Annotated in this window: 46 protein-coding genes (1 of these 46 running past the window's edge); 18 read left to right on the top strand and 28 right to left on the bottom strand. The window is 58.9% G+C overall.

The genetic code is table 11. The annotated features are described in order from the left end of the window. Together IV01_RS14780 and IV01_RS14785 are read left to right on the top strand one after the other, a co-directional pair. Positions 1-248, top strand: partial view of a thermonuclease family protein gene (locus IV01_RS14780; RefSeq protein WP_080290279.1) — the 3' end only. It extends 568 nt beyond the left edge of the window; 248 of the gene's 816 nt are visible here — the last part of the coding sequence; its start codon lies off the left edge, out of view; the stop codon is at positions 246-248. A 329-nt stretch (positions 249-577) separates the two neighbouring features. After that, a complete protein-coding gene (locus IV01_RS14785; protein WP_032628029.1) occupies positions 578-1,846 on the top strand; it encodes a malic enzyme-like NAD(P)-binding protein in 1,269 nt (422 codons plus the stop codon). 249 nt (positions 1,847-2,095) lie between these two features. Here the strand turns inward: IV01_RS14785 and IV01_RS14790 are convergent, their stop codons facing one another. After that, the gene (locus IV01_RS14790; RefSeq protein ID WP_418903526.1) at positions 2,096-4,552 is read right to left on the bottom strand and encodes a penicillin-binding protein 1A; all 2,457 of its coding nucleotides are present in this window, start codon (positions 4,550-4,552) and stop codon (positions 2,096-2,098) included. Positions 4,553-4,773: 221 nt separating this feature from the next. Between IV01_RS14790 and IV01_RS14795 the strand changes: the two genes are divergently transcribed. From IV01_RS14795 to hemE, 12 genes are all read left to right on the top strand, one after another. Continuing rightward, positions 4,774-5,838, top strand: a complete 1,065-nt coding sequence (locus IV01_RS14795) for a pilus assembly protein PilM (RefSeq protein WP_032628026.1) — start codon at positions 4,774-4,776, stop codon at positions 5,836-5,838. Then, positions 5,838-6,404, top strand: a complete 567-nt coding sequence (locus IV01_RS14800) for a PilN domain-containing protein (protein ID WP_032628025.1) — start codon at positions 5,838-5,840, stop codon at positions 6,402-6,404. The genes IV01_RS14795 and IV01_RS14800 overlap by 1 nt, the downstream gene beginning before the upstream one ends. After that, positions 6,401-7,024, top strand: coding sequence for a type 4a pilus biogenesis protein PilO (gene pilO / locus IV01_RS14805; RefSeq protein ID WP_032628024.1), 624 nt, complete (start codon positions 6,401-6,403; stop codon positions 7,022-7,024). The genes IV01_RS14800 and pilO overlap by 4 nt, the downstream gene beginning before the upstream one ends. Then, positions 7,021-7,548: a pilus assembly protein PilP gene (locus IV01_RS14810; RefSeq protein ID WP_032628023.1), complete on the top strand. Its 528-nt coding sequence runs from the start codon at positions 7,021-7,023 to the stop codon at positions 7,546-7,548. The genes pilO and IV01_RS14810 overlap by 4 nt, the downstream gene beginning before the upstream one ends. 56 nt (positions 7,549-7,604) lie before the next feature. Further along, positions 7,605-9,686: a type IV pilus secretin PilQ gene (pilQ, locus tag IV01_RS14815; RefSeq protein ID WP_032628091.1), complete on the top strand. Its 2,082-nt coding sequence runs from the start codon at positions 7,605-7,607 to the stop codon at positions 9,684-9,686. A 4-nt stretch (positions 9,687-9,690) separates the two neighbouring features. Next, positions 9,691-10,209 carry a shikimate kinase AroK gene (gene aroK, locus IV01_RS14820; protein WP_032628022.1) on the top strand — a complete coding sequence of 173 codons (519 nt, stop codon included), beginning with the start codon at positions 9,691-9,693 and terminating at the stop codon, positions 10,207-10,209. Between the two features lie 128 nt (positions 10,210-10,337). After that, positions 10,338-11,441 (top strand): 3-dehydroquinate synthase, encoded by a 1,104-nt coding sequence (gene aroB, locus IV01_RS14825; RefSeq protein ID WP_032628021.1) that lies wholly within the window; start codon positions 10,338-10,340, stop codon positions 11,439-11,441. 9 nt (positions 11,442-11,450) lie between these two features. Beyond that, on the top strand, positions 11,451-13,064 hold the full coding sequence (locus tag IV01_RS14830) for an AAA family ATPase (protein ID WP_032628020.1): 1,614 nt from the start codon (positions 11,451-11,453) through the stop codon (positions 13,062-13,064). 356 nt (positions 13,065-13,420) lie between these two features. Next, positions 13,421-17,869 (top strand): glutamate synthase large subunit, encoded by a 4,449-nt coding sequence (gene gltB, locus IV01_RS14835; RefSeq protein ID WP_032628019.1) that lies wholly within the window; start codon positions 13,421-13,423, stop codon positions 17,867-17,869. Positions 17,870-17,984: 115 nt separating this feature from the next. Continuing rightward, on the top strand, positions 17,985-19,403 hold the full coding sequence (locus IV01_RS14840; RefSeq protein WP_032628018.1) for an FAD-dependent oxidoreductase: 1,419 nt from the start codon (positions 17,985-17,987) through the stop codon (positions 19,401-19,403). Between the two features lie 373 nt (positions 19,404-19,776). Then, positions 19,777-22,578 (top strand): dermonecrotic toxin domain-containing protein, encoded by a 2,802-nt coding sequence (locus tag IV01_RS14845; protein WP_032628016.1) that lies wholly within the window; start codon positions 19,777-19,779, stop codon positions 22,576-22,578. A gap of 209 nt (positions 22,579-22,787) precedes the next feature. Then, a complete protein-coding gene (gene hemE, locus IV01_RS14850; RefSeq protein WP_032628015.1) occupies positions 22,788-23,855 on the top strand; it encodes a uroporphyrinogen decarboxylase in 1,068 nt (355 codons plus the stop codon). Between the two features lie 136 nt (positions 23,856-23,991). On the opposite strand, the gene IV01_RS14855 is transcribed toward hemE, so the two are convergent. Next, complete coding sequence (locus tag IV01_RS14855) at positions 23,992-25,266, bottom strand: MFS transporter (RefSeq protein WP_032628013.1); 1,275 nt, start codon at positions 25,264-25,266, stop codon at positions 23,992-23,994. A 117-nt stretch (positions 25,267-25,383) separates the two neighbouring features. On the opposite strand from IV01_RS14855, the gene IV01_RS14860 reads away from it, so the two are divergent. Next, positions 25,384-26,274: a LysR family transcriptional regulator gene (locus IV01_RS14860; protein ID WP_032628012.1), complete on the top strand. Its 891-nt coding sequence runs from the start codon at positions 25,384-25,386 to the stop codon at positions 26,272-26,274. A 436-nt stretch (positions 26,275-26,710) separates the two neighbouring features. Continuing rightward, a complete protein-coding gene (locus IV01_RS0124985; RefSeq protein WP_050507446.1) occupies positions 26,711-27,553 on the top strand; it encodes a S1 family peptidase in 843 nt (280 codons plus the stop codon). A gap of 131 nt (positions 27,554-27,684) precedes the next feature. On the opposite strand, the gene IV01_RS14865 is transcribed toward IV01_RS0124985, so the two are convergent. The 21 genes from IV01_RS14865 to IV01_RS14970 all read right to left on the bottom strand — a co-directional run bounded on the left by IV01_RS14865 (position 27,685) and on the right by IV01_RS14970 (position 46,732). Beyond that, a complete protein-coding gene (locus tag IV01_RS14865) occupies positions 27,685-28,131 on the bottom strand; it encodes a hypothetical protein (protein WP_032628011.1) in 447 nt (148 codons plus the stop codon). A gap of 29 nt (positions 28,132-28,160) precedes the next feature. Next, positions 28,161-29,387, bottom strand: a complete 1,227-nt coding sequence (locus tag IV01_RS14870) for a beta-ketoacyl-ACP synthase (protein ID WP_032628010.1) — start codon at positions 29,385-29,387, stop codon at positions 28,161-28,163. Beyond that, positions 29,387-30,115: a 3-oxoacyl-ACP reductase FabG gene (gene fabG / locus IV01_RS14875; RefSeq protein WP_032628009.1), complete on the bottom strand. Its 729-nt coding sequence runs from the start codon at positions 30,113-30,115 to the stop codon at positions 29,387-29,389. The genes IV01_RS14870 and fabG overlap by 1 nt, the downstream gene beginning before the upstream one ends. Next, positions 30,112-30,582, bottom strand: coding sequence for a hotdog family protein (locus IV01_RS14880; protein WP_032628007.1), 471 nt, complete (start codon positions 30,580-30,582; stop codon positions 30,112-30,114). Before IV01_RS14880 ends, fabG begins: the two co-directional genes overlap by 4 nt. Continuing rightward, a complete protein-coding gene (locus tag IV01_RS14885; RefSeq protein ID WP_032628006.1) occupies positions 30,579-31,775 on the bottom strand; it encodes a beta-ketoacyl-[acyl-carrier-protein] synthase family protein in 1,197 nt (398 codons plus the stop codon). The genes IV01_RS14880 and IV01_RS14885 overlap by 4 nt, the downstream gene beginning before the upstream one ends. After that, entirely contained in the window at positions 31,772-32,272 is a 501-nt protein-coding gene (locus tag IV01_RS14890) for a DUF3261 domain-containing protein (protein ID WP_032628005.1), read from the bottom strand. The genes IV01_RS14885 and IV01_RS14890 overlap by 4 nt, the downstream gene beginning before the upstream one ends. Further along, complete coding sequence (locus IV01_RS14895; protein WP_032628004.1) at positions 32,269-33,003, bottom strand: class I SAM-dependent methyltransferase; 735 nt, start codon at positions 33,001-33,003, stop codon at positions 32,269-32,271. The genes IV01_RS14890 and IV01_RS14895 overlap by 4 nt, the downstream gene beginning before the upstream one ends. Continuing rightward, positions 33,000-34,247, bottom strand: coding sequence for an NAD(P)/FAD-dependent oxidoreductase (locus tag IV01_RS14900; RefSeq protein ID WP_032628003.1), 1,248 nt, complete (start codon positions 34,245-34,247; stop codon positions 33,000-33,002). Before IV01_RS14900 ends, IV01_RS14895 begins: the two co-directional genes overlap by 4 nt. After that, complete coding sequence (locus IV01_RS14905) at positions 34,234-35,403, bottom strand: sodium:proton antiporter (RefSeq protein WP_032628000.1); 1,170 nt, start codon at positions 35,401-35,403, stop codon at positions 34,234-34,236. The genes IV01_RS14900 and IV01_RS14905 overlap by 14 nt, the downstream gene beginning before the upstream one ends. After that, complete coding sequence (locus IV01_RS14910) at positions 35,400-37,736, bottom strand: MMPL family transporter (protein ID WP_032627999.1); 2,337 nt, start codon at positions 37,734-37,736, stop codon at positions 35,400-35,402. The genes IV01_RS14905 and IV01_RS14910 overlap by 4 nt, the downstream gene beginning before the upstream one ends. Next, positions 37,726-38,322 (bottom strand): outer membrane lipoprotein carrier protein LolA, encoded by a 597-nt coding sequence (locus tag IV01_RS14915; RefSeq protein ID WP_032627997.1) that lies wholly within the window; start codon positions 38,320-38,322, stop codon positions 37,726-37,728. The genes IV01_RS14910 and IV01_RS14915 overlap by 11 nt, the downstream gene beginning before the upstream one ends. Positions 38,323-38,456: 134 nt before the next feature. Continuing rightward, positions 38,457-38,882 carry an acyl-CoA thioesterase gene (locus IV01_RS14920; RefSeq protein WP_032627995.1) on the bottom strand — a complete coding sequence of 142 codons (426 nt, stop codon included), beginning with the start codon at positions 38,880-38,882 and terminating at the stop codon, positions 38,457-38,459. Further along, complete coding sequence (locus tag IV01_RS14925; RefSeq protein ID WP_032627993.1) at positions 38,872-40,419, bottom strand: HAL/PAL/TAL family ammonia-lyase; 1,548 nt, start codon at positions 40,417-40,419, stop codon at positions 38,872-38,874. Before IV01_RS14925 ends, IV01_RS14920 begins: the two co-directional genes overlap by 11 nt. Next, complete coding sequence (locus IV01_RS14930) at positions 40,400-41,332, bottom strand: glycosyl transferase (RefSeq protein WP_032627991.1); 933 nt, start codon at positions 41,330-41,332, stop codon at positions 40,400-40,402. Before IV01_RS14930 ends, IV01_RS14925 begins: the two co-directional genes overlap by 20 nt. Positions 41,333-41,456: 124 nt before the next feature. Further along, entirely contained in the window at positions 41,457-42,191 is a 735-nt protein-coding gene (locus IV01_RS14935) for a glycosyltransferase family 2 protein (RefSeq protein ID WP_032627990.1), read from the bottom strand. A 287-nt stretch (positions 42,192-42,478) separates the two neighbouring features. Continuing rightward, positions 42,479-44,164 (bottom strand): AMP-binding protein, encoded by a 1,686-nt coding sequence (locus IV01_RS14945; protein ID WP_418903525.1) that lies wholly within the window; start codon positions 44,162-44,164, stop codon positions 42,479-42,481. 19 nt (positions 44,165-44,183) lie between these two features. Next, positions 44,184-44,729, bottom strand: coding sequence for a membrane protein (locus IV01_RS14950; RefSeq protein ID WP_032627984.1), 546 nt, complete (start codon positions 44,727-44,729; stop codon positions 44,184-44,186). Further along, complete coding sequence (locus tag IV01_RS14955) at positions 44,726-44,980, bottom strand: acyl carrier protein (protein WP_032627983.1); 255 nt, start codon at positions 44,978-44,980, stop codon at positions 44,726-44,728. Before IV01_RS14955 ends, IV01_RS14950 begins: the two co-directional genes overlap by 4 nt. Positions 44,981-44,989: 9 nt before the next feature. Next, complete coding sequence (locus tag IV01_RS14960; protein ID WP_032627982.1) at positions 44,990-45,250, bottom strand: phosphopantetheine-binding protein; 261 nt, start codon at positions 45,248-45,250, stop codon at positions 44,990-44,992. After that, the gene (locus IV01_RS14965; protein ID WP_032627981.1) at positions 45,231-46,037 is read right to left on the bottom strand and encodes a lysophospholipid acyltransferase family protein; all 807 of its coding nucleotides are present in this window, start codon (positions 46,035-46,037) and stop codon (positions 45,231-45,233) included. The genes IV01_RS14960 and IV01_RS14965 overlap by 20 nt, the downstream gene beginning before the upstream one ends. After that, positions 46,013-46,732 carry a beta-ketoacyl synthase chain length factor gene (locus IV01_RS14970; protein ID WP_032627979.1) on the bottom strand — a complete coding sequence of 240 codons (720 nt, stop codon included), beginning with the start codon at positions 46,730-46,732 and terminating at the stop codon, positions 46,013-46,015. The genes IV01_RS14965 and IV01_RS14970 overlap by 25 nt, the downstream gene beginning before the upstream one ends. A gap of 295 nt (positions 46,733-47,027) precedes the next feature. Between IV01_RS14970 and IV01_RS14975 the strand changes: the two genes are divergently transcribed. Then, entirely contained in the window at positions 47,028-47,807 is a 780-nt protein-coding gene (locus IV01_RS14975; protein WP_032627977.1) for a ParA family protein, read from the top strand. A 163-nt stretch (positions 47,808-47,970) separates the two neighbouring features. On the opposite strand, the gene IV01_RS14980 is transcribed toward IV01_RS14975, so the two are convergent. After that, a complete protein-coding gene (locus IV01_RS14980; RefSeq protein ID WP_032627976.1) occupies positions 47,971-48,333 on the bottom strand; it encodes a PAAR domain-containing protein in 363 nt (120 codons plus the stop codon). 111 nt (positions 48,334-48,444) lie between these two features. Next, positions 48,445-48,879, bottom strand: coding sequence for a thioredoxin TrxC (gene trxC, locus IV01_RS14985; protein ID WP_032627975.1), 435 nt, complete (start codon positions 48,877-48,879; stop codon positions 48,445-48,447). Between the two features lie 623 nt (positions 48,880-49,502). Between trxC and IV01_RS25890 the strand changes: the two genes are divergently transcribed. Continuing rightward, the gene (locus IV01_RS25890) at positions 49,503-50,564 is read left to right on the top strand and encodes a hypothetical protein (protein ID WP_050507442.1); all 1,062 of its coding nucleotides are present in this window, start codon (positions 49,503-49,505) and stop codon (positions 50,562-50,564) included. On the opposite strand, the gene selO is transcribed toward IV01_RS25890, so the two are convergent. The 3 genes from selO to IV01_RS15000 form a co-directional block, all read right to left on the bottom strand. Next, the gene (selO, locus tag IV01_RS14990) at positions 50,503-51,966 is read right to left on the bottom strand and encodes a protein adenylyltransferase SelO (RefSeq protein WP_032627974.1); all 1,464 of its coding nucleotides are present in this window, start codon (positions 51,964-51,966) and stop codon (positions 50,503-50,505) included. The genes IV01_RS25890 and selO overlap by 62 nt on opposite strands. Positions 51,967-52,167: 201 nt before the next feature. Then, on the bottom strand, positions 52,168-55,545 hold the full coding sequence (mscK, locus tag IV01_RS14995) for a mechanosensitive channel MscK (protein WP_032627972.1): 3,378 nt from the start codon (positions 55,543-55,545) through the stop codon (positions 52,168-52,170). A gap of 35 nt (positions 55,546-55,580) precedes the next feature. Beyond that, positions 55,581-57,323 carry a potassium/proton antiporter gene (locus IV01_RS15000; RefSeq protein ID WP_032627971.1) on the bottom strand — a complete coding sequence of 581 codons (1,743 nt, stop codon included), beginning with the start codon at positions 57,321-57,323 and terminating at the stop codon, positions 55,581-55,583. Between the last annotated feature and the right edge of the window lie 348 nt (positions 57,324-57,671).

The following is a 57,671-nucleotide window of genomic DNA, read 5'->3' as shown; positions in this document are numbered from 1 at the left end:
AAGTCGCAGACGTGCAGCGTAATGGCGGAGGGGTCTGGGTCGAGCTGCAAGACGGTCCTGTGCTTCGAATTGCGCCGCAGTTGGTCAGCCTGTTCGACGTCCCGGCTCTGATGCGCATGAAAGGTCAGCGCATCGAAGCCCGCGGTTGGGTCGTCGACCGCTCACGGCGCGGCGGCCTCAAGGCCGGACAGGCACGTTGGATGATGCCGATTACACATCCGGCGATGCTTGGTTCGTCATCCCGCTGACGCGCATTGGACCTGTAGGAGCGCGCTTGCCCGCGATAGCGGTGGTTCAGTCGACAAATTATTGCCTGACCGAATGCTATCGCGGGCAAGCGCGCTCCTACAGGGGTCATGTCTGCTGCAGGGTTGTGCCGTGTCAGATACACGGCGATTCGCAGCCTTCGGCAGCTCCTACAAATTCGTCGCGCGCAGATGCAACACCCCCAATCTAAGCGTAAAGTCGTAGCTCCCGCCTATTGACAGTAGTGACTGGTCAGTCTTGTTAGGACTTTGCATCTTGCGTATCCTCGGCGGTCCGTCTGTCCCACAGTAAAAAAAAGCGGAATGCCCACATGTCTGATTTGAAAACTGCTGCGCTTGAATATCACGCCAATCCTCGTCCGGGGAAACTGAGCGTCGAACTCACCAAGCCAACCGCAACTGCTCGTGATCTGGCCCTGGCTTACAGCCCTGGCGTCGCTGAGCCGGTGCGTGAAATCGCCCGTGATCCTGAGCTGGCCTACAAATACACCGGCAAAGGCAATCTGGTAGCAGTTATTTCTGACGGCACCGCGATCCTTGGCCTTGGCGACCTGGGCCCATTGGCTTCCAAGCCAGTGATGGAAGGCAAGGGCGTTCTGTTCAAGCGTTTCGCCGGCATCGACGTTTTCGACATCGAAGTCGATTCGGAAAGCCCGCAAGCGTTCATCGATACCGTAAAGCGCATTTCCATCACCTTCGGCGGCATCAACCTCGAAGACATCAAGGCGCCTGAGTGCTTTGAAATTGAGAAAGCCCTGATCGAACAATGCGACATCCCGGTTTTCCACGATGACCAGCACGGCACCGCGATTGTGACGGCTGCGGGCATGATCAACGCCCTGGAAATCGTTGGCAAAACCCTGCAGGACGCCAAGATCGTCTGCCTGGGCGCTGGCGCTGCGGCCATCTCCTGCATGAAGTTGCTGGTGAGCATGGGCGCGAAAATCGAAAACATCTTCATGGTTGACCGTACCGGCGTGATCCACTCCGGCCGTACCGACCTGAACCAGTACAAGGCTGTGTTTGCTCACGCCACCGAAAAACGCACACTGACTGACGCCCTCGACGGCGCGGACGTGTTCGTGGGTCTGTCGGGTCCTAATCTGCTGAGCGCAGAAAACCTGCGACTGATGGCCAAAGATCCAATCGTGTTCGCTTGCTCGAACCCGGATCCGGAAATCTCCCCTGAGCTGGCTCACGCCACTCGCAGCGACGTGATCATGGCCACCGGCCGTTCGGACTACCCGAACCAGGTCAACAACGTGCTGGGCTTCCCGTTCATCTTCCGTGGTGCTCTGGACGTTCGCGCCAAGCGCATCAACGAAGAAATGAAGATCGCCGCCGCCAACGCCCTGCGTGAACTGGCCAAACTGCCAGTGCCTCAGGAAGTTTGCGACGCTTACGGTGGTATCAAGCTGGAATTCGGTCGTGAGTACATCATCCCGAAACCAATGGACAGCCGCCTGTTGGGCCTGATCGCCGATGCCGTTGCCAAGGCAGCCATCGAGAGCGGCGTTGCAACCCTGCCGTATCCAAAGCATTACCCGCTGACCAGCGTTGAAGATGTTTTCAAGGGCTAAACGCTGATTCGGATGCACAAAAAACCCTGCAGCGATGCAGGGTTTTTTTGTGGGTGTCCCACAGGTTGCGCTGAATCAATGATAACGACGTGGGACCGGCTTTAGCCGGGAAGGGGTAGGCTCTACCGATGCTTGTGTATTGCCAGAAACGCAGTCTTCCCGGCTAAAGCCGGTCCCACGTCGGATTCAGAGACGGGAGCAAAAAACCTGCATCGCTGCAGGTTTTTTGTGGGGCAAGGTCGTGGATCTTTAGAACAGATCTATCGGCGCTGACTCATCCGCTGGCAGCGGGCTGCCTGGGGCGCTACCGCCTAATTCATTGACGCTTGGCGGTGTGTCTTCGCTCTTGAACAGTTCGAAGAACGCATTTGGCGTGCTTGGTGTGGCCGCGCGGCCGCTGATCGGGTCGACCCGCAGGCTGAGAATGCCATCCGGCTCGGCCTGTTGATGCGGCGGTTTGTCCTTGAGCGCGGCGCTCATGTAGTTCATCCAGATCGGCAGGGCGACCGTACCGCCAAATTCATGGCGGCCCAAGCTTTCCGGCTGATCAAAACCTGTCCAGACGGTGGTCACGTAATCAGCGTTATAGCCGGTAAACCACGCATCCTTGGATTCGTTGGTCGTGCCGGTCTTGCCTGCGATATCCGGGCGGTTCATTGCCAATGCACGGCGGCCGGTGCCGCGTTTGATCACGTCCTGCAGCATGCTGTTGAGGATAAATGTCGTGCGGCCATCAACAATACGCGGCGCAACCGCTGGCGCAGCTGGATCAACCGGGGTGGCAGGCGCAGGCACACCTTCAACGGCATTGGTGATCAGCGCTGGACCATTGGCGACGGCTACGGTCTTGGTGTCTTGTGCAATCGGGCTGTCCACCGCGGGTACAGTTGGCGGGTTGGCTTCGAACAGCTTCACGCCATCGCGGCTTTCAATACTCTGGATCAGGTACGAGTTGACCTTGTAACCGCCGTTGGCAAATGCGCTCCAGCCGCTGACGATTTCCATCGGCGTGAGAGTAGCTGTGCCCAGCGCCAGCGACAGATTGCGCGGCAGATCGCTCTTGTTGAAGCCGAAGCGGGTGATGTAGTCGATGGCGGTGTCGATGCCCAATTGTTGCAGCAGGCGGATCGAGACCAGGTTTCGCGACTTGTACAAGGCTTCCCGCAGGCGGATCGGACCGAGGAAGGTGTTTGTGTCGTTTTTCGGACGCCATACCTTGTCCAGATACTCATCGACAAACACGATCGGGGCGTCGTTGACCAGGCTGGATGCGGTGTAGCCATTATCCAAAGCGGCGCTGTACAGGAATGGCTTGAAGCTCGAACCCGGCTGACGCTTGGCCTGCAAGGCACGGTTGTAGTTGCTCTGCTCGAAAGCGAAACCGCCCACCAGGGCGCGAATTGCGCCGTTTTGCGGGTCAAGAGAAACCAGCGCGCTCTGAGCGACGGGAATCTGACTGAATTTCAGCGAGCCATCTGGCTGGCGTTGCAGGCGAACTAGATCACCCACATGCGCTACGTCAGCAGGTTGCTTCGGGTTTGCACCCAGACTGTTGGTATTCAGATAAGGACGCGCCCATTTCATGGTGGCCCATTCGACGGTTTCTTCTTTTTCGCCATTGCGGGTCAGCACGCGCAACCCGGTCTTGTCGACCTGGCTGACGATACCCGGCTCAAGACCGCTGATTGTCCGTTGCTTGATCAGTTCCTGTGCCCAGCCTTCACGGGTCATGCCCGGGAAGCGGCTTTCAGGGCCGCGATAACCATGGCGCTGGTCGTACTCGATCAGGCCTTCCTGAACGGCGGTGTTGGCGTGCTCCTGAAGATCACTCGGTACCGTTGTAGTGACCCGGAAGCCCTCTGTATAAGCATCGCTGCCATAACGACCGACCATTTCGGCGCGGGCCATCTCAGCAATGTAAGGGGCGTTAACTTCAGGGGTCGGTACGTGATAGCTGGCATTGATCGGCTCATTGAGCGCGGTCTGGTAGGCGTTCTGGTCGATTTTGCCCAGTTTGTACATGCGCCCCAGGATCCAGTCGCGGCGTTCCTTGGCGCGGGTCGGATTGGCCAGGGGGTTGAAGCGTGACGGTGCTTTTGGCAGGCCGGCAATCATGGCCATTTGCGCAAGTGTCACATCACGAATCGACTTGCCGTAATAAACTTGCGCAGCTGCCTCGATACCATAGGCGCGGTTGCCCAGGTAGATCTTGTTCACATAGAGCTCAAGGATTTCGTCCTTGGTCAGTTGGCGCTCAATTTGCAAGGCCAACAGAATCTCGGTGGTTTTCCGTGAAAAGCTCCGCTCGCTGGTCAGGAAGTAATTTTTCGCCACTTGCATGGTGATGGTGCTGCCGCCCGACTGGATGTGACCACTTTTGACCAGTTGAGACGCTGCACGCATCAGGCTGCCAGGATCGACGCCGTAGTGATTGGCGAAGTTATCGTCTTCGGCAGACAGCAGGGCATTGATGAAATTGGGAGGGATCTCGGCAAAGCGGATTGGGGTACGGCGCATTTCGCCAAACTCCGCAATCAACTTGCCATCACTGCTATACACTCGCAGCGGAATTTGCAGCTGGATGCTGCGCAACGCCTCCACGGACGGCAGGTTAGGGCTCAGATAAAGGAAGGCGCCGCTTATACCGAGCAGCAACGCACAGAATACGGCGACGAGAGACCACCACAGAAACTTCAGCAGGCGTATCAAGGCTTTTGGTTTTCCAGAAAAAAGAACATAAAAAAGAATGAGTTAAGCGTAGGCATTAACAAGCGGACACGCCTTGAAGCTTGGTTAAACGAAAAAAACGCTCGGCATTATAAGCATTTTTCGTCTCCGAGCGTGATTTGCGCTACTGTCAAGGCTGCCGACAGAGGCGTTGGACAATAAATAATCCGTAAGTGACGGAAACTCATAGGAAATAGGTTGTGTTCGAACTCTTTAGTAAGAAGGCCAACACCCTTCTGGGGATCGATATTAGCTCCACATCGGTAAAACTCCTTGAATTGAGTCGTTCCGGCACCCGCTACAAAGTCGAGTCCTACGCGGTTGAACCGTTACCGGCAAATGCCGTAGTCGAGAAAAACATCGCTGAGCTGGAAGGCGTCGGCCATGCACTGGCGCGCGTGTTGGTTAAGGCTCGCACCAGCGTCAAATCTGTGGCGGTTGCTGTCGCTGGCTCTGCGGTGATTACCAAGACCATCGAGATGGATGCCGGGCTTTCCGATGACGACATGGAAAACCAGCTGAAGATCGAAGCGGACCAATACATTCCCTATCCCCTGGAAGAGGTCGCCATCGACTTTGAAGTCCAGGGCTACTCCGCGCGTAACCCGGAGCGGGTCGAAGTCCTGCTGGCTGCCTGCCGCAAGGAAAACGTCGAAGTGCGCGAGGCCGCGTTGGCCCTGGCGGGCCTGACCGCCAAGGTTGTGGACGTCGAAGCTTACTCCCTGGAGCGCGCCTTCAGCCTACTGTCGGCCCAATTGGGCAGCGGTCATGAGCAATTGACGGTTGCCGTGGTGGACATCGGTGCAACCATGACCACGCTGAGCGTGCTTCATCACGGACGAATCATTTATACCCGCGAACAGTTGTTCGGCGGGCGTCAGTTGACCGAGGAAATTCAGCGCCGTTATGGTCTTTCGGTGGAAGAAGCCGGTCTGGCAAAAAAACAGGGCGGTTTGCCGGACGACTACCTGACTGAGGTATTGCAGCCGTTCAAGGACGCCGTCGTGCAGCAGGTTTCCCGCTCGCTGCAATTTTTCTTCGCCGCAGGGCAGTACAACGCAGTGGACTACATCATGCTTGCCGGTGGTACGGCTTCGGTTGCCGGCCTGGACAACCTCATTCAGCAACGCATCGGCACGCCAACGATGGTTGCCAACCCGTTTGCCGACATGGCCCTGAGCTCCAAGGTCAACGCCGGTGCTCTGGCCAGTGACGCTCCCGCCTTGATGATCGCTTGCGGTCTGGCCTTGAGGAGCTTCGACTGATGGCTCGGATCAACCTTCTCCCCTGGCGCGAACAACTTCGCGAAGAGCGCAGAAAGCGCTTCCTGACCGTCATGCTCGGTGTGGTGATCGCCTCCGTTGGGACGCTGTTCATGGCTGATCGGTATCTGAGTAACGCTATCGACCATCAGACCGCGCGAAACGCGTTTATCCAGAAAGAGATTGTTCAGCTGGACGGGCGAATCAAAGAAATCAGTGAATTGAGATCACGACGCAAGCAGTTGCTGGAACGTATGAAAATCATTCAGGACTTGCAGGGTAACCGGCCAATTATCGGCCGTGTCTTCGATCAGCTGGCGCGCACGTTGCCCGATGGCGTGTATTTCTCCGAAGTGAAAATGGCCGGCAACCTGATCAGCATCAACGGCGCTGCGGAATCCAATAACCGCGTCTCGGACCTGATGCGTAACCTGGATGCGTCCGATTGGCTGGATGCGCCGAGCCTGACTGAAGTCAAGGCAACCACCGCTGGCGCTGTTGATCAGGCCAACGTGTTTCAGTTGACGGTACGCCAGACTCAGCCAGCGGTTGAAGGAGCCAAGCCATGAGTTTTTCAGAATCTCTGGAAGGCCTGCGCAAGATCGACATCGGCGACCTGGATCTGAATAACCTCGGCTCCTGGCCGGCGCCGGTGAAGGTGATCTCCGGGGTGCTGGTCGCGGTTCTGATGCTGGCTATGGGTTACTTTCTGTTCATTCAGGACATGGAAGCTCAGCTTGATGCGGCCCGTACCAATGAGGCCACGCTCAAAGAGCAATTCACCACCAAGGCTTTTCAAGCGGCCAACCTGGAGCCTTACAAGGTCCAGATGACTGAAATGGAGAACACCTTTGGTGCCCTGCTGCGGCAGTTGCCCAGTGACACCGAGGTGCCTGGCCTGCTGGAAGACATCACCCGCACAGGCTTGGGCAGCGGCCTCGATTTTGAAGAAATCAAATTGCTGCCTGAGGCCGCCCAGCAGTTTTACATCGAATTGCCGATACAGATCACCGTGGTGGGCGCGTATCACGACTTGGCGACATTCGTCAGTGGTGTCGCCAGCTTGCCGCGGATCGTGACCCTGCATGATTTCGACATCAAACCGCTTGAAGGGGGCAGCCCCGGCAAGCTGCGCATGAGCATCCTGGCCAAGACTTATCGCTACAACGATGAAGGGTTGAAGAAATGAGGGCGGCGCGATTGTTGTGCGTCAGTGCGGCATTGATGGTTCTGGCCGGTTGCAACGATGACCGCTCGTTCAGTGATCTGAGCACTTTTATGGACGAGGCGCGTACTCGGCCGACCGGTATCATTGAGCCGCTGCCGAAGTTTCGCCCGTACCAGGCGTTCACCTACAACGCCTCGAACATGCGCAGCCCGTTTCAGCCGCCGGTGAAAATCGATCTGGTCAATCGCCAGAAAGGCTCTCGGCTGGTCAAGCCGGACGAAACACGGGCCAGGCAATTTCTTGAAGGCTTCAACATCGAGTCCTTTGAAATGGTCGGCACCATGGCCAACGACACCGGTACATTTGCCTTGCTCAAGGGCGCAGGTGGGGTTCATCGGGTGAAAGTGGGGGACTACCTGGGGCGCAACAATGGCCGCATAGTTTCTATCAACGAGTCCGCTGTGGATGTCGTTGAAATAGTTCCTGACGGAGAGGGGGCATGGTTGGAAAGGCCGCGCAGTATTTCCCTGAAAGAACGCTCATGAATTGGGCAAAGCCAAGCACGCAAAACACCCTCGGGTTCGCAGGACGGAAAATGATCATGATCAGGATTTTCTCGATTATCGGTGTATCGCTATGGATGGCGATGGTTTCACCGGTTCTCCAGGCCGCCAATCTCAAAACGCTGGATGTCGCGGCGCTCCCGGGAGACCGGATCGAGCTGAAGCTGACATTCGATGGGCCCGTTCCTGCGCCGTCTGGCTATACCACTGAGCAACCGGCGCGCATCGCGCTGGACCTGCCGGGCGTATCCAGCCAACTGGCGACCAAGAGCCGCGAGCTGGGCACAGGCAATGCGCGCAGTCTGGTGGTGGTCGAGGCCAAGGATCGCACACGGGTGATCGTCAACATGACGACGCTGGTGCCTTACAGCTCCCGAGTCGAGGGCAATCGTCTGTTCGTGGTCATCGGCCAGGGCGCCGCAGCGGCTCAGGCTTCCCAGCCAAGCACCGCCGCAGGTGCTGCCCGGGTCAGTGTGCCGCCAGCGGCCGCAGTGAAACCAAAACCCACTGTGCCGGTTGGCAAAGCCATACGCAGTGTCGACTTCCAGCGCGGTGAGCTCGGTGAAGGCAACGTGATCATCGACCTGACCGATCCAAGTGTCGCGCCTGACATCCAGGAGCAAGGCGGCAAGATTCGCGTTGATTTCGCCAGGACTCAATTGCCTGAGAAGCTGCGCGTGCGGCTGGACGTCAAGGATTTCGCGACCCCGGTGCAGTTTGTCAACGCCAGCGCCACTGCCGACAAGGCAAGCATTGTCATTGAGCCTTCGGGCGCCTACGACTATTCCGCCTATCAGGCCGACGGCAAGCTGACCATCAGTGTGCGGCCGTTGACCAACGAAGATCTGGACCGTCGCAACACCGAGAAACCGGCGTACAGCGGCGAGAAGTTGTCGCTGAACTTCCAGGACATCGACGTGCGCTCGGTGCTGCAACTGATCGCCGATTTCACCAGCCTCAATCTGGTGGCCAGTGACACAGTTCAGGGCGGCATCACCTTGCGCCTGCAAAACGTACCGTGGGATCAGGCGCTGGATCTGGTACTGAAAACCAAGGGTCTGGACAAGCGCAAGATCGGTAATGTCTTGCTGGTTGCTCCTGCTGACGAAATCGCCGCCCGCGAACGTCAGGAGCTGGAATCCCTCAAGCAAATCGCCGAACTGGCTCCGCTGCGTCGCGAACTGCTGCAGGTCAACTACGCCAAAGCGGCTGATATCGCCAAGCTGTTCCAGTCGGTGACCAGCGCCGAGTCGAAAGTCGACGAGCGGGGTTCAATCACGGTAGATGACCGCACTAACAACATCATTGCCTACCAGACTCAGGATCGTCTCGACGAGCTGCGCCGCATTGTCTCGCAGCTGGATATCCCTGTGCGTCAGGTGATGATCGAGGCGCGCATCGTTGAGGCTACCGTCGGTTACGACAAAGCGCTGGGTGTGCGTTGGGGCGGTTCCAGCACCCGAGGTAACTTCACAACCAACGGCGGCACTGCCCAGCCGACGACCTTGACTGGGCAAAGCACCTCGGCACCTTTTGTGGACCTCGGCGCGGCGAACGCCACGTCCGGGATTGGTATCGCGTTCCTGACCGATAACACGATGCTCGACCTTGAGTTGAGCGCCATGGAAAAAACCGGCAACGGTGAAGTGGTGTCGCAACCCAAGGTGGTCACCTCGGACAAGGAAACCGCCAAGATCCTCAAGGGCACCGAAATTCCTTACCAGGAATCCAGTTCCAGCGGCGCCACCACCGTGTCGTTCAAAGAGGCATCCCTGTCTCTGGAAGTCACCCCGCAGATCACCCCGGACAACCGCATCATCATGGAGGTCAAGGTCACCAAGGATGAGCCGGATTACCTCAACGCGGTGCTGGGTGTACCGCCGATCAAGAAAAACGAAGTCAACGCAAAAGTGCTGGTGGCCGATGGCGAAACCATCGTAATCGGTGGTGTTTTCTCTAATACGCAAAGTAAAACGGTCGATAAGGTGCCATTTCTCGGCGATGTGCCGTATGTTGGCCGCCTTTTCCGGCGCGACGTGGTTTCGGAAGCCAAATCCGAGCTGCTGGTGTTTCTCACTCCGCGTATCATGAATAACCAGGCGATTGCTGTGAGTCGTTGATTCTGTGCGAAATTTAATACTTGTAGGGCCAATGGGGGCTGGCAAAAGCACCATTGGCCGTTTGCTGGCCAAAGAGCTGCGCCTGCCGTTCAAGGATTCCGACAAGGAAATTGAGCTGCGCACGGGCGCCAATATCCCGTGGATATTTGATAAGGAAGGCGAGCCGGGCTTTCGTGACCGCGAGCAGGCGATGATCGCCGAGCTTTGTCGTGTCGACGGTATTGTCCTGGCGACCGGTGGCGGCGCAGTGATGCGCAGCGAAAACCGCCGGGCGCTGCACGAAGGCGGGCGGGTGGTTTACCTGCATGCGTCGGTGGAGCAGCAAGTCGGGCGCACTGCCCGCGACCGCAATCGTCCGTTGCTGCGCACCGCTGATCCGGCCAAAGTGCTCCGCGAGCTGCTTGAGTTGCGCGACCCGTTTTACCGGGAGATTGCCGATCTGGTGATCGAAACCGACGAGCGGCCGCCGCGAATGGTGGTTATTGACATCCTCGCGCGATTGGCAGAGCTTCCTCCCCGTTAAAGCGCAGGCGGAAATGCGCTATCCTCGTCGACCTTCAAAAGAGGGCGGGACATGGCCTTGAGCCACTTTTTCGCGTGAGTGCCAGGCCCGGCTCATACGTAAGCATTCGGTAATCAATGTGGGGAAAAATGCAGACACTTAAGGTCGAGCTTGAAGAGCGCAGCTATCCGATCCATATCGGGGAAGGCCTGCTGGATCGCCTGGAATTGCTGGCCCCGCATATTGTCGGGCGGCAGGTGGCGATCGTCTCCAACACCACGGTGGCACCTCTTTACCTTGAGCGCCTGACCCGCACCCTGGCTGGCTATAACGTACTGCCAGTGATTCTCCCCGATGGCGAAGCGTTCAAAAACTGGGAAACCCTGCAAACCATATTCGACGGCCTGCTGACTGCCCGCCATGACCGCCGGACCACTGTGATCGCGTTGGGCGGCGGTGTGATCGGCGATATGGCGGGGTTTGCGGCTGCCTGCTACCAGCGTGGGGTCAATTTCATCCAGATCCCTACCACCTTGCTGTCACAGGTTGATTCTTCAGTGGGCGGCAAGACGGGCATCAACCATCCGCTGGGCAAGAACATGGTAGGCGCGTTCTATCAGCCGAGCGTTGTGCTGATCGATACCACCAGCCTGAACTCACTGCCGGAGCGGGAGCTGTCTGCCGGGCTGGCGGAAGTCATCAAGTACGGTCTGATCTGCGACGAGCCGTTCCTGACCTGGCTTGAAGAAAACGTTGATCGTCTGCGAGGTCTGGATCAGGCCGCACTGACCGTCGCCATTGAACGTTCCTGCGCGGCCAAGGCGCTGATCGTCGGCGCGGACGAGCGAGAGTCCGGCGTACGTGCCACTCTGAACCTGGGCCACACTTTCGGTCACGCTATTGAGACGCACATGGGCTATGGCGTCTGGCTGCATGGCGAGGCCGTTGCGGCCGGGACGGTGATGGCGCTGGAAATGTCCTCGCGTCTGGGCTGGATCACTGAGCAGGAGCGTGACCGTGGCATTCGACTGCTGCAGCGCGCCGGATTGCCGGTGGTGCCGCCACAGGACATGACGCCAGAGCATTTCCTTGAACACATGGCGGTCGACAAGAAAGTGATCGACGGCCGCTTGCGTCTGGTGTTGCTCAGCCGTATGGGCGAAGCAGTCATCACTGACGAATATCCAAAAGAAGTTCTACAGGCCACGCTGGTTGCGGATTACCGCGCCCTCGTGGATCAGCTCAGAGGTTAATGAAAATCCATGACTAGTTTGCACGCGGACGAGGCCTTTCTCGGCCATTACCAGTTGAGTCATGACCCCTTTGCTGCGCGGGTGCCAGGCTTCAAGTTTTTCCCGGCGCAGCGTAAGCCCGTATTGGGCCAGCTTCATCATCTGGCGAGATACAGCCAGCTGTTACTGGTGGTCACCGGTCCTCAGGGCAGCGGCAAAACGCTGCTGCGCCAGGCCCTCGTCGCCAGCACCAATAAGCAGTCCGTACAAAGCGTGGTGGTTTCAGCCCGTGGTGCCAGCGATGCGGCGGGCGTTCTGCGCCAGGTCGCTCAGGCGCTGAATGTCGCTCAGGCAGAGATGCAGGCGATTCTTTCCCAAATCGTGCAGCTGGCCCTTACTGGCCAGGAAGTCTATTTGTTGGTGGACGACGCCGAACAACTTGGCGAATCGGCACTCGAAGCTTTGCTCGGTCTGGCCGATGGAACGCCTGAAGGTCGCCCGCACGTGTTTCTGTTCGGTGAAGCTTCGCTGATTGATCGCCTGGAGCAGCTGTGTGCCGACGCTGAAAGTGAAGGCGAGCGCTTTCATGTCATCGAGCTGGCGCCCTACACCGAAGACGAAACCCGCGAGTATCTGGAACAACGGCTTGAGGGTGCTGGCCAGGGCATCGAATTATTCACGGCTGAGCAAATTACCGATATTCACGAGCATTCCAATGGTTGGCCAGGGGCTATCAACCAGGTTGCACGTGATTCAATGATCGAGGCGATGATCGCTAGCCGTTCGGCGGTCAAGCGCCCTAGTGTGGGATTTAAAATGCCGAAGAAATACGTATTGGCGCTCGGTGGTGTGGTTGTGGCTGGTGTTTTGGCCGCGGTGCTGATCCCCGGTCGCGGTGGCAACACCAGTGCTCCAGCGACACAGCCAGCCAACGCTCAGGCGCAACTGCCGCTGGGCCAGGGCAAGCCAGCCACCCAGCAGTCGAACAACGGTGGCCCAGCCATCGAATTCGCAGGTAACTCGCAGCCAATGCCATTGCCGCTAGTGGGTAATTCGCAGCCGGTGATGCGCGGACCGCTGGCTGAAGCCGCAGGTTCGGGCGATGGCGACGATGATGGCGTACCTGTTTCGTCCATCGAACGTCCGCCAACCGTGACAACTACTGCGCCGCCTGCGGGCGCTGCAGCAGGCCCGGCAGCCGCACCCGCGGCCCCTCGCTCTTCAATCGCGCCACCACCGGTAGCGGCTAAGCCAGCGTCCGCGCCTGCTCCGGCTGCCGCTCCTGCAGCGAAGCCGGCACCGGCACCGACCCAGGTCGCAACCGCCAAGCCAGCTCCAGCTGCCAAACCCGCAGCGGGTGGTAGCTGGTACAGCAGCCAGGCGCCGGGCCACTACGTGGTGCAGATACTCGGCACCAGTTCGGAAACCACCGCTCAGGCATTCGTCGCAGAGCAGGGCGGCGAGTACCGTTATTTCAAGAAAACGCTGCAAGGCAAGCCGCTTTACGTCATCACGTACGGCAACTTCAATGACCGCGCTGCCGCCCTGGCAGCGATCAAGGGATTGCCAGCGAAGGTTCAGGCTGGTAAACCTTGGCCTCGTACTGTTGCCAGCATCCAACAGGAGCTCGGCGCAACTCGCTGAAGTCGCAGCGGCCTTACCCTGGCCGCTCACCCCAGCAACCCTGATTTAACCTCAAGCGCGCTGCCAGTGGGCAGCGCGCCTTGTGGTGTCCGCGTTACAGACACGCGGCAAAATCAGCGCGCTTCTAGTCAGATTGATAAAAAGCTTTCGGCTAGCACAGCATCCAGCTATAAACGTTCATAAATGCGACACGAATTTACGCCTGTTCGTCGTTAAATTTGTGAGGCTTTGTGTCGCTGTGTACAATGACCTCCCTTTTGCCCCCGCGAAGCTGGCGTACGTTCAGCGCGAAAGGTAACTGGTTGAATTGAAAAGAAATTTGCCTCGCATAGAGGCAGCCTGGTGAGAAAGTGTCTATGAAAGCAGGTCTGTACCATCCAGATGAATTCAAGGATAACTGTGGTTTCGGCCTGATTGCTCACATGCAAGGCGAGCCCAGTCATCACCTGTTGCAGACGGCCGTCCAGGCTCTGACCTGCATGACCCACCGTGGCGGGATCAACGCTGACGGCAAGACCGGCGACGGTTGCGGGCTATTGATTCAGAAACCCGACGGCTTCCTGCGCGCCGTTGCCAAAGAGCATTTTGGCAACGAGTTGCCACGCCAATACGCCGTGGGCATGGTCTTCCTCAATCAGGACGACGCCCGGGCTGACGCCGCGCGCGAGAACATGAATCGTGAAATCCTTGCTGCCGGCCTGACCCTGGTCGGCTGGCGTCAGGTGCCCATCGACACCAGCGTGCTGGGTCGTCTGGCTCTGGAGCGTCTGCCGAAAATCGAGCAGGTGTTCATCGGTGGTGAAGGCCTGAGCGATCAGGAAATGGCCATCAAGCTGTTCAGCGCCCGTCGCCGTTCATCGGTTGCCAACGCTGAAGATACCGATCACTACATCTGCAGCTTTTCTCACAAGACCATCATCTATAAAGGTCTGATGATGCCGCGCGACTTGACGGCATTCTTCCCGGACCTGAGCGACGAGCGCCTGCAAACCGCGATCTGCGTGTTTCACCAGCGCTTCTCGACCAACACCCTGCCGAAATGGCCGTTGGCGCAGCCGTTCCGCTTCCTCGCCCATAACGGCGAGATCAACACCATTACCGGTAACCGCAACTGGGCTCAGGCGCGGCGCACCAAGTTCGCCAACGAACTGATTCCGGACCTGGACGAACTGGGCCCGCTGGTCAACCGCGTCGGCTCCGACTCCTCCAGCATGGATAACATGCTAGAGCTGATGGTCACCGGCGGCATCGACCTGTTCCGTGGCGTGCGCATGATCATTCCGCCTGCGTGGCAGAACGTTGAAACCATGGACCCCGATCTGCGGGCGTTCTATGAGTACAACTCCATGCACATGGAGCCGTGGGATGGTCCGGCTGGCGTGGTGATGACCGAAGGTCGCCACGCGGTCTGCCTGCTCGACCGTAACGGTTTGCGTCCAGCGCGCTGGGTCACCACCAAGAATGGCTACATCACCCTGGCGTCGGAAATCGGCGTGTGGGACTACAAACCAGAAGACGTGATTGCCAAGGGTCGTGTCGGCCCGGGCCAGATCTTTGCCGTGGACACCGAAACCGGCCAGATCCTCGACACCGATGCCATCGACAACCGTCTGAAGTCGCGTCATCCGTACAAACAGTGGTTGCGCAAGAACGCTCTGCGCATCCAGGCGACCATTGAAGACAACGACCACGGTTCGGCTTTCTACAATGCCGACCAGCTCAAGCAGTACATGAAAATGTACCAGGTCACCTTCGAAGAACGTGATCAGGTGCTGCGCCCACTGGGTGAGCAAGGTCAGGAAGCGGTCGGCTCCATGGGCGATGACACGCCGATGGCGATTCTGTCCCAGCGCGTGCGTTCGCCTTACGACTATTTCCGCCAGCAGTTCGCGCAGGTCACCAACCCGCCGATCGACCCGCTGCGTGAAGCCATCGTCATGTCGCTGGAAATCTGCCTCGGTGCCGAGCGCAACATTTTCCAGGAGTCGCCAGAGCACGCCTCGCGCGTGATCCTCAGCTCGCCGGTCATTTCTCCGGCCAAGTGGCGCTCCCTGATGACGCTGGAGCGCCCGGGCTTCGAGCGGCAGATCATCGACCTGAACTACGACGAAAGCATCGGCCTCGAAGCGGCGGTGCGTAACATCGCTGATCAGGCTGAAGAAGCCGTGCGTGCCGGGCGTACCCAGATCGTCCTGACTGACCGTCATATCGCTCCAGGCAAGTTGCCCGCTCATGCCTCGTTGGCTGTAGGCGCTGTGCACCACCGCCTGACCGAAAAAGGCCTGCGCTGCGACAGCAACATCCTGGTCGAGACCGCGACAGCCCGCGATCCGCACCACTTTGCCGTGTTGATCGGCTTCGGTGCTTCGGCGGTCTATCCGTTCCTGGCTTACGAAGTGCTGGGTGACCTGATCCGTACCGGTGAAGTCCTTGGCGACCTCTACGAGGTGTTCAAGAACTACCGTAAAGGCATCACCAAAGGTCTGCTCAAGATCCTGTCGAAGATGGGTATCTCCACTATCGCCTCGTACCGTGGCGCGCAGTTGTTCGAGGCCATCGGTCTGTCCGAAGCGGTCTGCGATCTGAGTTTCCGTGGTGTGCCGAGCCGTATCAAAGGTGCGCGCTTCGTCGATATCGAAGCGGAGCAGAAGTTGCTCTCGAACGAAGCCTGGAGCCCGCGCAAGCCGATCCAGCAGGGTGGTCTGCTCAAGTTCGTGTTCGGTGGCGAATACCACGCCTACAACCCGGACGTGGTCAGCATGCTGCAAGCGGCCGTGCAACAGAGTGACTACGCCAAGTTCAAGGAATACACCACGCTGGTGGACAAGCGTCCGGTGTCGATGATTCGCGACCTGTTCCAGGTCAAGACCCTCGATACGCCGCTGCCCATCGACGAGATCGAGCCGTTGGCAGACATCCTCAAGCGTTTCGACTCGGCAGGTATCTCGCTGGGTGCCCTGTCGCCGGAAGCTCACGAAGCCCTGGCCGAGGCCATGAACCGTCTGGGCGCACGCTCCAACTCCGGTGAAGGCGGCGAAGATCCTGCGCGCTACGGCACCATCCGCAGCTCGAAAATCAAGCAGATCGCCACTGGCCGTTTCGGCGTGACCCCCGAGTATCTGGTCAACGCTGATGTGTTGCAGATCAAAGTTGCCCAAGGCGCCAAGCCGGGTGAAGGCGGGCAACTGCCGGGCGGTAAAGTGAACGGTCTGATCGCCAAGCTGCGTTATGCAGTGCCGGGCGTGACCCTGATTTCGCCACCGCCGCACCACGACATCTATTCCATCGAAGATTTGTCGCAGCTGATTTTCGACCTCAAGCAGGTCAACCCGGCTGCGCTGGTTTCGGTCAAGCTCGTGGCTGAAGCGGGCGTCGGTACGATTGCTGCCGGTGTGGCCAAGGCCTACGCCGACCTGATCACCATTTCCGGCTATGACGGCGGCACCGGTGCATCGCCGCTGTCGTCGATCAAATACGCGGGCGCTCCGTGGGAACTCGGCCTGGCCGAAACCCACCAGACCCTGCGTGGCAACGATTTGCGCGGCAAGGTTCGGGTACAGACCGATGGCGGTCTGAAAACCGGTCTGGACGTGATCAAGGCAGCGATTCTCGGTGCTGAAAGCTTCGGCTTCGGTACTGCGCCAATGATCGCTCTGGGCTGCAAATACCTGCGTATCTGTCACCTGAACAACTGCGCCACTGGTGTTGCGACCCAGAACGACAAGCTGCGTAAAGATCACTACATCGGCACCGTCGACATGGTGATCAACTTCTTCACCTACGTGGCCGAAGAAACCCGCGAGTGGCTGGCCAAGCTGGGCGTGCGTTCCCTGGAAGAGCTGATCGGGCGTACTGATCTGCTCGACATCCTGCCGGGTGAAACCGCCAAGCAGCAGCATCTGGACCTCACTCCGTTGCTGGGCAGCGACCACATTCCGGCTGACAAGCCTCAGTTCAGCCTGGTGGATCGCAACCCGCCGTTCGACAAAGGCCTGCTGGCCGAGCGCATGGTTGAAATGGCCAAGCCGGCCATCGAAAGCATGAGCGGCGGCGAGTACGAACTGGACATCTGCAACTGCGACCGTTCCATCGGCGCGCGGATTTCCGGCGAAATCGCCAAGCTGCACGGCAACCAGGGCATGAACAAGGCACCGATCACCTTCCGCTTCAAAGGGACGGCCGGTCAAAGCTTCGGTGTGTGGAACGCCGGTGGCCTGAACATGTATCTGGAAGGCGACGCCAACGACTACGTCGGCAAAGGCATGACCGCCGGCAAGCTGGTGATCGTTCCGCCTAAAGGCAGCCCGTTCAAGACTCAGGACAGCGCCATCATCGGCAACACCTGTCTGTACGGCGCTACCGGTGGCAAGCTGTTTGCGGCGGGTACCGCAGGCGAGCGTTTCGCCGTGCGTAACTCCGGTGCCCACACCATCGTGGAAGGCACGGGCGACCACTGCTGCGAATACATGACGGGCGGCTTCGTTTGCGTGCTGGGCAAGACCGGTTACAACTTCGGCTCCGGCATGACCGGTGGTTTCGCCTACGTGCTGGACCTGGACAACACCTTCGTTGACCGGGTCAACCACGAACTGGTTGAGATCCAGCGGATCAGCGGCGAGGCGATGGAGGCTTATCGCAGCCATCTGGAGCGTGTTCTGGCTGAGTATGTCGAGGAAACCGACAGTGAGTGGGGCCGTAACGTCTGGGAAAACCTGGACGACTACCTGCGCCGCTTCTGGATGGTCAAGCCAAAGGCTGCTTCGCTGAAGTCCTTGCTCTCCAGCACCCGCGCGAATCCGCAATAAGAGCAGCCACAAGCTGCAAGCTTGAAGCTACAAGCTTGCAGCTCAGTGGGTTGAACAGAATTTGATTTCTTGCAGCTTGAAGCTTGTCGCTTGAAGCTGCCCGAAGAGGCACCAAATGGCCGAACGTCTAAGTAACGACTTCCAGTTCATCGATGTCGGGCGTAAAGACCCGAAGAAGAAACTGCTGCGTCAGCGCAAGAAAGAGTTCGTGGAAATTTACGAACCTTTCAAACCCCAACAGTCGGCCGATCAGGCTCACCGTTGTCTGGGTTGCGGTAACCCGTACTGCGAATGGAAATGCCCGGTACACAACTTCATCCCCAACTGGCTGAAGTTGGTGGCCGAGGGCAACATCCTGGCTGCGGCCGAGTTGTCGCACCAGACCAACACCCTGCCGGAAGTCTGCGGCCGCGTGTGCCCGCAGGACCGTCTGTGTGAGGGTGCCTGCACCCTGAACGATGGCTTCGGCGCAGTGACCATCGGTTCGGTTGAGAAGTACATCACCGACACCGCGTTCGCCATGGGCTGGCGTCCGGATATGTCCAAAGTCGTGCCGACCGGCAAGCGCGTGGCGATTGTTGGCGCGGGCCCTGCTGGTCTGGGCTGTGCCGACGTGCTGGTACGTGGTGGCGTGACCCCGGTGGTATTCGACAAGAACCCTGAAATCGGCGGTCTGCTGACCTTCGGTATCCCTGAGTTCAAGCTGGAAAAAACCGTCCTGAGCCATCGTCGCGAAGTGTTCACCGGCATGGGTATCGAGTTCCGGCTCAATACTGAAGTCGGCAAGGACGTGACCATGGAGCAGTTGCTCGAAGAATACGATGCCGTGTTCATGGGTATGGGCACTTACACCTACATGAAGGGTGGCTTTGCCGGTGAAGACCTGCCTGGCGTGCACGATGCTCTGGATTTCCTGATCGCCAACGTCAACCGCAATCTGGGCTTCGAAAAGTCGCCGGAAGATTTCGTCGACATGAAGGGCAAGAAAATCGTCGTGCTGGGCGGTGGTGACACCGCCATGGACTGCAACCGTACTTCGATCCGTCAGGGCGCCAAGTCGGTGACCTGTGCGTATCGTCGCGACGAAGAAAACATGCCGGGTTCGCGCAAGGAAGTGAAAAACGCCAAGGAAGAGGGCGTGAAGTTCCTCTACAACCGTCAGCCGATCGCCATCGTGGGCGAAGACAAGGTCGAAGGCGTCAAAGTCGTCGAGACTCGTCTTGGCGAACCAGATGCCCGTGGCCGTCGCAGCCCTGAGCCGATTCCGGGCTCCGAAGAGATCATCCCGGCCGACGCCGTGGTCATCGCCTTCGGCTTCCGCCCAAGCCCGGCGCCGTGGTTCGAGCAGTTCAGCATCCAGACCGATAGCCAGGGCCGCGTCATTGCTCCTGAACAGTCGCAGTACAAGCACCAGACCAGCAACCCGAAAATTTTCGCCGGTGGCGACATGGTGCGCGGTTCTGATCTGGTGGTGACCGCAATCTTCGAAGGTCGTAATGCGGCTGAAGGGATTCTGGATTACCTGGGCGTGTAAGACGAAAATGTAGAGCCTGTAGGAGCTCACGAGCAACGCGAGGCAGCGATAGCGGTATGCCAGACAAACCGCTATCGCTGCCTCGCGTTGCTCGTGAGCTCCTAGAGCGATCGCGTAAATCGTTGCAACAAATTGCCCCACGACTACCCCATCTGAACAAATTAACTATTTTCAAGCCAACGGCAGCCGCCCCGGCGTTTTCCCCCTTTCTGAACCCCTCTGCGCCACTACCTGCTGGCTCGCCAACTTCTTTGCTGTTCATTTCCCCAAGGGTTTTCCGGACTCAGGACGAGCTAGGATTTGCCTCGATTCACCGGGAAACCATCTGCCAGATTGATTCCCTTTCCCCACATGTCGCTATAAGGAAGTAGCCATGTCTCAAGATGCATCCTCCATCACTGAAGAGCCCACGACATTCACCCCAAGCATCAGCGCAATTCGCGAGTACCGCGACCGCCGGCAGGCAAACCTGATCCTCGATCAGTTTGCCGAGCGCTTCACTGAACGAAATTATTTCCCCTACGGTGGCGACGGTTTGTTGTTCGCCATGCTGACGCAGCTGCCCCATTGGCCTGCGGACACAGAGCTGTCCGTCGTTGATGAAGAAGGGGACGAAATCGCCTGTTATCTCAAAGGCAGCGACGCAGCAGACATCCAGCATGCCGTCACTCTGGTGCAGCATGCAGATGGCAGTTACGCCGGATTGGGTAATACCAACACCTACATTATCGAACCGATGTTTCACGGTCTGTTCAGGCAAATTCCTGCTAACTCCGAACTCGGTAGCGGCGGAGATGATTTCACCGACCACAGCCGGATCAGAGTCGTACGCGGACAAATCGCAGAGTTGGCGATAGCAAAACGTGCGCAGCTTCTGGAAGCATTGCTGGCTGATGCCGATCTGTCGAAATCGGAAAATCAAGACGACGATTCGAATCCATTCCTCCCTTTCTGGACGCCCACGCCGCCAGACCGACCACTGCCGTTATGGGCGTTGCGCGCACTTAACCCGCAACTGCCGATCGAGCGCCTGGAGGATCTGCTCAACGTATTGCCACTGACCCATGCTCAGGAAATCGACTTAATACATCACGACGTATTACCCGAAGCCTTTGCCCTAGCCCTTGAAGACTCTAAAGCGGAATGGGCACGTAGCCGCGAAATCGATGAATTGCTGGATGCACAGGCCGACGACGTTGATACAAACAACGCGCTCCCTGACTGGCTCAAGCGGCTTTCGGATGCTGATCGGCATCAGTGGAGCGTTGCACTCCGCGACTACAATCTGACGGTACTCAGTGCGCAAGAGCCGGGCTTACCGGATGTCGAGATGTATGGCGAGTCCATGCAGATACGTGACTATGCTCGTATCAAACTACGTGAGCGGCTCGTCATTGATCATGGCCTGTTAATCGAACCTGACGATGTGATTATCGAAACATTTCATACCCAGGTAACTGGAGTCGTGGTCACTCCATCTTTGGCTGGGCCGGGGAATAATGTTGAGGTCGTACATTCTAGTCGCGAGCAACGCCTTACGGATTTGAGCCTGAGTAATGTTGCGTTCACGAATATTAATTTCCTGACGACGGCAGTTGTTAAAAATGCCCAGGGAGAACCCGTCAGTGGGCTTACGGCTTCCTATATCTATGATCTTGTTCGTGGGCTGAATGTCGGTGAAGAGTATCCGAGATTCGTGAAATCGAGTTTGCTGACCTCGGCTCAGGGACGATTGTATGCAACGCGGTACGCTCGGGTGATGCAGGCGCAAATGCGTTTTGATGCGCTGGAAGCCAAGATGGCCGGAGATTTCCTTGATGACGGCACTTCGCCGGCAGGCCAGGAAGATCGTGGCTACAAATGGGTAAAGGCCGTTGTCGATCATCCTGTTGACGACGGAAATCGCGGGCTCGTAGAACGCCATCATATTCAGGTCCAGAAACTGCGCCTTAACGGAATACAGCTGGATGGCCTGCTGATTATCGGTACGGAATCAAGCCAGGCCGTTGCTACGGTTGTGGTCTACACCCCTCAAGCGCCGGACGGGAAGTGCTTGCGCGAGCTCAACAACCTTGAGGAGCTTCGGCCGATCTTGCTTGACCCTGTTTATCTGCAATACCTGGTAGGCATGGCCCCGCTCAAACAGCAGCGCGACGTCCGAAATGCACTGGTCAACAACTGGCGCACCCTCATTATTGATACCAGGCCCTACACGGGAAACTTTCTCGAAGCAGCATATGAAGCGCGCATTGACAGAGTGATCGAGAAAGTCGACGAGCAGACCAATACGACCTCGGAAGTAAATTGGCAGAGTGCCTGGGACATCATCAGGATTGCTGGTGAAGTAGCACTGATTTTTACGCCATTCAGAATTGCGTTGCCCATCGCTGCGATTCGCAGTACGTATGCGGTCGCTCAGGGTTTGCGCGACGCCGCCGCAGGCAAGGCAAAAGAGGCAGAGAGTTATTTTGTCGAAGCAGCCCTTCTGTTGCTCGATATGATTCCCTTTTCCAAAATATCGAAGGCCAAGCCTGCGAAGATCAAACCTGCGCAGCCCAAGCAATTTATAGACAAGTACACCGGGGTCCTTAACTTCGACGCCAGGCCGGCGATGCCCCAATTGCCGAGTGGCTTGAAACTGCGTACCGACGGTTTTTACAACGGCGTCCATGAACGGGTCATTGATGGCCAGTCGAGTTTCTATCTGGTGCGCAAAGGGAAGGCTTATCCCGTCCAACCGGACCACGCGAGTCATGTGTGGCGGATGATTGATCTTCGGCATCCTAATGCTTCCAGTAAAACACCTATGTTTCCCGACGAGCAGAATGTGTGGCGCTACCATCCGCCGGGTGGCGCAGGGGGTGGGGTGTACAAGCTGGATTTGACAGGCCTGGAGGACGCGAAGATTTTCAAAAAACTGGATCAACATATTGAGGACCGGGTACTCAAGTCCATCGAAACGATCAAGACAGATTTCCCGCTGGACCACGGCAGCCATGGATTCCATAGCGTCGGGAAAAACCAGGCCAAGGAGAAACTGTATACCTTCAACATCGCGGGTATACCCAATGACAAGGGCAAAGGCGCGTGGCGTTTGAAGGTCAGAGAGCCTGCCGATAACAAAGGCGTTCTGGTGTTTGAAGAAATCATGCCTTGGCATAAATCCAAGCACTGAGTTTGACGCGGTCCCTCTGTAGGAGCTGCCGAAGGCTGTGAAACGATCTGAAGAAGGGTGCAGTGTGTGGTTTTTTCGCAGCCTGCGGCGGCTCCTACAGAGTTCCGCTGCCGCGACAAATCGTCCCGATAGATAAAAGGCACGGCTCGGTCCGTGCCTTTTACGTCTGCGTCTGAGAAAATGCCCGCACTTTTTTTGCGGATGCCGACATGACTGCCTTGAAGAACGACCGTTTCCTTCGTGCCCTGCTCAAGCAACCCGTGGACGTCACACCCGTCTGGATGATGCGCCAGGCCGGTCGCTACCTGCCGGAATACCGCGCCAGCCGCGCCAAGGCCGGGGACTTCATGAGCCTGTGCATGAACCCGGAGTTCGCCTGCGAAGTCACCTTGCAGCCTCTGGACCGCTATCCGCACCTGGACGCGGCCATCCTGTTCTCTGACATCCTGACCATCCCCGATGCCATGGGCCTGGGATTGTATTTCGAGACCGGCGAAGGCCCGCGCTTCAAGAAAACCGTCAATACCCTGGCTGATATCGAAGCCCTGCCAGTCCTGGACGCGCAAAAGGACCTCGGCTATGTGATGGATGCTGTCAGCACTATCCGCCGCGAGCTCAATGGCCGTGTGCCGCTGATTGGCTTCTCTGGCAGCCCTTGGACTCTGGCGACTTATATGGTCGAAGGCGGCTCGTCGAAAGACCATCGCAAGTCCAAAGCCATGCTCTACGAAAACCCGCAAGCCATGCACCTGCTGCTGGACAAGCTGGCCGATTCGGTCATCGCTTACCTCAATGGCCAGATCATGGCCGGTGCGCAGGCGGTGCAGATTTTTGACAGTTGGGGCGGGAGTCTTTCCGATGCGGCATACCAGGAGTTCTCTCTGGCCTACATGCAGAAAATCGTCAACGGCCTGATTCGCGAGAACGACGGTCGCAAGGTCCCGGTGATTCTATTCACCAAAGGCGGCGGCTTGTGGCTGGAAAGCATGGCCGAAACGGGCGCTGATGCACTGGGCCTGGACTGGACCACCAACATCGGCGACGCCCGTCGTCGTGTGGGTAGCAAGGTCGCGCTTCAAGGCAACATGGACCCTTCGGTGCTGTACGCCAGCCCGCAAGCGATCCGCGCCGAAGTTTCACGCATTCTCGCCAGCTATGGCAGCGGCGACGGCCACGTCTTCAACCTCGGCCACGGCATCACCCCGGAAGTCGACCCGGCTCACGCCGGCGCGTTCATCGAAGCAGTGCACGAGCTGTCGGCGCAGTATCACGGGTAAAGCGATTACCGATTGAAATGCAATCCTGTGGGAGCGGTGCTTGGTCTGGGCGGCAATCCGACGATAAGGTTTAGGTGATCGGTTTGAAGATCGCGGTGTCCTTATCGCGGGCAAGCCTCGCTCCAACAGGAGAACTTCAGATCTGGGTTGTCACCTGCAACGGTGGCAACTTCTTCAGCCTTAACGCCACAGCCAGCGCAATCAGTAACAGCACCCCAATAAACAACCCGATGCCGTTCCATCCGCCGTAGTGCCAGCAAATCCCGCCCGCAGTTCCCGCCACACTTGACCCAGCGTAATAACTGAACAGATAAAGCGAGGACGCCTGACCTTTGGCCTTGAGCGCCCGTCGACCGATCCAGCTGCTGGCAACTGAATGTGCGCCGAAGAAACCAAAGGTAAACAGCAGTACGCCGATGATCACCAACGCAAGCGGTTCAAACATGGTCAAGACGATGCCGACCAGCATCAGCACAATGACCGCCCACAAGACTTGGCGTCGCCCCAGTCTGTCGGCCAGCGAACCAATCTTCGCCGAGCTGTAGATGCCTGACAGGTAAACCACTGAAAACAGCCCGACCAGCGCCTGACTCAAGTGATAAGGCTCGGCCAGCAGGCGATAACCGATGTAGTTGAACAGAGTGACGAAGCTGCCCATCAACAGGAATGCTTCAAGGAACAGCAGCGGCAGGCCAGCGTCGCGGAACTGCATGACAAAGCCATCGATCAGGCTGCGCGGTTGCAGCGAGCGTGCACGAAAGTTGCGGGATTCGGGGAGGATCTTCCAGAACACGCCCGCCGCGATCAGCGCCAGGACACCCACTACCATCAGCGCTGCGTGCCAGCTTATGTAATCGATCAATACCCCGGTAATCACTCGGCCGCTCATGCCGCCGATGGCGTTGCCGCCGATGTACAAGCCCATCGCCAGGCCAATGTGGTTGGGGTGGATCTCTTCGCTGAGGTAGGTCATGGCCACCGCTGCCAGACCGCTGAGCGAAAGTCCCACCAGCGCTCGGGTGACCAGCACTCCTTCCCAGGTCGGCATTAGCGCGCTGGCGAGGGTGAAAATCGCCGCGCAGAACAGCGCCAGGACCATCACTGGCTTACGTCCAAGACGGTCGGAAATCGGCCCGGTGATCAGTAGGCCGATGGCCAGCATCGCGGTAGAAACCGAAAGAATCAGGCTGCTCTGCGCCGCGTTGATCGAGAACTCCCGAGACAGCACCGGCATCATCGGCTGTACGCAATACAACAGGGCAAAGGTCGCGAAGCCGCCGGAAAACAGCGCCAGTACCGTGCGCATGAACATAGGCGTGTCTTTTTCGATATAGGTGTCGCCCAGGGGGATGGCCGCTTCAATCAGGGTCGATGAAGTGTCTGGGGCGGACGAAGCGACAGCAGGGTTCAAGATAGACCTCGGGGCAGCGTTTAAGCGGGCGTGAGAAAAAGAATATAGCTCGCCAATCATTCTTTCCAATATATTGTTCGACCTGTTTGATAGGTAAAACGACTCAATAGGAAAGCCATGGAATTACGTCATTTGCGGTACTTCATCGCGGTGGCCGAAGAGCTGCATTTTGGTCGCGCCGCTCAGGTGCTGGGTATTTCGCAACCGCCATTGAGCCAACAGATCCAGGCTTTGGAGCAGGAACTGGGAGTCCGCTTGTTCGAGCGCACTAATCGTCGCGTGGCGCTGAGCGAGGCGGGGCGGCTGTTCCTGGATGAGGCGCGTCTGGTGCTGGCGCAGGTCGATAAGGCGTCGGATGTCGCCCGTCGAGCGCAGTTAGGTGAGCTGGGTGAACTGAAGATTGGTTTCACCACCTCGGCACCTTTCACATCCAGCATCCCGCAGGCGATCTTCGCTTTTCGGCAAAGCTTCCCCGCCGTGCACTTGGCCTTGCAGGAAATGACCAGCAAGGAAGTGGCGGCAGGGCTGGAGGATGAGTCGATTCAGGTCGGGATCATGCGTCCGCTGCCGTTACCTGATTCGCTGCTGGTGGTGGAACTGCTGCGCGAGCCGCTGGTGGCGATCATCAATGCCGATCACCCGCTGGCTCAGGGTAGTGAGCAGGGTTTGTATCTGTCGGAACTGGCGGCCGAACCGTTCGTATTCTTCCCGCGAACCTACGGCAGCGGGTTGTACGCACAACTGATGGATCTGGCCAGAGCCGCTGGATTCAGCCCGTTGATGACTCAGGAAGCAGGAGAGGCGATGACCATTATCGGTCTGGTCGCGGCGGGGCTTGGGGTCACGGTATTACCCGCTTCCTATCGCCGTATGCGCATCGACGGCGTGGTCTACCGAACCCTCCTCGACCCGGACGCCACCAGCGCGGTGTGGCTGGTTCAACGCAAGGATCAGCAATCGCCCAGGGCTAAGGCGTTCATGGAATTGGTCACCCAGAGGGCGGGCTGAAAAGCTTTCTGTAGCAGCGCGAGGCCGCGATGGCGATGTGTCAGATAGAGCGCAATTCGCAGCCTTCGGCAGCTCCTACAGGTCCTGAGTTCTTTCAGGCACGCCGCCGTACTGTAGGAGCAATCGGAGGTTACGACGGTCGCGATGCGGTGTGTCAGATAACGCGCAATCGCAGCCTTCGGCAGCTCCTACAGGTCCTGAGTTGTTCAGGCACGCAGCTGTCCTGTAGGAGCAATCGGAGGTTACGACGGTCGCGATTCGGTGTGTCAGATAACGCGCAATCGCTGCCTTCGGCAGCTCCTGCAGGCGGAGTGTTTGTGGTGTGACCGCGCCTCAGGACTGTCATTTCTGACAGTACCGTTGCATCCATCCAAGGATTACCTTTAATGCTCAGGTAGTTAATTCAGATGCTGGACATGGATTCAAGGAGAGAGCCATGAACAGAAATATCCTGACGCTGAGTATGTGTGTGATTGCCCTGGCAGCTTTCGCGGAGGAAAGGATTGTCGGCGGAACCCCCACGCCTCCGGGTGCGTATCCGTTTTTCAGTACGGTGACGGAGCAGAGTGGAAGGCATATTTGCGGTGGCGCGTTGGTCGCTCCAAGTTGGGTGCTGACCGCCGCTCACTGCATTCGTGGCCAGTTGCCCTACCAGGTTCAGATCGGGATGGAGCAGTACCGTCCGACAGTGATAAGCCTGGACACCGTTGAAATTGAGCAAGCCTTTATTCCGGCAGATTACAAAGGTTGGGAGCCCTATTCCCGCGAGGCACAGGCTGACCGCAGCAAAGGACAATACGACATAGCCCTGTTAAAACTGAAGCGTCCTGCTCAAAGCACTTACCTTCTCAAACTGCACAATGGCGAGGGCCAGGAGATGGTCGGCGATGCTGTGTTTTTGGCCGGGTTCGGGTTAACGGAATCCGGGCAAATGCCAGATCACCTCTATCACGCCAATGGACAAATTCTTGAAACCCAAAAGTGCATCGATGTGCCCGAAGGCTTTCCCGATACCAACTATGACCCGGCCCTCAACGTGTGTGCCAGTGATATAGCCAGAGGAGGGGATTCGGGCGGGCCGCTGCTGTATATCCAGAACGGCGAGTATGTCGGGCTGGGATTGGTGAGTCGCGGGCTGGTTGATGCTGGGCAGTACACGCGTATTGGATTTTTCCGAAACTGGTTTGATACGGTGCTGAGCGCAGGTCAATGCGATCAGCCAGAATTGCTCGTTAACGGAGTGACTGTGTGCAGTGGCATTGCGGTGCCCGAGAAATAGCCCAGCAGGCCCTGCGTTTCTTTCAGGCACACCGCTCTTCTGTAGGAGCAATCGGAGGTTACGACGGTCGCGAAATCGGTGTGTCTGACACACCGCAATTCGCTTCTACAGATATCAATAGCAGCGGTGGATCAATCCATCTTACTCAAGTCGCCCTTGAGCGCGACGCCGGCGATGATTGCGCCTGCATGGCATTCATAGGTCTGTGGGTCTTTGCGTTCGATGCTTTTGTAGTAGCTGGCGATGTTGGTGACGGCGTTGGCGTTGACCTTTTTCGCGGCGCTGTACATTTGCAGGATGGCTGATTGCAGTACCCACTCACAGGCTTCGGTGTCGGATTTGTTGAAGGCGTTGGTCTTCTTGTTGGTCACGGCACCAGCACTGAGGACGGTGACTTTGCCCTTGGGTTGCACGCCGGCCAGATAGAACTTCACGCTGCCGTCGATCTTGCCGGCAGTGGTCATGTCATTGATGACTTTCTGGAACGGCAGATACAGCGCCGTATCGCGGGCCTGGCTAACGGCGGGTAGTACAGACAACACGATGGCCGTGGCGGCGATCCAGGGTTTCAATTGCATGAGTCTCTCCTTGAGAGTGAGTTAAAGTTTCAGGACCAGCGGCGAAAAATCAACGAGGTATTGACTCCACCAAAAGCGAAGTTGTTGTTCATGACGTACTCATGGCTCATCTTCCGGGGTTCACCACGCAGGTAATCCAGCTCGCCACATTGCGGATCGACTTCGTCGAGATTGAGCGTGTGAATGTAGCGGTCGCGGTTGAGCATCTCGATACAGAACCACGACTCCAGCGCCCCACAGGCGCCCAAGGTGTGGCCGAGAAAACTTTTTTGCGAGCTGATCGGCATGCGCGAGCCGAACAGGCTGCTGGTCGCCAGGGTCTCGGCAATGTCGCCTTGTTCAGTGGCGGTGCCATGGCCGTTGACGTAGCCGATGGCTTCGGGCGGCAGGTTGGCGTCTTCCAGGGCTAGCTCCATGGCGCGGCGCATGGTGGCCTGTTCCGGGCGGGTGCTGTGAGCGCCGTCGGCGTTGCTGCCGAAGCCCACCAGCTCTGCGTGAATATGCGCGCCACGGGCCAGTGCATGCTCCAACTCTTCCAGGACCAACATGCCGCCGCCTTCGCCGATCACCAGACCATCGCGGCCGCTGTCGTAAGGGCGCGGGCTGGTCTGCGGTGCATCGTTTTTCAGGCTGGTGGCGTACAGCGCATCGAAAACCATGGCTTCAGTGGGGCACAGCTCTTCTGCGCCGCCAGCCAGCATCAGCGGCAAGCGCCCGAACTTGATGGATTCGTAGGCATAGCCGATGCCCTGGCTACCGCTGGTGCAGGCGCTGGAAGTGGGGATCAGGCGACCGGTCAGGCCGAAGAAAATGCTGATATTGGCCGCGGTGGTGTGCGGCATCATCCGCACATAAGAATTGGCATTGAGCCCTTCAGCCACCGAATTGAGCAGCATGTTGCCGAAGGCTTTGATCTCGTCGGTGCTGCCGGTGGACGAACCACAGGCTGTGCCCATGCGCCCGTCGCGGATGATCGGATCGTTGAGCAAACCGGCATCGATCAGGGCTTGCTCGGAGGCTCCCACGGCCAGCCGGGAAACTCGGCCCATGCTGCGCAGTTGTTTGCGGGTCCAGTGAGAAGGTACGACGAAGTCGTCAATCGGGCCTGCCAGCCGCGTGTTCAGTTCAATGAAACGATCCCATTCGCCCATGCGCCGAATACCACTGCGGTTGGCGTCGAAGTTGGCGGCAATGCTGTCCCAGGTGCTGCCCAGTGAGGTGATGCCGGCCATGCCGGTGACGACGACGCGCTTCATCAGCACAGGCCTCCATTGACGGCCAGCACCTGGCGGGTGATGTACGCCGCTTCAGCCGACATCAGGAAGTTCACCGCGCCAGCAACCTCTTCGGGTGTGCCCATGCGCTGTGCCGGGATCATTTTCATCAGCTCATCCACTGGAACGTTTTCGTCAAGCATGGCGGTATCGATCAGCCCGGGGGCGACACAATTGACGGTGATCTTGCGCTTGCCCAGTTCAATGGCCAGCGCCTTGGCGGCACCGATCACACCGGCCTTGGACGCGCTGTAGTTGACCTGCCCGCGATTGCCGATCAGCCCCGAAACCGAGGTGATACAGACGATCCGCCCTGCAGCCCGACGACGAATCATCGGCATCATTACCGGATGCAGCACATTGTAGAAGCCGTCGAGGTTGGTTCTGAGCACCACGTCCCAATCCTCGTCGCTTAAAGCCGGGAAGGCCCCGTCGCGAGTCAGACCGGCATTGAGCACCACGCCGTAATAAGCGCCGTGGGTTTCGACGTCTTGTTCAAGAATGGTTCTGCACGCTTCACGGTCCGCCACATCGAATTGCAGAATCCGCGCCTGGCGTCCCAGAGAAACCACCTCAGCCTGAACCGCTTCGGCTTCGCTGCGGCCGTTACGGCAATGCAGAATCAGATCAAAACCTGCCGTTGCCAGGCGTAAGGCGATTGCCCGGCCAATGCCACGACTGGAACCTGTGACCAGTATTGAGTCAGTCATGCCGGGGTTCCTTCAGTCAGGTAATTTGCCGCTTCTGGCGGGCAGTAAACGTTGAGGCGGGCAAAGGCTTCAAAGGCCGGGCCGGCTCGGGGCGTGCCTGTCAGGCGGCATTCGAATACGCCCATGCCGTTGTCATCCTGCAGTGAACGCAGGGCATGGATTGTCAGGTCGCTGCCCGCAGGAAAGTGTTCCACGCTGCATTCGAACTTGCGGCTGCCCAGCAGGAAGCCCAATGCTACCGGTTCGCCCCGGCTGCGCGCCTGGCAACCTGCATAGGCCGCGACACTTTGAGCCATCAGCTCGATACCAATCCAGGCTGGCATGTCGCCGTTGGCGCGGTTGAACAGGCCGCCGGGCGTGACGGTTGTGCGGGTATGAATCTGTTCTTCATCAAACGACACAACCTCGTCGATGAGGATCATGTCGCCAGCGTGGGGGATCAGTTCGGCGAGCGGCCAATCGATCATGCTGCGTCTCCGATAATCAGGCTGATGTTATTGCCACCGAACGCGAACGAATTGCTCATCAGGTAGCGCTGCGGGGTTTGCGCCAACCGCGACTGACAGTCGGTGAACCGCAAGGCTGGCAGCTCGGGGTCCGCCTGCCCGTCCCACACCTGGGGCGGTAAAGCGTTGTTAAGGTTTTCCGGGGCCAGGCTCAGCCAGCAAAACGCAGCTTCCAGCGCTCCCGCCGCGCCCAGGGTGTGGCCGGTCAGCGGCTTGGTGGATGAGCAGGGCACCCCATCGGGGAATATCGCGTCGACGGCGAGGCTTTCCATGGCGTCGTTGTGCTGGGTGGCGGTGCCGTGCAGGTTCAGATAACCGATCTGCGCGGCATCGACCCCGGCATTATCCAGTGCTTGCTGCATGGCTTGGCGGGCACCCCGACCAGTGGGTTCCGGTGCGGAAATATGGTGTGCGTCGCAGGTCGCCCCGGCACCCAGCAGAGCGATGGAATGCTCGGCGCTTTTTTCGCGAGTCATCAGGAACAGCACCGCCGCCTCGCCGATATTGATCCCGTTCCGGTTGCGCGAGAACGGATTGCAGCGTTGTTGCGACACTGCTTCAAGGGCGGAAAAGCCATTGAGCGTCAACTTGCACAAGGTATCGACGCCGCCGCACAGCACGGCATCGCACAGCCCCAAAGCCAGCGCACGACGGGCGCTGAGCAATGCCCGAGCGCTGGACGTGCAAGCAGTGGAAATCACATAGGCAGGGCCGCTCAGTTGCAGCCAGTCAGCGAGAAAATTGGCCGGGGCACCCAGTTCCTGTTGCTGGTAGTGATAATCCGCCGGGAACTGCTGATCGTTGAGCCAGGCACCAATGCTGCGACCGGCTTCATCGATGCCGGAGGTGCTGGTGCCCAGAATCACGCCAATACGATCGGTGCCATAACGCTGGATTGCTTCACGAATATGAGGCTCGATTTGCAGCGCAGCGGCCAGTAGCAACTGATTATTGCGGCTGCTGTGATCGGCCAGTTGAGCAGGGATTGCTGGCAATTGCGCCTTCACCGCGCCCACCGGCAGGCTGCGTTCAGGTACCCAGCCGCTTTCCGGCACCATGCCCGAGTCGTCAGCGGCAAACAGTCTGCGGGCGACTTCGCTACGGTCATTGCCCAGCGCGCAGATCAGGCCCAGCGCGTTCAGATAAGCCGTCATGGCGCACGCTCGATGTTTAGCGGGCTGACGCTGTAGTCCAGCCGCTGACCGTTCTTGTCGCCAAGAATCACCAGCCTGAAGGTGTCGGCACTGCTGTACTCCACGCCCCAGCGTGCCTCGAATATACGTTGCGTGCCGCGACGCATGGCCTGGGGATAACCTGCGTTCAACTCGTTGTCGGGGGTCAGGGCGAACAGCAGGGCCGCGAACAATTCCCGGGCCTCGGCGTTCGGGGGTAACAGGCCGTCAGCCTGCCATTGGCCATTGATCAACTGCTGGCGGGCGAGGGGAATGCCCAGCGGGTCCATCAGCGACCAGCGCAGGCCGGTCGCTTCCTGTTGAATCACCAGCAGCCAGTCCTGCCGTTGCTCGGCCAGTTGGCGTTGAATATGCAGCTGCATCGGCAACTGCAAATGCGGCATCGAAACAGGGAGTGGAGTCTGGCTGGCGCAGGCGCTCAGCAACAGGATGCAGCCAATCAGCAATGCACGAATCATGGGTTGCCCCCTTCAAGCGGTTTGCGGGCCACGACATTGACCAGGGTTTCTTCACGCTGGCCGACTGGCGCAGGCTTGCGCAGTTTAAGGCGCTCCAGCAGGCCGAAGTCTTTGGATCGGCTCCACCACAAATACGGGTAGGACACATTCTGCGGCCCGAACTGGAAGCCCTGATCACGGATCATCTGCAGGTATTGCCCGGCACTTTTTTGCACATGCATCGGATGGCGGAACAGCCAGCGGATCACCCAGGTGTCGATGTAGGCTTCGGTGGACTCGGCAAACAACAGATAACCGCCGGGCTTGAGCACGCGATAGAACTCCGCCAAAGCTTGCTCCTGCTTCACCAGATGATGAAAGGTCTGATGGCAGAACAGCATGTCGACACTGGCATCGGGCAGTTGCAGCGCTGCGCAGTCACTGCCGATCAACTCGACATTGATACCGTGGGCGCGGGCTTCTGCGCGGCTCATGGTCAGGCTGTCGGGATCCGCGTCCAAGCCCAACAGGCGGGAGGGGGCGAACACCTGACGCAGGTGCTTGAACGACTTGCCCTGGCCGCAGCCGGCATCCAGCAGCACCGGCGCAGCGGGTAGCGGCTTATCGAACAGGCTGCGCAGGTCGTCGATCGCCACCCGCAACACGCGATGCTGCCAAGTGTGGCTGCGCAGGAACCACAGCCCGAAGCGGGTTTCTTCCACATAGCTGTCGCTCAGGAACGGCCCGCTCATTGTGTCTTGCTCGCGCAAATTTCAGACAACATGCGCAGGCGACGCTTGGGTTCGCTGACGAACGGATTGCGCTCATCCCATGCATAACCGGCGAGGATCGAGCTGATCATGCGGCGGATCTCGTGCGTGCCTTCCTGATAGAAAATCACATCCTGAAAAGTGCCTTCATACCAGCCTTCGACATAGGCACGGAAGGTGTCTACTCCGCGCTTGAGTGGTTTGGCGAATTCGGTTTCCCAATCGACGCTTTCGCCTTGCAGCTGGCGATCCAGTACATCCGCCGCCATGCTCGCTGAGCGCATCGCAATGGTCACGCCTGAGGAGAACACCGGGTCGAGGAATTCAGCTGCGTTGCCCAGCAGAGCGAAGCCCGGGCCGTGCAGGGTCTTGACGTTGGCCGAGTAGCCACCGATGGTCCGCGCCGGGGTGTCCCAGACCGCATCTTTGAGCAGTGCTTTGAGGTGCGGGGTTTCGTCGATGAACGCACGCAGGCAGGCGTCCAGATCTTCAGGTTTGTCTTTGAAACGCTCGGCATTGGCGACCACGCCCTGAGAGCAGCGGCCATTGCTGAACGGGATCGACCAGAACCATACATCGCGATGCTCGGGGTGGATGCTGACCAGGATCTTCTCGCGGTCGAAATTCGCCGGGTCGATATGGTCTTCGATATGGGTGAACACCGCCTGGCGCACCGGGAAGTTGGAGGGTGCTTCAAGGTCAAGCAGACGCGGCAGTACCCGGCCATAACCGCTGGCGTCGAGCACGAATTGCGCTTGCAGCTGGTATTCGCTGCCGTCCTCGCGACGCACGCTGAGCACAGGTTGCGGGCGGCTGAAATCCCCCGCGATGATCTCCTGCTGATAGCGGATTTCCACACCTTGCAACTCGGCCTGATCGGCCAGCAGTTTGTCGAAGGTGCCGCGCTCAACCTGAAAGGTCGAAGGCTGGCCCTGAGTGAAGGTGTCGCCGAAATCGAACGCGCTGTACTGATCCCGCCAGGCGAACGCCGCGCCGTTCTTCTTCTGGAAACCAGCGGCCTGAACGGCTTCGAGCATGCCGGCTTCTTCAACGAAGTCCAGGCAATGGGAAAGCAGGCTTTCGCCAATGGAAAAGCGCGGAAACAGCTGGCGCTCGATGATCAGCACGTCGTGGCCTTTGCGCTTGAGCAGCGTCGCGGCAATTGCACCGGCCGGGCCGGCACCGATGACGACGACGGTGCGGCTTTCCCTATCAGTTATGGGCACAAGATTTCCTTACTTGTTCGACGGTGTCTGGACGCGGCAACGGCGCACGACCCATGCCCAGCAGGGCTGGCAGCAAGGTCGCGAGCAGGCTCATCAGCATCAGTGCGAAGTACAGCGCCGGGCTGATCAGTTGTTGTTGCAGCAATAGATTGAGGAAAACGATTTCACTCAAGCCACGAATATTGAGCAGGACACTTTCCCGCCAGCGGCTGGCGCCGGGGAACGAGGGCGTCGCCCAGCGCAGGCCTAGCCAGTTACCGAGCATCTTGCTCGCAATAGGCAGCAGAATCAGCGCCCCCAGTTGTACCCCGGTCAGGCTGTCCATCGCGCTGTGCACATTGATCTGCACGATGCCGAAGGTCAGGATAAGCGGGATCGCCAGCCAGGTTTGCACTCGCTTGAACCATTGCGTGCTGATCGGCAGCACCCATGGCTGCTTCAGGCGCGCCATGCACAGCAGGTAGCCAATGCCGAAAATCAGCGCATTGAGTTTGTAGTGCTCGGCCACCATCAGCAGGGCAAAAAAGCTAACGCTGTAAACCACCGGCTGACGCACTCGTATGCCGCGCAACAGCAAAGGCACGCAGGCACCCAGTAACGGCAGCAGCAGGCTGGTCAGGCTCAGACTGCCTTGGGCGATGCCGAACAGGCTCCAGCACGCCAGGTCGATGATGATCGCGGTTTGCACCAGCCGCCGGGTCGCTTCGGGTGGATAGCCAATGTGTTGCAGATACAGGTACAGCACCGGAATGGCCGTAATGGCAAACACCAGGCCCAGAGCCAAGGAGCTGATCCAGGGTTGAGCAGGGAAAAACAGCATCGCGCAAGCAAGGCCTGCCAGGAAGGGTACGCCGAAACTGGGCACGGCGACTTTGAGGCTCTGGCGGTCCAGCTTCACGTCGATCACGTCGCTGAGAATGTGCCCCAGCACCATGGCGAAACTCAGGCCGTACAAGGTTTTCAGCCAGATCGGGGCAATCAGTTGCGCACCGCTCAGTTGCCAATCTGGCTCAACCCAGAACAGCATCAACAGCGGCAGGCCAAACGTCGCCACCAGCAACTGACTGACAATCGGGATCAGGCCCAGATAGCGACCCAGGCGAGTCGCTAGCGCAAACATCAGCAGGGCCATCAGCCAGAACAGCAGCGTCATCACGAGAGGGCCTCGCTTTGCGTCGCGGCGGGCGCAGGTCGTTTGCCGGCCCAGGGGGCGAGCATGAAACTGAAGGCCAGCCCCAGGCTGACCGACAAACCGAAGTTACTGATTGCAGGCGTGCCTGACACTGCCAGCAAACCGAACGACAGCCAGGTGGTGACGGCCGCCAGCAGGGTGCCAAGCAGGCTGACCGCTGCGCCACCGATCTGCTCGCGCATCAGGATCGCGTAATCGACACTGATCGCCGTCACCAGCAGTAAGCCGAACAGGCTGAATAGGGTCAGCGGCTGGCCGAGCCAACCGAGGCTCGCCAGACTGCACAGCGCCGCCAGCAACGGCAGGGCGACGATGCGCAGCGCACCGCCGAAGCCGAAGGGCACCACCAGCAGCAACACGATCAGCACGCAGGACAGCAGTTTCAGTTCGGCGGCGCTGATCTGCGTCGCGGCGAATACACTGTTCAGTTGCCCGAGACGATCAACCAGTTGCACGCCAGGCAGGTCCTGAGCCTGCAATCTCAACAAGACGGCATCATTCAGGCCTTGCAGACTGACCAGCCCCGCGACGCCGTCTTCCGTGTCGCCCAGCCACAGCGTGCGCCAAGGCTCGCCCAAGGGCCCGGCCAGTACGGCTGTAATATCCTGTTGTGGCAGCGCTTGCAGTTGAGTCAGTTCCGCCTGCAAGGCCGTGACCGGTACGCCTAATTCCACCAGTGGCTGCCATCGCCTCGCCACTTGCCCCAGCGCATCGCGTAATGCGTTTTGCTCTGCCTCAGAGGCGATGAGCTGATTCAGGGACAGATAGCCTTTCAATTCCTCAAGACCCACCAATTGATCGAGGCGCTGAGCCAGCGCCGCTTGCCGCTCGAGCAACTGCTGCTGGTCTTTGCCGCGCACCAGAAAAAACTGGCTGGTGGGCTGGAAACCGGTAATACGGGCGATGGTGCTGGCTTCGTCGGTGAGCGCCGGTGGGGCTGAAACCCACTGGCGGATATCGTTTTTGGTGGTGAGTTGCCACAGCCCTGTGGCGCAGAACACCAGTAGCAAGCCCAGCAGAATCGGCGTGCCGATGCGCTGCAGCAACACCTCGCGCCAACCCAGCATGCGTTCTGCCAGGTCCAGCGGCCATTGCGCCGGACGCAGCTCAGTGTTCTTGAGCAAAGCAGGCAACAGGCAGACGGCGGTGAGATAAGCGCCGACCAGTCCGGCTGCGGAGAACACCGCGATTTGTGTCAAAGCCGGGAACGGGGTCCAGGCCAGCGCCAGATAACCAATGCAGCTGGTCGCCAGACTCAGGCTCAGGCCGGGCAATGTCAGGCGCAAGGCGGGCCAACTGCGCCAGGGTTTCAGGCTCCAGCTTTTCGACAGGTAATGCAGCGGGTAATCCACTGCGACACCGATCAGGCTGGAACCGAGTACCAGTGTCATCACATGCATATGGCCGAAAAAGGCGACACAAGTCACTGCGCCGAACAGCATGCCCACCAGCACCGGCACGAACGCCAACAGCACGCGCCAGCGCCTAAACGCCAGCAACAGCAGCAACAGAATTCCTAGCGTGGCGCCGCCGCCGACCCAGGTGATTTCCCGACTCGCCTGACGTTGACCATCGGCTGCGTACAGCAAACCGCTGGCGGCCAGTAATTGACCGTTAACCTGCGCTGCTTGTTGCCGGGCCGCGCTAAGCAAGTCTGCGACGTGCAACGGCAGCTGCATGTCGAACGCATTGCCTTGAGTGCGGGCACGCAGCAGCACCCAGCTTTTGCCGTCGGCATCGGCAATCAGCGCGCCGCTGCCGATATCCGGTTGCACCGAACCGTGTTGCGGCATGCCGTTCTGAATGCGCCCGGTCAGCCCGAGCCAGTCATCCTGACTTGGCACCAGGCTGAAACCGGTAAACGGATCGAACAGGCTCTGCACCCGTTGCTGAATGAAGGCTTGTGGATCCTGAATCAGTTGGGCTCGATCAGCAGCCGGCAGCATCGCCAGGCGGCCTTGCAACAGCTGCGTGCGCAAGGCGGGCAGGTCAGCTTGAAGGTTCCATTGCACCTTCTCGAACAAGCCGCTGGCCTGCCATTGCTCGCCAAGTTGTTTGGCCAGCGCAATCGCCTGTTGCCGATCGGTATGGCCGACGAGTACCAGCATTTCGCGATTGAGCGGTTCCTGCATGCGCTGTTCTGCACGCAGCTCCAGCGGATCGGGGCTCGTGCCGGGCACCAGTTCCATCAAGTTGGCGGACAGCGGCGCACCATCACGCCATTGCCAGCCCGCCAGCGCCAATACGGCCAGCAGGAGGATCAGGAACAGGCGCGGTAAAAGGCGTTCAGTCTGCAAAATCTTTACGCTCCGCATCGCTCAAGGCTGGCACGCTCTGGCTGTCGATCATTTTAAGCAGCGTGCTGTCGCCCTGGGTTTCCAGCAGTTCGATGCGTTGCACCAGTTGGCCGCCATCGATGTTGATCTGTTTGAACACTTGTTGCAGCAGCATTGAGCGCGGGGTCAGAGTCAGCTGCCATGCACTGGCATCGCCCTTGAGCTGCAAGTCGAAGTCTCGTTGCAGACCGCTGCTGTCACCTTGCAAAACCGCGAGGAACAGCCGGTTCTGTTCGGCACCGGCGCTCTTGTTGGGCAGCAATTGCCAGCCGTTCGCCGCGTCACGTCGGGCAATACCCGATGGGCTTATTCGGTAATCCTGTTTGAGTGGCGTGTTCAGCAGCCATAACAAGCCGAACTCCTTGGCCAGCACAAAACGACCTTTGCTGATCAGGGGTTGGGGCAAGGCACGCAGGTGTTTTTCCTGAATGAAATCGCCGCGCACCACTACCGGTTTGGCCAGTTGATCGCTGAGCTGCTGCAGGTCGAAGGCCTGGGCGAGGGGGGAGAGGCAGAGCAGTGCCAGGAGGCACGCAAAATGGCGCATGGCTGGAATGATATCTCTGTGGGAGCGGTGCTTGCCCGCGATGAGGTTTGACGCGGCAGACCTGACATCTGCGGTGCCCGTATCGCGGGCAAGCCTCGCTCCCACAGGACTGCGGTTATCCGTGGCATCTCGATTCATTCCAACACCCGCTCAACCGCTTCGGTAAAGACTTTTGGCGAGGCCAGTTGCATCTCGCGGGTTTCGATATCCACGGCCACCTGGACCGAGCTGGCGCGGGTCATGCGCTCGCCGGTTTCGGCGTCGCTGATCAGGTAATTGATTTTCAAACGGCTCTCCCACTCCACCAGACTGGCGCGTACGCTAAGACGCTGGCCGAACACCGCGCCGCGCACGTAACGAAGCTGGATGTCGATCACTGGCCAGCCGTAGCCGGACTCGAGCATCTGTGTGTAGTTGTGGCCGATGTGGTCCAGCAGCGCGCAGCGGGCAACTTCCAGGTATTTGATGTAATGGCCATGCCAGACGACATTCATCGAATCGACGTCGAAAAACGGCACCAGCACTTCGGTATCAACGTGAAGTACGCCTTTACTGCGCATGCAACCTCCAATGGCGATCAGCGATACGTTGAAGGCACAGACGCAATTCGGCTTCCAGTGCCCGGTCTTCAATCACCGGCGGGAAATCTGCAGCCAATTGCTCGTGCATGGCGGCCAGTGCTGGAGGCAACGGACGGGCGTCCGCAGCCTTGCTGCGCAGCCAGACGCCCTGATTGGCGGCAATCAACGTGGCGGCGGCAACTTGCTCGGTCAGTTCCAGAACGCGAATGGCATCCCGGGCCGCGATAGTGCCCATGCTGACCTTGTCCTGATTGTGGCACTCGGTAGAACGTGAAAAAACGCTGGCTGGCATAGTGTTTTTCAGGGCTTCGGCAGTCCAGGCGCTGGTGCCGATCTGGACCGCCTTGAAGCCATGATTGATCATCGCCCGATCAGCGGGCGCGCCGGACAGGTTGCTCGGCAATCCGTGGTTGTAACGCTCGTCCACCAACAAAGCCAACTGGCGATCCAACAGGTCGGCGACGTTGGCCACCAGGGTTTTCAGGCTGTCCATGGCAAAGGCGATATGCCCGCCGTAGAAGTGCCCGCCGTGCAGCACGCGCTCGGCTTCAGCGTCGATGATCGGGTTGTCGTTGGCGCTGTTCAGTTCGATTTCTATGAACGAGCGCAGCCAGTTCAGGCTGTCTGCCAGCACGCCGAGTACGTGAGGCGCGCAGCGCAGGGAGTAGCGATCCTGCAAGCGATGCAGCGGCGCGGTCGGCGCATCGATGGCCAGATCCTTACGCAGCCAGGCCGCGACCTGCATCTGCCCAGGATGCGGTTTTGCCGCGAACAGACGCTCGTCGAAATGCTCCGGATTCCCCTGCAACGCAACCACATTCATCGCCGTGATGCGCGTCGCCAGTTGCAGCAGGTAATCGGCGCGAGCGAAGGCCAGGCAGGCAAGACCGGTCATCACCGCTGTGCCGTTCATCAGCGCCAGGGCTTCTTTGGGACGCAAGACCAGCGGGTCCCAACCCAGTTCGCGATGCACGTCGCTGGCCTGGCGGCGTTCGCCACGGAACATCACTTCGCGCTCGCCGGACAAGGTGGCGGCGACGTAAGACAGCGGCGTCAGATCGCCACTGGCACCCACTGAGCCTTCTTCCGGGATCAGCGGCAATACGTCCTGATCAATGAACGCCTGCAGGCGCTCCAGCAGCTCAATGCGCACCCCGGAAACCCCGTGGCACAGCGACTGCAAGCGCGCGGCGAGCACGGCGCGGGTTGCCTGGGCATCCAGCAGTTTGCCCAACCCGCAGCCGTGGAAGGTATACAAATGACGCGGCAAGGCTTCGACGTGTTGCAACGGCACCGCTACCACGCAGGAGTCGCCGTAACCCGTGGTGACGCCGTAGATCACGCCTTCCTTGTCCAACAGCGAATCGAGAAACTGCGCGCCCTTGGCGATGCGCTGGCGATAGGCGCTGTCGCTTTGCAGAGCAGTAGCGACCTGGCGATTTGCCAGGGCCAGTACGTCTTCGATCTGCAACGCGCGCTCGCCGAAAGTAACCGGCTCAGGAACTTGATTCGTCATCGGACTTCCAGAATGGGTAGAAATTGAACCACTGCTGCGGAGCTTGCAGGCAGTAGTGGCCGAGGCGGTCGGCATAGCGCTGGGCGCAGTGGGCAATGACTTGCTGCCGATCGCTGCGACGCCATTCGATGGCGTCGGCGAAGGGTTCCAGCGTCACTTGATAACCGCTTGGGCGTTTGAGGCAGAAAATCAGATTGATCGGGCACTTCAACAGCCCGGCCAGCAGCCACGGACCTTGCGGGAACGCGGCCTGGGCGCCGAGAAAATCGACCCGCGCGTTGCGCCCGCCGTGCAGCGCAACTCGGTCGCCAGCAATGGCCAGCCATTCGCCGTCATCCAGCCGCTGGCTCAGTTGCAGCATGACCGCCGGGTCCAGCTCGCTGACCTGAATCAGCCGCAGGTTGGTCGCGCCCGCTTCGCCCAGCAGACGGTTGAAGCGCTCGGCGTGCTTGGTGTGGACCAGCACGTTCATGGTGACTTTTTCACCGAGTTCTGCCAGTGCGCGACAGACTTCCAGATTGCCCAGATGAGCGCCGACCAGCATCTGCCCGCGTCCGCTGCGGAGTTGTTTGCGTAACAGTGCCGGATCGACGATTTCGATCTGCTCCAGGCGCAGCTTGCCGTTCCACACATCGAGCTTGTCCAGCAGCGAATCGGCGAAGGCCATGAACTGGCCGAACACACTTTTATGGGTGGGCATCAGCTCTGGCCTGGCGCTGGCTTCGGACAAACGACGTTGGTACTCCCAGGCACTCTTGCGCGCACTTCGGCCGAACAGGAAAAAATACAGCACGATGCCATGCAGCACCGGACTGAGGACCCGCCGCCCCAGATGACGCACGCCCCAGGCGGTGAGCTTCATCAACAGGAAACTGCCGCGCTCTTCGTGTTTGGCCCAGTGTTTGTCATTCATCGAGGGACTTCTCGGTAGGAGCGCGCTTGCCCGCGATGCGTTGTGTCAGCGAAAAAATGCATTGCCTGACCTGACGCCACCGCGGGCAAGCGCGCTCCTACAGGGGTTGCGGAAAACATAATGTTCATGGCAACCACCGCCGCCAGAGGATCAGCGGCAAGCGCGCGAGCATGCCGAAGAACAGCTTGGTATGCATTTTCGAGATCAGCGCGTTGTCGTGGAACATTCTGAAGTGCGAGAGGCCATCCTGAGGGTAATGCACCTTGGTTGGCAGCCAGTGCATAGGCTGGTTGCGCCATGACAGGCGCACGAGGATTTCCGAGTCGAAGTCCATGCGTTTGCCGATCTGCACGCTATCGATCAAACGCAGGACCGGGGCCAGCGGGTAGACCCGAAAGCCGCACATGGAATCCTTGATCTGTAACGACAGGCTGTTGACCCAGACCCAGAAATGCGTGAGATAGCGCGCATACAAACGACCTTTGGGCACGCTGGCATCGTATTGCGGATAACCGCAGATTAAAGCCTCGGGTTGCTTTCGTGAGGTGTCGATAAACAGCCCCAGATCTCCCAGATCATGCTGTCCATCGGCATCCACTTGCAGGGCATGGCTGAAGCCCAGCCGGTGAGCCTCTCTGAATCCCGCCATCACCGCGCCGCCTTTGCCTTGATTGACCGGCAAGGTAACCAGGTAGATTTCATCCGCCTCGGCCAGTTGCCGCAGCACCGCCGCGCACGCCGGGCTGCTGGCGTCGTCCACCAGTACACAAGGCAAGCCCGCCGCCCGCACCGCTTGGACGACCGCAGGTACCGCCAGTTCGTGATCGAAGACCGGGATGATTGCGCAGGGGTTATGCATGGCAGGAGCCCTGTTTGCAGATCATTGACAGTGGTGAAACCGGTGTGGGAGCGAATTCATTCGCGAAGGGGATCGACTTGAAAAGCAGCTGCGCCTGACACACCGCTTTCGCGAATGAATTCGCTCCCACAAGGTTGCTCATATGAAAGATGGCCGCGTGGCACACCTGACTTCTGTAGGAGCGAGCTTGCTCGCGATGGCGGCGTTTCTGCCTGCAGAGAAGTTCAGCCTGTCCCGGCCCTATCGCGAGCAAGCTCGCTCCTACAGGTACTGCGCTGTGCTTGAGATCAATCACCAGCCACCTCCAGCAATATCCGGCCACTGGAGCAGGGCGCGTTGCCGTTGCGGAAGGCGAAGTACAGCTTGCCGCGTTCGGCGTCGAAACGCAGGCTCAGGCTGATCCGGTCGCCGGGGCGTACCAGTTGCTGGAACTTGATGACTTCCATACCGGCAAATTTGACCGGTAGCGCCAACAGACGCTTGCCGATTGCCAATGCCCAGTCGACCTGAACCACGCCTGGCAATACCGGGACTTTCGGAAAATGGCCGCTGAAGTACGCCAGATCAGGTGGCACGCTCAGCTCCAGATGCCACTCCCCGTCAATGTGTTGTTGCCCGAGCACTTCCGGCTCTTGCCCGCGAGGGTTGAGCAGCAGTGCCTGCACATCGGCTTGTGGCAGCTTGCCCTGAGCGTTGAGTGGTAACTGCCGCACTATGCGCCAGCGACGTGGCAGGGCGATGGCTTCACAGTGGCCGCTCAGGTGCTTGCGCAAGGTCTCGGTCAGCGTGCGTCGGCCCTGATTGCGCAAGGCATGCAGGCCGCTGTCGCTGAGCACCAGCAGCGCACCCAGTGAGGCGCGGTTTTCCTGCACCACCCCGAGACGCGCTTCGCTGACCCATTCATGCGCCGCCAGTGCTTGCTCCAGCAGCGGCAGGGAAATGCGTTTTTCTTCCAGTTTCACCACCCGGTCCAGCCTGCCGAGCAGCTCGAAGCGGCCGTCAGCACTCATACGGATGGCGTCGGCAGTCTGTTCGATGTGGCCGGCTGGCATGTAAGGCGAACTGATCCGCAGCGCTCCGTCGGCGTCCTGCCCCAGTTCAACGCCTGCGAAGGCTTGCCAGAGGTTCTCACCCTGACGCCAGGCGATCCCGCCGGTCTCGGAGCTGCCGAGAATTTCGGTGGGCCATTGCCCCAGTCTTTGCTGGAGAGTGCTGGCTGCCTCAGTCGGCAATGCGCCGCCAGATGAGAATACCCGCCGAACCTGGCTCAGGTAGGGCCAGTCGAGGTTGTCGCCCATGCGCTTGAGCAGTGCCGGGCTGGCAACCCAAGCGAAGGCCGGATGTTCGCGGCTGGCACGTTGCAGGTCTTCCGGGAAAGGCAGTTGTCTACGCACGAAGCTGCGTCCGGCACTCAGGGGCCACAACACGCGGAACAACAGGCCATAGATATGCTGCGTCGCGACGCTGCCAATGATGCAGGCTGCCCCCAGTTCCTGGCCCCAAAGGTCTTCCAGGGCCTGGACTTCGTTGGCCAGCTGACGCAGACGTTTTTCGATCAGCTTGGGTTCACCGCTGGAGCCGGAGGTACACAGGCTCAGGCTGCATGCGTCCAGATCCAGCAGGGCTGGCGGCAGTGGATCGGCGAGCAGCTCGTGCAGCTTGCCGTCGTCCGGCTGGTCGGTCAGCCACCAGTCCACATGTCCGGACCAGCGCTCGCGGGTCTGGGCTTGCAAGTCGGCGGGCAGGAGAACGCTGACGCCCGCTCGCCACGCAGCAAACAGGGCAACCGCCAGCTCGCCCGCATCTTCGAGGTGCAAGGCCAGGCGCTTGATCCCGCGCGTCTGCAGTCCGGCCGCGATGCTCAGGGCCTGGGTGCAGAATTGCTCATGGTTGAGCTCGGGTGCCTGGGTCAGCGCGCGGCCTGGCTGCAGGTTGAGCAACAAACGCTCAGGGTCAATCCAGTCAACAACCATCTGGTTCATGCATTCCATTTCATGCCGCGCCTCTGACTCGGCGGCGGACCAGCCATTCGCCTGCAAACAGCAGGCCCATCAATCCGTAAGAAATCAGCCCGGTATACAGCGCCCACCAAGTGAGCGGAGCCCAAAGTGTCAGGGCTGCGGCCATGAATCCGTTGGCCAGGAAGAAGCAGCACCAGACCTTGGTGACCTGCCGGGTATAGCGAATCGCGACCTCAGGCAGAACCGGCTCGCGGATGCGGGCCAGGCGTTCGACGATGGGCGGACCATAGATCAGGCTCAAGCCAAACAGGCTGAGCATCGAGGCGCTGATCAGTACCGGGTACCAGCGCAGAAGCTCTGGACTGTCGAACAGCCCCAAAAGCACGCAGAAACCCAGAGCAATCAAGGCCGTGGTCAATGTGCCAGGGCGCTTCGCGGCGGTCACCGCACGTCCCAGCCATAAAGCCCCCAAAAGCAATGCGAACTGCCAGGGTGCAAAGTGGCCGCTGCCGTAATACACCGCGAACGGGTACAGCACGCCGGCTAGCAACAGACTCAGGCCAATCAGCCGCTTCATGCGGCGGTGTTGACCAGACGGTATACCGCCTCGACGACATCATTGACGGTGCGTACCGATTTGAACTCTTCGGCGGCGATCTTCTTGCCGGTTTTGCGTTTGATGTGGTCGATCAGGTCTACCGCATCGATGCTGTCAATTTCCAGGTCCTGATAAAGGTTGGCCTGCAGAGTGACTCGTTCAGGTTCAAGTTCGAACAACTCAACCAGCGCCAGGCGCAGGGTTTCGAAGATGTCTTCACGGGTTTGCATGTCCAGTCCTCAGGCCGCTTGCCGAGCGCTGACGAAGGCCGCAAGGCTGTCTACGCTGGTGAAATGATTGCGGGTGTCCTTGGCGTCGGCGTCGATCTTGATGCCATAACGTTTCTGGATGGCCAGACCCAGTTCCAGGGCGTCGACCGAATCCAGGCCAAGGCCTTCGCCGAACAGGATCTGATCGTTGCCGATGTCATGGGTGCTGATGTCTTCGAGGCCCAGGGCGTCGATGATCAGCTGTTTGATGTCACTGTGTAGATCGCTCATCTAAGGCGAGCTCCCTGATGAAATAGTGGTGCAGGTGATCGTTGAGCTTGCGCGACGCAATGGGCGCCGGCCCAAGCTCAGCAAAGGTGTATGGATCTATATCGGCACCGACACGCAAACTGAAGTGCACGCGCTTGAACGGGATGCGATACCAGGGCTCGGCCTTGGTCAGTGTTGTCGGGCTGACTTGGATGACGACCGGCGTGATCACCGAGGCACCACGCAATGCAATCGCAGCCGCACCACGATGCAATTGCGGGGCGCAACCGGGTTGGGTGCGGGTGCCTTCGGGGAAGACGATCAGGGTCTGGCCTTCACGCAGGGCGTCGGCGGCCATGTCGAGCATCTCGGCGCTGCCGTCGTTGCTGATGTAGGCGGTGGAGCGCACCGGGCCACAGGTGAACGGGTTCTGCCAGAGGCTGTGCTTGACCACGCAATTGGCGTCGCGCACCAGCCCGATCAGAAACACCACGTCGATCAGCGATGGGTGGTTGGCGATGATCATCTGTCCGGGCCGTCCCAGCCGCTCGGCACCCTCGATCTTGTAAGTCAGGACGCCGCTGCGTGCCATGCACTGGATGAAAAACCAGAACAGACGGCTGATGGTGCGTCGGGCCTGATCGCGTTTGTGAGTCGCATTCCCGGGCAGGCAGCGCAGCAACGGAAAGTAGAACAAACGCAGGCACAACCCACCCAGCCCGAACAGGGCAAAACACATTGCGGTGGCCAGTAGACGCCAGTAGTAGGCGTCGCGCCTTTTGTTCAAGGACTGCGTTGCCAATTCCATAACCGGTTTTTCCAAGGGTGTTCGCAGGCGCTCTGGGCGGTGTTCAATATTCGCAGCAAGTTCAGGGCATGTGGCCATTGGGCGCGGGCCAAGGTTTCGCCGCCAGGTTTCAATGACAGCTGCCAATCCGTACCGGGTGTCAGCAGCAGGCCCACGGCGTACGGGAATGGAACGTCGTCAATCCAGTCGCAGTAGGCTTGTGGCGGTTGCTCTTCGGTCACGATCACCAGCACCGCAGGCGCGCCCTCGGCGAGCAGCGCGGCGGCTTCGAACACGCCATGCTCAAGGCCGTCACCGGCGGCTGCCAGTGCAGTCATTTCGCTGGTTTCACCGCGCAGGATCGACCACAGGCCGATCACGGCGTTATGCACCGAGAGGCTGAACTGGGTTGGTGAAAGGGGCTCGTTGGCGGCCACGTCGCAGAGGATTTCAAAGGTGCGCGGTGTTTCTCCGTGGCGCGAGACGAAGACCAGCGGCAGCCGTGCATGACCTTCAGCCAGTGGCCAGCCCACCGCAAAGGCCATGCGTGCCAGGCGTCCGAGACGACGGCGCTGCATGGCCGGCAGGAACGACACGTCCGGCGCCTCATCGCTGTTCTGCACAGGAGTCGGATGCTGGCTCCAATGCTGCCAATCTTCGACGTTCGTCAGACCGGGAGCCCAGGCGCGCCATTGTGCGATGTTGAACGTGATCAAGAGTTAACTTCCCGCCCCTGCGGGCTACTGCTATTACGACATCTCGGTGATATTGCGAGCCATCATCCGTGTTTCATCAGGTGTCGGGCATTATCCCGGTGAGGGTGAATAGTAGCAATTTGTAAAAAAGAAAAATGTCCGTGGATACTGCCTCTTTGGTCGGAATTGTTACCTATTGCGCTCGGAATGCCCCACCTGAACAGGTAAGCACTCGCCCTTGTCATGTGCTTTGCATAGACTCCAGAGCCTCTATGTTTTTTAACCAACTGTTTTCAGGCACCAAGGAGGTCATTACATGCGTCGGGTGGTATTCAATCAGAAGGGCGGTGTGGGGAAATCCAGCATTGCCTGCAATCTGGCAGCGGTCAGTGCCCATGAAGGGTATCGGACGCTGTTGGTCGACCTCGATGCTCAGGCGAATTCGACCCATTACCTCACGGGGCTGACCGGCGATGACATCCCCATGGGTATCGCCGATTTTTTCAAGCAGACCCTGTCGTCCGGTCCGTTTTCCAAGAAAAACCAGGTCGACATTTATGAGACTCCGTTCGACAACCTTCACGTGGTGACCGCCACTGCCGAGTTGGCCGACCTGCAGCCCAAGCTTGAGGCCAAGCACAAGATCAACAAGCTCAGGAAGTTGCTGGATGAACTGGATGGCGACTACGAGCGGATTTATCTCGATACGCCTCCGGCCCTGAATTTCTATGCGGTTTCGGCGTTGATCGCGGCAGATCGTGTGCTTATTCCCTTTGACTGCGACAGTTTTTCCCGGCAGGCGCTGTATGGTCTGATCAAGGAAGTCGAAGAGCTCAAGGAAGATCACAATGAGAAGCTGGAAGTCGAAGGCATCATCGTCAATCAGTTTCAGCCGCGGGCGAGCCTGCCTCAGCAGATCCTCGACGAATTGATCGCCGAGGGTTTGCCGGTACTGCCGGTTTACCTGAATGCTTCGGTAAAAATGCGCGAGTCCCACCAGGCCTGCATGCCGCTGATCTACCTGGAGCCGCGACACAAGCTGACTCAGCAGTTTGTTGAACTGCACCATATGCTGGAAACCAATGCGCAGGTTTGAGTTGATTGAACCGCTGCGCTGGGCCTGGATTCGCAGCACAGGTGTAATCTCGATATTGGCGAGATGTCGTGGGACCCGCTTCAGCCGGGGAGAGGCCTGAGCGGTCACTGATAATGGATCGTCAGAAATGCCGCTTTCCCGGCTAAAGCCGGTCCCACGTCGGCTAACCAGCCTTGCGAGCCTGAGTCATTTTCTCAGCTCTCAACTTTGCCTCAGTCGCCATATCTGGCGGAATTTCAATAGCCGCATCCATATCAGCCGCATGGCTTTGTTGGCTGGCGATCAAGGTGTGAGTCCCACGGTCGCAGTCGCACTGCACCTCATGGCCATGGGTCGCAACGGCAACATATTCGTCAATAAAGGTCGGGTTGCCCTGGGCGATGTAACCGACCTTTTCACAGGCGGGGCACCACACGGGGTCGCCCATCCGCGCGAGTCTGCGCTCTTCAATCAGCTGAGTGCCCGAGGCAGATATCACAAAACCGCCGGTGCTGGTCGGATCGCCTTCCCTGACTGCGTATGCCATGACTTGTACTTCCCTTGATGCTCATCGGAAAGCACAGCGTAGGGGGATAAGGCCCGGGTGTGGCGCCCCAAGTGCTGAATAGGACATGTCCTACAGTAAAAGTCTAAAGAGCTATATCCCCTGACTTTTCAGCCACGCCAGCAGCTGTTGCAGCGGGAACGCGCCACTCTGGCGGGCGACTTCCTTGCCGTCCCGGAACAGGATCAGGCTCGGGATTGAGCGAATACCCAACTGGCCCGACAGCTGCTGATTGGCTTCGCTGTCCAGTTTGGCGAGCCGACAGCGCCCGGCCAACTGTGCGGCGGCCTGTTCGAACACCGGCGCAAAAGATTTGCACGGCCCACACCATTCAGCCCAGACATCCACCAGCAACGGCAGATCGCCCTTGATCTGACTGGCGTAATCACCTTGGCCCAATTCGAACGGCTTGCTCAGCAAGACCGGCTGCTTGCAGCGCCCACATTTGGGCTGATCACCCAGCCGCTCGGCTGGAATTCGGTTAAGCCCGTTGCAGTGCGGGCAGGGAATCAGCATGGCTTCGCTCATGAGGCCTCCAGTGAAGTGAGTTGGGGGGATTGTACTGCGCAACGGATGTTGGCTGTTCACCACTTTCATAACCCTAATTGAACGGCGTTTTGTAATACATCCCTTAGTAAACCTGGCGCAGCGCTGTCTTGCAGCGAATATAGACCCTGTAGGAGCGCGCTTGCCCGCGATAGCGGTGGTTCAGTTGAAAAATCAGTGCCTGATCCAACGCCATCGCGGGCAAGCGCGCTCCTACAGGGGGTAGTGGTGTTAGATAGATATATATTTAGTTCTGTAGAAATTGATGTTCTTGTAGGGCGCTTCTTACAACTGAAAACGATGTTTCTGAAAATGAATTTATTTGAGGTCGTGATTTGCCCGGAAATGCTGGGTGAAACCTGAATTCTATCCCTTCGGATAGTTGTGGGTGATTTTGTGGTTGGTTATATTTTTTTCAGGTTTCAATGGAAGACAAAACAAAATTTATATAGGTATATCGAATGAAGCTGAGCTACGCCACTCATGCTTAGGTGGTTGAGCTTAAGCTGAGGTAATGGATATCTAATTATTCAGATAACAGTGCGGTGCTGAGTGTTCTGGCGTGTTGCACTGTTATTAAGTGATTATTCCAGGAGGTTGTAACAATGCGTGATGTCAGTTTTTCTGGTTGCACTGCTGTTGCTATAAGCACTATTAACGCGCGTATCGAAGAGCGATACTCGGCGACTGAATTGAAAAAAACAACACAAGCGGCAGCGGTTAAGACCGATACGGCCAGCGTATCCACACTTTCCCGTCAACTCGGCGAAAGTGCCATTCGCGCCGAGGCCCGTGACAAAAGCATGACTCGCCAGCAGCTGGGTGAGTTTGCAACTTCATCGATTGCCTACTTCTCGCCTGAATCCAGCAGTGCGAAAAAAGCCCTTCACGACGCGGAAATCCCGAAAACCGATGACCCCGAGCTGCTTGAGCGAGCCCGGCAAGCGACGATTTACGTCAATAAGGCCGCTGCCCAGGATCCCACTGCCAAAAACCCATTCGCAGGGCTTACCCGCGAACAGGCTGCACTGATTGCTTATGACGACAAGGGGCCTTATACAGCCAACGAAAGGTGCGCTGCCTTGCGGCATGGCAATAATCTGGAAGAGCAATGGCGAGCTGGTTTAATGGCTCGGGGCTGGCAGGAGTCCAATAGTAATGGTGGTCGAGCACCCAAGTTCATGACTGAATGCCTCGACCACTACAGAGCTTTGCCAGCCATTGAGCAAGCGCGCTATGACGAAGGCTACGAAGGACGGCTTCTTACCAGTATCAAAGAGCATGGAGGTCCGGCGAAGCCTACCGAGCGGAATCTGAACTTATATGAAATTCTGGCCGGAATTGAGCAGCCCGGAAAGAAAAAAGAAGAGCAGACCGCTGTCGCGAAACAACCCCAGAGCGCAAGCAAAGTCATCAAGGATGAAAAGGCTCCTGCTCCTGCCTCTGCCCCCCTCAACGCCAAGCAAGACGAATTCCGCATCCTGAGCCTATTCGAAATCCTTGCCGGGCATCGCTACCCGGATACCAAGGATGCCAAGAAGCAGCCAGACAACGCTGCAAAACTTGCTGCCTCGCAGACTGATCCCATCGCACCCAAACCAACACCTACGACGAACAGCTTATCTCCAGGTGCTTCCCCCACTCCGGCGGACGCTCGGCGTAGCTAGCCATGCCTGGTTGTTCGGTGAATGGATTGCAGAGCACTTTGTGCAGGCGGCGGACTTCTTCGTAGTCGCCGTCTTCTGCGGCATCGATGGCTTTTTGCGCGAGATAGTTGCGCAGTACATACAGCGGATTGACAGCATGCATGCGGGTCTGGCGTTGCGCTTGGCTGCCGTTGTCTTCCCTGGCGATTCGCGCCAGGTAGTCTGCGCCCCAGGCATCAAAGCCTTTGATGTCGACGAAGTCATCGCGCAACCGGCTTAGTGCATCCGCCGCCGTGGCATCGCCGAGGCGGCGGAAGAACAAGGTGTAATCCACACCGCTGTTCTGCATGAGTTTGAGCAGGCCGCTCAGTAGTTTTTCGTCGTCTTCTTCGGCGCTGGTCAGGCCCAGACGGCGGCGCATCAAGTCCAGGTAATGGGTTTGGTAAAGGGGCAGGAACAGGCCGATGGTTTCCCGTAGCGCCTCGACGCTGATGAACGGCGTCAATGCCTGAGCCAGCGCGCTGAGGTTCCACTGCGCAATCGGCACCTGATTGCTGAAGGAATAACGGCCTTCGTGGTCGGAGTGGTTGCAGATGAAGTTCTGGTCGAAATCGTCAAGGAACGCGAACGGCCCGAAGTCAAAGGTGATACCCAGAATCGACATGTTGTCGGTGTTCATGACCCCATGACAAAAACCATAAGCCTGCCATTTGGCGACCAGTTCGGCGTTGCGCTCGACGATTTCCCGGAACATCGCCAGGTAGGGTTCGTCCTGCTCAAGGCACTCGGGGAAATGCATGGCCAGCACGTGCTCGCCCAGTTCCTTCAATTGTTCAGGCTGCTTGGTGTAGTAGAAATATTCGAAGCTGCCAAAGCGCACGTGGCTTTGCGCCAGGCGCAGGACCATCGCGGCGCGCTCCTGTTTCTCTCGCCACACTGGAGTGCTGGAGCCGATGACGCAGGCGGCGCGGCTGCTGGGGATGCCCAGCGCGAACAAGGCTTCGGACGCGAGAAACTCGCGGATCGACGAGCGTAGTACGGCGCGACCATCGCCCATCCGCGAATACGGGGTTTGTCCGGCGCCCTTCAGATGCAGGTCCCAATGTTCCCCGGCACCGTTGTAAACCTCGCCCAGTAACAGGCCTCGGCCATCGCCCAGGCGCGGGTTGTACGAGCCGAACTGGTGACCGGAATAGACCATTGCCCGGGGATCGGCGTCTGCCCAGAGTTTATGGCCGCTGAAGATTTCGGCGAACAGGGGGAGTTCGGCTTGGGTGGGATCCAGGTCGAGCAGCGCCAGGGCCGCATCGCTGGACACCACCAGGCGCGGTTCGGCGATGGGCTCGGGCAAGACCGAAGTAGAGAACGCATCGCCAAGGCGGGCGAAACGGTTGTCGAAGGTCAGTTCGTCGAGGGCTTTCAAGGGCCATCTCCAGCAGAATGTCCGAGCATTCTGCTGGGTTACCTGTGGTAGGTCAAAAAAGCGCGATGGCGGGTGGCACACAGTTCCTGTGGGAGCGGTGCTTGCCCGCGATAAGAGCACCGCAATTCTAAACCGAACCGCGTCTAGCCTTATCGCGGGCAAGCACCGCTCCCACAGGTTCAGCATCCCAGGTCCACTGTGTTAATCCAACCGCAACTCCGGCGGCTCGGGCGCATCTTTAGGTGCTGGCTTGATCGGCTGGTCAGGTTCGAGCTTCAGCGGCCCGCTTGCCTTGGGCTCTTCGTCCGTAGGCACCAGTTTGTATTCCTGGCCGTGCAGGTTCTTGAGGTAAACCTCCATCTGCCGGAACGAGATGTTGATGTGCTGCTTCTTGAATTCTTTATTGATGAAGCGGTTGATCTCGTCGAGCACCGGGTTTCGGTCGCCCAGGTCGCGCACGTGCATGCGCAGCTCGTGGTCCAGCGTGCTTTCACCGAAGTTGAGGAAGTAGACGATCGGCTCAGGGTCCTTGAGCACTCGCGGGTTATCCCGGGCCGCCTTGAGCAACAGGCTGCGCACCAGATCCAGATCAGAGCCGTAATCCACACCCAGCTTGAGCGTCACTCGGGTGATGGTGTCGGTCAGGGACCAGTTGATCAGTTGTCCGGTGATGAACGTCTTGTTCGGGACAATGATGTCCTTGCGGTCGAAATCGGTGATAGTCGTGGCGCGGATCCGGATCTTGCTGACCGTGCCTGACAGGTTGCCAATGGTGATGGTGTCGCCGATCCGCACCGGGCGTTCGAACAGGATCATGATGCCGGAGATGAAGTTGGCGAAGATTTCCTGCATGCCGAACCCCAGCCCGACCGACAGCGCCGCCACCAGCCACTGCAATTTGTCCCAGCTAACGCCAAGGGCCGACAAGGTCGAAACGAAGCCGATACCGGCAATGGCATATGAAAGCAGGGTCGTGGTCGCATAGGCACTGCCCTGAGCCAGGCTCAAGCGTGATAACACCAGCACTTCCAGCAAGCCAGGCAAGTTGCCGGCGAGCACGAACGTAATGCCGATGATCAGCAGTGCGCCGATCATGTCGCCGAGGCTGATAGGCACCATGCTCATGGTTGCGCCGGTGCCGCTGGTGTATTCGTACAGGGTGATGTTGTCCAGATAGGAGAACACGGTGATCAGGTCCGACCAGATCCAATACAGCGCCCCGACAAAACCGGCCAGCAGCGCCAGACGAATCAGGCGCAAGGACTGCTGATTGACCTGTTCGATGTCCAGAGTCGGTTCTTCGATGGCGATCTCGCCGTCACCGGCTTCCTTGGCCGCCTGGCGCTTGGCCAGCGCACGCTGGTAAGCCAGACGCCGTGCGGCGACGCCCAGGCCACGCACGAAGGCGGCTTCGACCACCAGCCAGAACATCACCAGATACAGCGTGTCGATAAGCCGGTCACTGAGTTTCAGCGCGGTGTAGTAATAGCCAAAACAGACGCCCAGGAACAGGGCCACGGGCAGCGCGGTAAAGGCCAGGCCTAACGCCCTGCGGAATAGCGAGGCGTTGTGATGAGTCGGGCTGGTGAGCAGCAGGCGGGCGAGCAGCCAGGTCATCAGCGCATAACAGGTCAGAACCACACCGATGCCCAGCACGTCGTCAGCCAGTGCTGCCGGCTGATGCTCGGCGACCGCAACGACGGCAACCAACGCCAATACCACCAGCCCCAGACGGCGGATCCAGCCTTGAAGGAATTCGACCTGGGCCTTTTCCCATCGGAAATGCAGTTGAGCGACGCCGCCCGGCGCCAATATCCGGTACGCGGTATAGAACACCAGCCAGGCCAGGCCGATCTGCAGTAAGGCTTCGCCGAGGTTGGCGTTTTGCCCGCGAGCATCGATCTGCAGCGCGTAGCCACATAAAGCGAGGGCCAGCGCCACCGGCACGGCCAGCAGCACGTTGATCAGAATCGCCAGTGGCGTCTGCCACTGGCTGTCACGTTTGAAATGGCCGATGTCGGCGTGCAGCTTGTTGAGCTTGCTGTAGAGCGCCTTGCGTTTCCAGGTCAGTACACCGATCAGCAACAGCAAGGGCAGGAACAACAGCGGGCGCTGGGTCAGGCCATCGCTCAGTTCGCTGGCACTTGAGGCCAGCGGCAGGGTGGCGACCTGTTTTTCCAGGCGCGGCCAGATGCCCTGGAACCATTCGAGATCCAGCGGCTTGTTGCTGGGGATCCAGAACATCTGTTCATCAAGGGTGGAACGCAGGCTGCTAGCGGTGCTCACCAACTGCTTCTGGTTGAGCTGCAGAGTGATGGATTCATTGAGCAGAGAGCTGAGTTCGCGGTTCAGGCGCTCAAGCAAGTCGCTGCGCGTGACAGCCAGGTCCAGCAAGGTTTTACGCAATTGCGGGGTGATGTCTTCCGGCGGCTGAGTCGCCAACAGTTTCTCCACATAGGCAACCGGGCTGCTCATCTGCTCGCGCTGCTGATTGACCTCGAACTGATACAGGCGAATGTCGGCAATTTCGTCAGCCAGGCCTTTATCCAGTTGCAGGTGGGGCAGCGACTGCTTTTGTTTGTAGAGAATCTTCGATAGCAACAGGCTGCCGCGCAGCACGTTGATCTGTTCGTCCAGTGCCTGATCGCTCTGAGTCAGGTTATCCAGCTGCTGCTTGGTCTTGAGGTTCTGTTGCGTCAGTTCGTTGAGCCGATCAGTGCCGCGCAGCAGGTAGTCGGAGAGCTTGAGGTTGGCGGCGCTTTCGGTGGCCAGAAGACTGCTGCTGCCGGCTTTCTGCGCTTCAAGCGACAGCTGCGTGACGGTCTGCTGGGACTGGGCGCGACGCTTGTCATTGATCAGGGTTTGCAGCTCCTGGATTTCCTGCTCCTGACGGCTGACTTTTTCAACCAGCAAGTCGTGCTGGCTGTTACCCAGATCCTGCAACTGGCTGTTGCCGGCCAGTTCCTGACGGCGCAGAACGGTCAGGGCATTGATCGACGCCAGCTCCGCATTGAGCAGGTTACGTTGATCGGCGCTGACGGTCTTACCGTTGTCCTTGCCCAGCTTGAGAGTGGAGTTGATCTGCTGGACGCGGGTCTGGTTGGCGCTGATCTCGGCTTGAGCCCGTTCCGGACGAGTCTGGGCGGTGATGACCATGCTGCTGGCATCGCTGAGCGCCTTTTGCAGATCACTTTGCTGGGTGCTGCGCTGACTGAGCATTTGCTCCAGCTGCGGCACGTCGAGGCTGCCGTAGCGTTGGGCGACGGGGATGATCCGGGTGCCTTTGAGGCGTGTCAGTTCGCGCTGGTTTTCGTTGATCTGCTTGGACGCTTCGGCCAGCTGATGCTTGAGCGCGGCCAGCTTTTGTTCGTCTTCTTTTTTGCTGGCCAGAAATGTCAGGGTCTGTTCGAGGACCTGCTGCAAGGCTTTTTGATCGGCATCCGGCAGTTTGCGGTCGGCGATTTTGTCCAGGCTCTGCTGGACGGCTTCACTGCTGGGCGGGTCGGCAGCCACAGCAGGGAAAGAAGAAAGGCACAGGCCGATCAGGAGGGCAGCTAACAAAGTACGCAGGGGCAACATAGACACCGGTCGAGCTGATCGAATAGAAGGGCAGTTTAGAGGAACAACCCAGGGCCTGGGCTACTTCCTTCGGGGAATCTGACGCCGACTTTGAGAATCTTGTTCCCCTCCATCACCGCAACTGTCCAAATAGTTCCATTCCATTCAATCTGGTCACCCACAACCGGTGCGCCGCGATTTTTCTGCACGATGAACTGGCTCAGCGGAATGTTGCCGTTCTGGCCATCCAGCTTGAGTCCGTACAGCGCTGCCACCGCACCCAGCTGGGCGTCGCCTTCCAGCACGAAATCACCAAAGAAGCGCAGATCCAGACCCCGTTGCGGCGCCTGGCTGAACAGTTTGCCCAGTGCTGGAAGATCATGTTCATGGCCTATCACGCACAGCAGGTCACCGACTTCCAGCGTGGTACTACCCGACGGGTGGAGCAGTTGCTGACCACGGAACAAGGCAGCGATACGCGTCCCTGCGGGCATTTTCAGTTCGCGCAGTGCGGCACCGATACACCATTTCTCGGCGCCCAGGCGATAGACAAACAGCTCCCATTCACTGGTGACATGCACTTCCAGCGGTGCTCGGGAGATCGGTGCCGGCTCAGGCGGAACCGTGACCTTGAGCAACTTGGCGACCCACGGCAGGCTAGTGCCCTGGACCAGCAGCGAAACCAATACGATAAAGAACGCCAGGTTGAAATAAAGCTGCGCGTTGGGCAGGTTTGCCATCAGCGGGAACACCGCCAGAATGATCGGCACAGCGCCGCGCAGTCCAACCCAGGCGATGAAAGCTTTTTCACGGGTATGGAATGCCTTGAACGGCAGCAGCCCCACCAGTACCGACAGCGGCCGGGCGAAGAGAATCATCCACAGCGCCAGACCCAGCGCCGGGATCGCAATCGGCAGCAGGTCGTGAGGTGTAACCAAAAGGCCCAGCACCAAAAACATACCGATCTGCGCCAGCCAGGCCATGCCATCGAGCATGTGCAAAATACCGTGGCGGCTGCGGATTGGACGGTTGCCCATCACCAGACCGCACAGGTAAACCGCCAGAAAACCGCTACCGTGGATGGCGTTGGTCAGGGCAAACACCGCCAGACCGCCGGCGATCACGAGAATCGGGTACAGGCCGGTGGCCAGATTGATGCGGTTGACCAACTGCAGCATGATCCAGCCGCCGCCAAGGCCAATGATGCCGCCAATCCCGAACTCGCGGATCAGATGGCCCAGCAGGTTCCATTCCAGAGAGGTCTGGCCGCTGGCGAGCATGTTGATCAGGGTCACGGTGAGGAACACCGCCATTGGGTCGTTACTGCCGGATTCGATTTCCAGGCTGGCGGTCACCCGCTCGTTCAGGCCTTTGCCGCCCAGCAGGGAGAACACTGCTGCGGCGTCCGTCGAGCCGACAATTGCTCCGATCAGCAGGCCTTGAATGATATTCAGATTGAACAGCCAGGCCGCGGCCATGCCAGTCAGGCCCGTGGTAATAAGCACGCCAACGGTGGCCAGCGATAAGGCTGGCCACAGTGCCACCCGGAAGCTTGAAACCCGCGTGCGCAGGCCGCCGTCGAGCAGAATCACGGCCAGCGCGAGGTTGCCCACCAGATAAGCGGTGGCGTAGTTGTCAAAAATGATCCCGCCGCCGTCCACGCCCGCCACCATGCCGACGGCCAGGATGATCACCAGAATCGGAATGCCCAGACGTGACGAAAGCGAACTGACCAGAATGCTTGCACCCACCAGCAACGCGCCGATCAAGAACAGGCTGTTGATGGTCGTAGCATCCAAGGGCGGTACTCCAGACAGAAAAACGAATAAAAAGAGGGGTGTACGTAATGACCATGCAGTCAGCGTGCCAAGGGATTCTAACCTGTTGAATTGGTTGGCTGTCAAAGCATTGCTGTTGATTGCCTGAACAGGGTTGTTTATTGCGGTGTGAGGCCCTTTAGGTGGGGCGTGTCCCAAGGTCTGTGGGAGATTCTATGTTTGCTCGCAAGCGAATTTGACGACGTGGGACCGTTTAGCCGGGAAGGCGGCATTTAAAACGATAAATATCGGGTGGATGTACTGGCCTCTTCCCGGCTAAAGCCAGTCCCACGTCGTCGCGCCAATACTGAGATCACTCCTGTGGGAGCG

The organism is Pseudomonas syringae, from assembly GCF_000737245.1.
Taxonomy (GTDB): Bacteria; Pseudomonadota; Gammaproteobacteria; order Pseudomonadales; family Pseudomonadaceae; genus Aquipseudomonas; species Aquipseudomonas syringae_J.
This window is presented reverse-complemented; position numbering and strand designations above follow the sequence as displayed.

Excerpts from the sequence above, each read along its gene's own strand:
- IV01_RS14915 (WP_032627997.1), bottom strand. The coding sequence starts at position 38,322 with ATGCGCCATTTTGCGTGCCTCCTGGCACTGCTCTGCCTCTCCCCCCTC.
- IV01_RS14890 (WP_032628005.1), bottom strand. The coding sequence starts at position 32,272 with ATGATTCGTGCATTGCTGATTGGCTGCATCCTGTTGCTGAGCGCCTGC.
- gltB (WP_032628019.1), top strand. The coding sequence starts at position 13,421 with ATGAAAGCAGGTCTGTACCATCCAGATGAATTCAAGGATAACTGTGGT.
- IV01_RS14925 (WP_032627993.1), bottom strand. The coding sequence starts at position 40,419 with ATGACGAATCAAGTTCCTGAGCCGGTTACTTTCGGCGAGCGCGCGTTG.
- IV01_RS14945 (WP_418903525.1), bottom strand. The coding sequence starts at position 44,164 with ATGGTTGTTGACTGGATTGACCCTGAGCGTTTGTTGCTCAACCTGCAG.
- IV01_RS14880 (WP_032628007.1), bottom strand. The coding sequence starts at position 30,582 with ATGATCGATTGGCCGCTCGCCGAACTGATCCCCCACGCTGGCGACATG.
- IV01_RS0124985 (WP_050507446.1), top strand. The coding sequence starts at position 26,711 with ATGAACAGAAATATCCTGACGCTGAGTATGTGTGTGATTGCCCTGGCA.
- IV01_RS14930 (WP_032627991.1), bottom strand. The coding sequence starts at position 41,332 with ATGAATGACAAACACTGGGCCAAACACGAAGAGCGCGGCAGTTTCCTG.
- IV01_RS14955 (WP_032627983.1), bottom strand. The coding sequence starts at position 44,980 with ATGCAAACCCGTGAAGACATCTTCGAAACCCTGCGCCTGGCGCTGGTT.
- IV01_RS14975 (WP_032627977.1), top strand. The coding sequence starts at position 47,028 with ATGCGTCGGGTGGTATTCAATCAGAAGGGCGGTGTGGGGAAATCCAGC.
- IV01_RS14800 (WP_032628025.1), top strand. The coding sequence starts at position 5,838 with ATGGCTCGGATCAACCTTCTCCCCTGGCGCGAACAACTTCGCGAAGAG.
- hemE (WP_032628015.1), top strand. The coding sequence starts at position 22,788 with ATGACTGCCTTGAAGAACGACCGTTTCCTTCGTGCCCTGCTCAAGCAA.
- IV01_RS14960 (WP_032627982.1), bottom strand. The coding sequence starts at position 45,250 with ATGAGCGATCTACACAGTGACATCAAACAGCTGATCATCGACGCCCTG.
- IV01_RS14950 (WP_032627984.1), bottom strand. The coding sequence starts at position 44,729 with ATGAAGCGGCTGATTGGCCTGAGTCTGTTGCTAGCCGGCGTGCTGTAC.
- IV01_RS14965 (WP_032627981.1), bottom strand. The coding sequence starts at position 46,037 with ATGGAATTGGCAACGCAGTCCTTGAACAAAAGGCGCGACGCCTACTAC.
- IV01_RS14840 (WP_032628018.1), top strand. The coding sequence starts at position 17,985 with ATGGCCGAACGTCTAAGTAACGACTTCCAGTTCATCGATGTCGGGCGT.
- IV01_RS14885 (WP_032628006.1), bottom strand. The coding sequence starts at position 31,775 with ATGACGGCTTATCTGAACGCGCTGGGCCTGATCTGCGCGCTGGGCAAT.
- pilQ (WP_032628091.1), top strand. The coding sequence starts at position 7,605 with ATGATCAGGATTTTCTCGATTATCGGTGTATCGCTATGGATGGCGATG.
- trxC (WP_032627975.1), bottom strand. The coding sequence starts at position 48,879 with ATGAGCGAAGCCATGCTGATTCCCTGCCCGCACTGCAACGGGCTTAAC.
- IV01_RS14920 (WP_032627995.1), bottom strand. The coding sequence starts at position 38,882 with ATGCGCAGTAAAGGCGTACTTCACGTTGATACCGAAGTGCTGGTGCCG.
- fabG (WP_032628009.1), bottom strand. The coding sequence starts at position 30,115 with ATGACTGACTCAATACTGGTCACAGGTTCCAGTCGTGGCATTGGCCGG.
- pilO (WP_032628024.1), top strand. The coding sequence starts at position 6,401 with ATGAGTTTTTCAGAATCTCTGGAAGGCCTGCGCAAGATCGACATCGGC.
- IV01_RS25890 (WP_050507442.1), top strand. The coding sequence starts at position 49,503 with ATGCGTGATGTCAGTTTTTCTGGTTGCACTGCTGTTGCTATAAGCACT.
- IV01_RS14830 (WP_032628020.1), top strand. The coding sequence starts at position 11,451 with ATGACTAGTTTGCACGCGGACGAGGCCTTTCTCGGCCATTACCAGTTG.
- aroB (WP_032628021.1), top strand. The coding sequence starts at position 10,338 with ATGCAGACACTTAAGGTCGAGCTTGAAGAGCGCAGCTATCCGATCCAT.
- IV01_RS14845 (WP_032628016.1), top strand. The coding sequence starts at position 19,777 with ATGTCTCAAGATGCATCCTCCATCACTGAAGAGCCCACGACATTCACC.
- IV01_RS14785 (WP_032628029.1), top strand. The coding sequence starts at position 578 with ATGTCTGATTTGAAAACTGCTGCGCTTGAATATCACGCCAATCCTCGT.
- IV01_RS14870 (WP_032628010.1), bottom strand. The coding sequence starts at position 29,387 with ATGAAGCGCGTCGTCGTCACCGGCATGGCCGGCATCACCTCACTGGGC.
- IV01_RS14980 (WP_032627976.1), bottom strand. The coding sequence starts at position 48,333 with ATGGCATACGCAGTCAGGGAAGGCGATCCGACCAGCACCGGCGGTTTT.
- IV01_RS14935 (WP_032627990.1), bottom strand. The coding sequence starts at position 42,191 with ATGCATAACCCCTGCGCAATCATCCCGGTCTTCGATCACGAACTGGCG.
- IV01_RS14810 (WP_032628023.1), top strand. The coding sequence starts at position 7,021 with ATGAGGGCGGCGCGATTGTTGTGCGTCAGTGCGGCATTGATGGTTCTG.
- IV01_RS14895 (WP_032628004.1), bottom strand. The coding sequence starts at position 33,003 with ATGAGCGGGCCGTTCCTGAGCGACAGCTATGTGGAAGAAACCCGCTTC.
- IV01_RS14860 (WP_032628012.1), top strand. The coding sequence starts at position 25,384 with ATGGAATTACGTCATTTGCGGTACTTCATCGCGGTGGCCGAAGAGCTG.
- IV01_RS14865 (WP_032628011.1), bottom strand. The coding sequence starts at position 28,131 with ATGCAATTGAAACCCTGGATCGCCGCCACGGCCATCGTGTTGTCTGTA.
- mscK (WP_032627972.1), bottom strand. The coding sequence starts at position 55,545 with ATGTTGCCCCTGCGTACTTTGTTAGCTGCCCTCCTGATCGGCCTGTGC.